Raw genomic sequence first — 48,790 nt, forward strand, 5'->3', positions numbered from 1 at the left:
GCCAGCGCTTTCAAACGCGATCAGAGGACTTCCTCCATGCCCGATCCGAGGCATTTCACGACCCGTCGCGGCTTCATCGCCGGACTGGGCTTCGGCGCCGTTTCCCTTTACGGCGCCTGGGCGGCCTATGGCGCCGCTCCCCTCCCCTTCGGCCACACGGCGTCCGCCACACCCGAGCCGGAAACGCGCGGCCATGGCGGGAACAACGGTGGCAGCCATGGCGGCCATGTCGCGGCAGCCACCTCCAAAGCGGACGACTTCCGCCTGGAGCATGAGACCTTCCTGCGGACCTATGCGCAGACGGACGGCAGCGTCGATCCGCACGCCGCGACCCACGGCGACGCGCATTCGCACGGCCACGCACATGGCACCTCCCAGGGCGCCTCCCAGGGCGGCCACGCCGATGCGGGTCATGACGACGGCGGATCGGCCATCGAACCGGTGACCGTTTTCCTGATGGCGCAGAAATTCGTCTACAGCCCCGATCTGCTGCGCCTCAAGGCAGGCCAAGCCTACCGGTTCCGCATGATGGCGGACGACATCACCCATGGCGCCTCGATCCAGCTCGGCAGGGCCAGCCGGATCATCCGGCTGCGGCCGAACATCGTCAGCGAGCAGACGATCACCTTCACCAAGCCGGGCGAGTATCTCGTCTACTGCACCGTCTATTGCGGCCAGGCACATGACGCCATGCAGGGCCGCATCATCGTCGTCTGACGGGGGATCGATCATGGACACCATCCCGCATGACGCCCCGAACATGGTCAAATCCGGCCTGACGGCGCGCCTCCGCACCCTGCCCCGACCCGACAAGGCGTTGCTGAACCTGTTGTTCGGCGCCGCCCTGCTCGCCCTCGTCCTTGGACTTGCCGGCGGTCTGCTCACCGCGCTTGCCCGTGCCGGCGCCTTGACCTTCTTTCCCGACGACGCCTACCGGCTGCTGACCCTGCACGGGGTGTCGGTGTTCTTCTATTGGCTCTACCTGATCCAGGCGGCGCTTCTGCTGGCGCTGGCCGCGGCGGAGAACGGCCGGGGGCTCGCCCTGCGTCCGGCAGCCTGGGCGGGGGCCGCCCTGATGCTGGCCGGCTTCGCGGTCAGCGAGTGGATCTCCTATACCGGCACGCCGCTGCTCTATGACGGCAGCCCGGAACTGGCGGCGGACGATCCACGCTCGGTCGGGTTCTTCGCGCTCGGCTATCTGCTGCTGTCCGCCGGCCTCACGGCGTCCGCCCTCAGCGGCATCGCCACCCTGCTGCAGCCGCGCCGCCGGGGCGAGGCGGAGGAGTTCGGCGCGGTCGGATTCGCCCTGTTCGCCTGGGCCGGCTTCCTGATCGTCAGCGCCATCGCCGCCACCAACGCCTTCCTGCCCGGTCTGCTCTGGTCGCTCGGCGCCGGCCCCTTCCCGACCGACCATGGCACCGAATGGCACATCCTGTTCCACAACCTGCACTATCTGCCGCTGATGGCGACGGTGCTGGTCTGGTACGTGCTGACCCGGCATCTGACCGGCGTCACCTCGATCCACGGCGCCCGCCTGTCGAAGATCGTCTTCGCCGCCTATCTGGTCTTCGTCCCGCCGACCAGCCTCTATCACATGTTCCTGGAGCCCAACCTGTCGGAGGGCGTGCGGGTGGTGGGGTCGCTGCTGTCCCTGTTCGTTTCGGTCCCGACACTGGCGGCCTTCGCCATCATCGTCTCGTCGCTGGAGGCCAGCGCGCGGGCACACGGCGCCACCGGCTTCCTCGGCTGGATGCGTGGCCTGCCCTGGAGCAACCCGGCGATGGCGAACATGGGCTGGGCGGTGGTCAACATGATGGTCGGCCTCACCTTCGCCTTCGTCCTGATCCAGGGCGAACTGGCGCCGATGCTGAGCGACACCTTCTTCGTGCCCGGCTATTTCCATCTCTTCGCCGTCGGCGTGCTGACCCAGACCTTCCTGGCGGCGCTGATGATCATGCTGCCGGCGCTGAACGGCGGCCACCTGTGGCGGCCGATGCTGCTGGCCCGTATGCCCGCCCTGGTGACCGCCGGCCTGCTTGTGTTCGCCGCAGCCGGGATCGCGGCCGGCACAATGGGCGTGCCGCGCCGGGTGTTCGACATCGGCTATGGCGGCATGGCGCCGGCTGCATGGCCGGTCCTGATGGGGCTGGTCGGCATCGGCGCCAGCCTGTTCGCCGCGGCCCTGTCTGTCAGCGTCTATGGCGTCGTCCGCACCCTGCTGTCCGGCCGCAAGCTGTCGGCGATGGAGTTGCCGGCGGTCGACTGGAAGGCCGGGCAAAGCCGCATCGGCGCCGCACCCGCCTGGACCGGCCCGGCGTCCATCGCGGCGCTGGTGGCGGCCATGTACGTCTTCACCATCGCCGCCTTCCAATTGATCCAGTCGCTGCCGATCGCCGCCATCGGCGGCGGCCACGGCCATTGACCGCAGGAGACCCGCCATGAAGAACGACGAAGTCCGGCTGATGCTCGCCATCGTCGCGGTCTGGGCGGCGCTGGCCGCCGTCTATGCCCTCGTCCCCAGCCTTGGCATGCCCGGCTATGTCCGAGTCTGGGGTGGAGGGGCCGTGCTGTTCCTGCTGCTTGCCATCGTGCTGACCCTGGCAGGAAGGGGCCGGAACGCCGGGGAAAGCACGCGAACCTGACCGGATGGCCAGGAAGTATTGCCTGTTTTTCAATCACATGCCGGCATTCTGACCGGCCGGAGGGCCGCCCCCGTCAGACGGGTGGCGGTCCCGGCCGCTGGCATCTCTGTTGCATTTGCATGTATGGCACGCACGCACCCATGGATTCGGGGTAACATTCCCGGGTAGTCATGGGCTTAGGCGTGTCAGCCGCCCTGCTGCCGAAGACGGGCGGTCGACGAAACGCGGCGAACCATACGCGGCCAACGATACTCTGCGACGAAGGGGATTCACGATGTCGGTTCGGGGGATGGGGGATCTGGGCATGAAGGACCTGGGCATGGGTGTAGCGGGAATGACGCGCCGTGCGGTGCTGTGCGGCATCGCCGCGGTCGCCTTCGCGGCGGCGGCCGGCGGCTCCCTGCCGGCGCTTGCGCAAAGCAAGCTGAAGGTCGCCGGCATCTACACCGTTCCGATCGAGCAGCAGTGGGTCAGCCGCATCCATGTCGCGCTGAAGGCCGCCGCCGACCGCGGCGACATCGAGTATGTCTGGGCCGAATCGGTCGCCAACACCGACTATGAGCGCGTGATGCGCCAGTATGCCGAGGCCGGCCAGCAGCTGGTGTTCGGCGAGGTGTTCGGGGTGGAGCGCGCCGCCCGCGCCGTCGCCAAGGACTATCCGAAGACCGCCTTCGTCATGGGCTCCAGCTTCAAGCCGCAGGAGCCGAACTTCTCGGTCTTCGACAACTACATCCAGGAACCCGCCTATCTGTCCGGCATGGTCGCCGGCGGCATGACCAAGTCGAACGTGATCGGCATGGTCGGCGGCTATCCGATTCCCGAGGTCAACCGCCTGATGAACGCCTTCATGGAAGGCGCCAAGGAGGTCAACCCGCAGGTCAAGTTCTCCGTCAGCTTCATCGGCTCCTGGTTCGACCCGCCGAAGGCCAAGGAAGCCGCCTTCGCCATGATCGACCGTGGCGCCGACGTGATGTACGCCGAGCGCTTCGGCGTGTCGGATGCGGCCAAGGAGCGCAAGGTGCTCGCCATCGGCAACGTCATCGACACCCAGCCGCAATATCCGGACACCGTCGTCGCCAGCGCCCTGTGGCACATGGAGCCGTCGGTGGAGCGCGCCATCGCCGCGGTGAAGGCCGGCAGCTACAAGGCCGAGGATTACGGCCCCTACAGCATGATGGCGCACAAGGGCTCCAGCTTGGCGCCGCTCGGCACCTTCGAAGCGAAGGTCCCCGACGCCATCAAGGCGAAGGTCAAGGAGCGCGAGCAGCAGATCCGCGACGGCAAGTTCACCGTGAAGGTCAACGACGCCGAGCCGAAGTCGACGATGTGACGCCCGGCGCATTCCCGATGTCATCACCCGAGTTGTCATCACCCGTGAAAGGCGGGCCGGAGGTCGTCCTCCGGCTCGCCGGCATTTCGAAACGGTTCGGCCCGCTGCTCGCCAACGACGACATCTCGCTGACGCTCCGCGCCGGCGAGGTGCTGGCCCTGCTTGGCGAGAACGGCGCCGGCAAGACCACCCTGATGAACATCCTCTTCGGCCATTACATCGCCGACGAGGGCAGCATCGAGGCGTTCGGCCGTCCCCTGCCGGCGGGCTCGCCCCGTGCGGCGCTGGAGGCCGGCATCGGCATGGTCCACCAGCATTTCACCCTGGCGGACAATCTGTCGGTGCTGGACAACATCGCGGTGGGGACCGAATCGCTGTGGCGCTGGCGTTCCGACCGGGGCGCCGCCCGCCGCCGGCTGCTCGACCTTTCCCAGCGCTTCGGGCTGGAGGTGCGGCCGGATGCGCTGGTCGGCGACCTGTCGGTCGGCGAGCGGCAGCGGGCGGAGATCCTGAAGGCGCTCTACCGCGACGCCCGCATCCTGATCCTGGACGAGCCGACCGCGGTGTTGACGCCGCAGGAATCGGCCGGGCTGTTCGAGACCCTGCGCAAGCTGACCGCCGACGGGCTCGCCGTCGTCTTCATCAGCCACAAGATGAACGAGGTCTTCGCCGCCAGCGACACCGTCGCCGTACTGCGCGCCGGAAAGCTGGTCGCCACCCACGCCACCGCCTCCACCGACCGCGCCAAGCTGGCCGAGCTGATGGTCGGCCGCAGCGTCAAGCCGCCGGCCCCCACCCCGCTCAGCCCCGGCGAGCCGGTGCTGGAACTGGCGGGCGTCACCGTCGCCTCGGACCACGGCCGTCCGCTGCTGGACGGGGTGGACCTGACGGTGCGGCGCCATCAGGTGGTCGGGATCGCCGGCGTGTCGGGCAATGGACAGACCGCGCTGGCGGAACTGGTCAGCGGCCTGATCCGCCCCGGCTCCGGCCGTCTGTCGCTGAAAGGCAGCGTGGTCGAGCATGCCAACCCGGCCGACATGGTCCGGCGCGGCGTCGCCCGCATTCCGGAGGACCGGCACAGCGCCGGTCTGGTCGGCGCCATGGCGGTGTGGGAGAATCTGATCGCCGAGCGCTACCACGATGCCGCCTTCTCCCGCTTCGGCGTGCTGCGGCGGGGTGCGGCGCGGAGCTACGCCCGCGAGGTGATCGAAGAGTTCGACGTCCGCTGCCCCGGCCCCGATGCCCGCACGCAGCTGCTGTCGGGCGGCAACATGCAGAAGCTGATCCTGGGCCGCACGCTGGCCCATGGGCCGGACCTGATCCTGGCGAGCCAGCCGACGCGCGGGCTCGACATCGGCGCGGTGTCCTATGTCCACAGCCGGCTGCTCGACGCCCGCGCCGCCGGAGCCGGCGTCCTGCTGATCTCCGAGGATCTGGACGAGATCCTGGCGCTGGCCGATTGCGTCACTGTCGCCTATCACGGGCGCCTCACCCCGCTTCTGCCGCATGACCGGGTGTCGGTCAGCCAGCTCGGCCTGCTGATGGCCGGGCATTGGGACGTTTTGCGCGATATTCTGCCGGAGACCCAATTGGAGCATGGCGATGCGGCTTGAACCGCGCACCGATACCCCGCTCGCCCTGCGGCTGCTGGCGCCGGTGGGCGCCGTGGTCGCGGCGCTGGCGCTCTGCGCCCTGCTGGTCGCCTGGACCGGCGCGCCGGTTCTCCGTGCCTACGGCCTGCTGTTCGAGGGCGCCGTAGGCTCCCGCTTCGCCCTGACGGAGACGCTGACCCGCGCCACCCCGCTGATCCTGACCGGCCTTGCCGCCGCCGTCGCCTTCCGCGCCAAGCTGTGGAACATCGGGGCGGAGGGGCAGCTCTACATGGGCGCGCTCGCCGCCGTGGTGGTGGGCGGCGGCATGCTCGACCTGCCGGCCTGGGCGCTGATCCCGGTGGTGATGATCGCCGGCATGGCGGCGGGCGGCGTCACCCTGCTCGGTCCCGCCGTGCTGAAGGTCCGCTTCGGCGTCGACGAGGTGGTGACGACCCTGCTGCTGAACTTCGTCGTCCTGCTGCTGGTGTCGATGCTGCTGGAAGGGGCCTTGAAGGACCCGATGGGCATGGGCTGGCCGCAGTCGGCCCCCGTCGCCGAGGCGGCGGAACTTCCCAAGCTGGTGGAACGCACCCGCCTGCATGCCGGGCTCGCCATCGCGCTCGGCCTGTCGGTGCTTCTGTGGCTGGTCGATACCCGGACCATCTGGGGCTACGAGAACCGCGCGGTCGGCGCCAACCCGCGCGCCGCCGCCTTCGCCGGCATGCCGGTGACGCGGGTGATGCTGCGCACCGCCCTGCTGTCCGGCGGTCTCGCCGGGCTGGCCGGAGCGGCGGAGGTCTGCGGCCTGAAAGGCTATCTGACGCTCGACCTGTCGCCGGGCTTCGGCTACAGCGGCATCGTCGTCGCCATGCTGGCGCAGCTGCACCCCATCGGCGTGGTGGGTGCGGCGCTGTTCATCGCCGGCATCTTCGTCGGCGCCGACGCCATGAGCCGCGCCATGCCGGTTCCCAACTACATCGCCGACGTCCTGGTCGCCGCCAGCCTCCTGTGCATGCTGGTCGCCGGACTGCTGGCGCGCTACCGGCTGCGGCGGGGGTAAGGGGTCATGGATTTCCTGTCGATCATCCTCGACATCCTGCTGTCGGCCGCCTTCTGGACCGCAGTGCTGCGCATCGCCACCCCCTATGTGCTGGGCACGCTGGGCGAGCTGCTGTGCGAACGGGCCGGCGTGCTGAATCTCGGCATCGAAGGCATCATGACGCTGGGCGCCATGGCCGGCTGGATGGCGGTCTACCAGGGGGCCGATCTGTGGACCGGCGTGCTGGTGGCCGCAGCCTGCGGCGCGATGCTCGGCCTGCTGCACGCGGCGCTGACCGTGCCGCTCGGCCTGTCGCAGCATGTGACGGGCATCGGCGTCACCCTGCTGGGCACCAGTCTGTCCTATTTCGTCTACCGGCTCGTCCTGCCGCAGGCCAGCACCCCACCGACCATCGAGCCGTTCCAGCCGCTGGCCCTGCCCGGCGCCCTGGCCCAGACGCCGCTGACCTACCTCGCCTTCCTGCTGGTCGCGGTGGTTGCCTATGTGCTGTACCGCACGCCGGTCGGGCTGGCGGTGCGGATGGTCGGCGAAAATCCGGCTGCGGCCGAGGCGCAGGGGCTGAACGTCACCGCCATCCGCATCGGCGCGGTGATGGCGGGCAGCGCGCTGATGGCGCTGGCCGGCGCCTTCCTGACGCTGTCCGCCTTCAACGCCTTCTTCTTCAACATGGTCAACGGGCGGGGCTGGATCTGCATCGCCCTGGTGGTCTTCGCCTCCTGGCGGCCGGGCAAGGCGATGCTGGGCGCCCTGCTGTTCGCGGTGTTCGACGCGCTGCAGCTGCGGCTCCAGCAGGCGAGCGGCGGCGTCCTTCCCTACCAGCTGTTCCTGATGATGCCCTATCTGTTGAGCATCCTGGCGCTGGTGCTGGTGGCCCGCCGGGCCTCCTACCCGCGCGCCCTGATGATCCCGTACCGCAAAGGAGAACGCTGATGTTCGACCTGATCCTGCGCCGCGCCACCCTGCCGGATGGCCGCAGCGGCATCGACATCGGCATCCGGGGTGGCCGCATCGCCGCCGTCGAAGCCGGCTTGGCCGGCGAGGCTGCCTCGGAGATCGACGCCACCGGCCGGCTGGTCACCCCGCCCTTCGTTGATTCCCATTTCCACATGGACAGCACGCTCAGCTACGGCCTGCCGCGCGTGAACCAGAGCGGCACCCTGCTGGAGGGCATCGCGCTGTGGGGCGAGCTGAAGCCGCAGCTGGTGCAGGACGCCATCGTCGAGCGGGCACTCGCTTACTGCGACTGGGCGGTCGGGCGCGGCCTGCTGGCGGTGCGCAGCCATGTCGACGTCTGCGATCCGCGGCTGCTGGCAGTGGAAGCCCTGCTGGACGTGAAGAAGCGGGTCGCGCCGTACCTCGACCTGCAGCTGGTCGCCTTCCCTCAGGACGGCGTCCTGCGCTCAGCCGGCACGGAGGAGCTGCTGCTGCGGGCGCTGGACATGGGCGTCGACGTGGTCGGCGGCATCCCGCATTTCGAGCGCACCATGGCCGACGGCGCCGCCTCGGTCCGGCTGCTCTGCGAAATCGCGGCGGAGCGCGGGCTGCTGGTCGACATGCATTGCGACGAGACCGACGACCCGCTGTCCCGCCATGTCGAGACCTTGGCCTACGAGACGCAGCGGCTGGGGCTGCATGGGCGGGTGACGGGGTCGCACCTGACCTCCATGCATTCCATGGACAACTACTATGTCTCCAAGCTGATCCCGCTGATGGCCGAGGCTCGGCTGGGGGTGATCGCCAACCCCCTGATCAACATCAGCCTCCAGGGCCGTCACGACACCTATCCCAAGCGCCGCGGCATGACCCGCGTGCCGGAGCTGATGGCCGCCGGCCTGACCGTCGCCTTCGGCCACGACTGCGTGATGGACCCCTGGTATCCGCTTGGCTCCGGCGACATGCTGGAGGTGGCGCATATGGGCCTGCATGTCGCCCAGATGACCGGCCAGGACGGCATCAAGGCCGCCTTCGACGCGGTGACGGTCAACCCTGCCCGCCTGCTGCATCTGGACGGCTACGGGCTGGAACCGGGCTGCAACGCCGACCTCGTGGTGCTCCAAGCCAGCGGCCCGGTGGAGGCGATCCGCACCCGCGCCGCCCGCCTGTTCGTCCTGCGCCGCGGCCGGATCGTCAGCCGCTGCGAACCGGTGCAGGCGAAGCTCGACCTGCCGGGACGGCCGGAAACGGTCGATTTCCTGCTGAACCGGGGGTAGGGCTAGCAGGGACTTGCAATGATGATCGGCTTCACTGCCCATGCCCGTTTGACGATCCAGGAGCGCGGATTGGCTCTGGAATGGGTCGAACGTGCCATCCTGGATGCTGACCGGATCGAGACCGATCCCAGCGGACCGGAGGTGTGCCGCTCCTTCAAACGCATTCCAGAGGCAGGTGATCGCATCATCCGGGTTGTCCATCGCCGGGACGGTGCGGATATACTGGTCATCACGGCCTTTCTCGACCGGGGAGCCAAGCTATGAACTCGCGATATGATCCCGAAGCCGACGCGCTGTTCGTGCGCTTTTCGGAGGGCACCATCATCGACTCTCAGGAAGTCGCCCCTGGAATCATCCTGGATTTTGATGACCAGAATCGGATCGTCGCTCTCGAAGTGCTCAACGCGAAAGAGAAGATGGCTGCTGGCGCAATTCCAATCGCCGCAGAGTGAGCACCCAGCAAAAAGCCCACCGGAACGGTCGTTTCGGTGGGCTTTTCTGTTGGGAAGCCCTCACGCCTTCAAAAAGTCCCGCAACGCTTCGGCCACCGTGTGCATTTCCTGCTCGGTGCCGATGGTGACGCGCAGGCAGCTCGGCAGGCCGTAGGAGGGCATCTGGCGGACCAGGATGCCACGGGCCTTCAGGAACTGGCGGGCGGCCTCGGCGTCGTCCTTGCCGGCGGGCTGGCCCTTGAAATCGACCAGAACGAAGTTGGTCACACTGGGGTGAACCGTCAAGCCAAGCTCCCGCACGGTGGCGGAGAACCACTCGCGCCACTGCTCATTGTGGCGGCGGGAGCGGTCGAGGAACTCGGCATCCTCCACCGCGGCGATGCCGGCGACATGGGCGGCATTCGACACGTTGAAGGGGCCGCGCACCCGGTTCAGCACGTCGACGATCCCGGCCGGGCCATAGCACCAGCCGATGCGCAGCGAGCCCAGCGCGAAGATCTTCGAGAAGGTGCGGGTCATCACCACGTTGGGGAACTTCTCCACCAGCTCCTCGCCGGCGGTGTAGTCGTCCTTGTTCATGTATTCGGCATAGGCCGCGTCGATGACCAGGATGACGTCCGGCGGCAGGCCGGCATGCAGCCGCGCCACCTCCGACGCCGGCAGGTAGGTGCCGGTCGGGTTGTTCGGGTTGGCGAGGAAGACCAGACGGGTGCGCGGGGTGACGCGGGCCAGCAGGCTGTCGACGCTGGCGGTCAGCCCGTCCTCCGGCGCCGTCACCGGGGTGGCGCCGACCGACTTTGCTCCGATCGGGTACATCAGGAAGCCGTGCTGCGAATACAGCACCTCGTCGCCCGGCCCGGCATAGGAGCGGATCAGCAGGCTGATGATCTCGTCCGACCCGGCGCCGCAGACGATGCGGTCGGCATCCAGGTTGAAGCGCTTGGCGATGGCGCCGCGCAGCGCCGCCGAGGCGCCGTCCGGGTAGCGGTGCAGGGTCCCAGCCGCCGCCGAATAGGCTTCCATCGCCTTCGGGCTCGGCCCCAGCGCGCCTTCGTTGGAGGCAAGGCGGATATGACCCTGATGCTCGCCGCCGACATAGGCGGCGATGTCGAGAATCCCCGGACGCGGCTGCGGGCCGTTCGGCTGGGTCATGGTCTGCTTACCTTCCGACAGATTGGATTGGCGATTTTGGAACGTTTGGAACGGTTTGGAACAGTCCTGGCGCCGATGTTCAGTTTCAGGACATGCCGATGCAGCATAAGGCAGGAGCCGGCCCACCGGCTCGCCCCAATCGCGCACATCAGCCCAGAGCGAGCGGCACGGCATAGCCGCCGACGACGTTGACCCGCACCGGGATGTCGCCCGACCGTTCCAGCAGCATGGCAAGCCGGGGGTCGGCCTGCCCGACGAAGTCGGCGACCTCGACCAGATGGACGGACGGCCCGCCGCCGCTCATCCCGATGGCGTGGCCGGCCGGATGCCAGGTGCAGAAGCTGACCGGCGGCAGGCCGCAGGCCTCCAGCATGTCCTTCAGCCTGCCGCGGCTGAGGTCGCCGCCGATCTCGATGCTCAGCAGCGTGCGGTCGTCGCCGGTCGGCTCGTGCGGGACGGCGGCGATGGCGAGCGCGTCGCGGTTCTCGCCGCGGGCGTTGCCGCGCCCGCCGAAGGGTAGCCGCGCCACCACCTGCGGCCGGCCGGCGTCGGCCGACACCAGGAAGCGCCACCAGGGATCCGAATCGTCGTCGGCCGGATAGGGCACCACGGCGACGGTGGCCGTCCCCTCAGACACCGCACGCAGGGCGGCGGCCGGGGTGTTGACGGCGGTCATCGGCACGAATCCGCCGAAATGGTCGCGCGCCACGTCCCAAAAGCCGCGGCGGTCCTCCGGCGCATAGACGGCGACGGCGAAGGGGCCCTGCATGCGGGTGAAGGCGGTGATCATCTCCCGCCAGATGCGCACCACGACCTGGGCGGGGAAGGTTCCGGCATGGCGGGCAATCAGGCGCCGCAGGATCGTCGCCTCCCGTGCCGGGCGCAGAATGATCGGCTGCGTGCCGTTTTCCGCCGCGCCATTGCCCTTCGCGGCCCCGATGCGTTCCACCACGGCGGCGCGGCGCATCAGCAGGTCATGGATCGCGTCGTCGATCTGGTCGATCTCGCGGCGCAAATCGTCGAGCGGGGTCCGGGCGGGGGCCATGGGTCAAGAAACCATCGAAAGCAAAGCCGGTTAGTAGTAGTCCGCATGCGCCGCGAAATCAAAGAAAACATTGACACTCTTGAGCCCGGCTTCGTAGCTATACCCTCCCGTTCCGCCAAAGCTCACCGACGGTTTCCGCCAAGGCGCCGCAAGGCTTGCAAGAGGCCGGATTTCCGAAGGCAAGACCCGCTCTTAAGGCACGAAACGATATGTCCGCGCCCCCCACCGCGCAGCAGCCGCCCCTGGTCACCCCCGAGGTCGCCGACAGCCCGGCCCCCAATGACCAAGTCTTGCCGGGCAAGCGCGTGCGTCTGGCGGTCGACCGGCCGATGCGGCTGGACAGCGGGGTGGAGATCGGCGGCTTCCAGATCGCCTACCAGACCTACGGCACGCTGAACGCCGACAAATCCAACGCGATCTTCATCTGCCACGCCCTGACCGGCGACCATTTCGTGGTGGAGAAGCATCCCGTCACCGGCAAGCCCGGCTGGTGGGAAATGCTGGTCGGCCCCGGCAAGCCGGTGGACACCGACCGCTATTTCGTCATCTGTTCCAACGTGCTGGGCGGCTGCCTGGGCAGCACCGGGCCGAAGGACATCGATCCCGCCACCGGCCAGCCCTATGGCCTGTCCTTCCCGGTGGTGACCATCGGCGACATGGTGCGGGCGCAGAAGTTGCTGGTCGAGCATCTGGGCATCGAGAAGCTGTTCTGCGTCATCGGCGGCTCGATGGGCGGCATGCAGGTGCTGCAATGGGCGGTGGCCTATCCCGAATCGGTGTTCGCCGCGGTGCCCATCGCCACCGCCGCCCGCCATTCGGCGCAGAACATCGCCTTCCACGAGGTCGGGCGCCAGGCGATCATGGCCGATCCGAACTGGCGCGGCGGCAACTACCTGCTGGAGGGCACCAAGCCGGAGGCCGGCCTGGCCGTCGCCCGCATGGCCGCCCACATCACCTACCTCTCGGAAGCGGCATTGCACCGCAAGTTCGGCCGCAACCTGCAGGACCGCAAGGCGGTCACCTACGGCTTCGACGCCGATTTCCAGGTGGAAAGCTACCTGCGCTACCAGGGCGCGGCCTTCGTCGAGCGGTTCGACGCCAACTCCTACCTCTATATCACGCGGGCGATGGATTACTTCGACCTCGCCGCCGATGCGGGGGGCACGCTGGCCAACGCCTTCCGGCCGGGGGGCAGGACGACGCCGGTGCGCTTCTGCCTTGCCAGCTTCTCCAGCGACTGGCTGTTCCCGACCTCGGAATCGCGGGCCATCGTGCATGCGCTGAACGCCGTCGCAGCGAATGTCAGCTTCGTGGAGATCGAGACGGACAAGGGCCACGACGCCTTCCTGCTGGACGAGCCGGAGTTCCATCAGGTCATCCACGGCTTCCTGGAGGGCTGCGCCGAGCATCGCGGCCTGTCCGCCCGCCGCCGCGCGCGCTGATTGGGACAGAACGACCGACCATGGTGGACATTCGCGACGACCTGAAGCTGATCGCCGAGATGGTGGAGCCGAACAGCCGCGTGCTGGACGTCGGCTGCGGCGACGGCGCCCTGCTGGATTATCTGTCCCACGCCAAGAACGTCGACGGGCGCGGCATCGAACTGAGCATGGACGGCGTGCGGCAATGCGTGGCGCATGGCCTGTCGGTGATCCAGGGCGATGCCGAGACCGACCTGAAGGACTATCCCGCCGACGCCTTCGACTACGTCATCCTGGGCCAGACGCTGCAGGCGATGCGGCAGCCGCGTGACGTGCTGCAGATGATGTGCCGCATCGGCCGCCGCGCCATCGTGTCGGTCCCCAATTTCGGCTATTGGCGGGTGCGGCTGCAGCTTCTGCTGACCGGGCGCATGCCGGTTACGGAAAAGCTGGGCTACCAGTGGTGGGAAACGCCCAACATCCATTTCTGCACGCTGCGCGACTTCGTCGTGCTGACGGAGGAGATGGGCATCACCATCGAACAGACCCGCATCCTCGACCATGCCGGCCGGGTCACCAGCCAAGCCCATTCCGGTTTCGCCAACCTGTTGGGCGAGCAGGGTGTCTTCCTGCTGAAGCGCAACGGCGGGTGAGTTTTTCGGCATGCGGGCGGGAACCTTCCGTCCGCCTGCATGTTCTTGATACGTTCCTTTTTGATGAGGTACGGATCATGACCGCCAAGCATTCGACCGATCAGCATTCGACCGATCCCCGCGACCAATCGCACGAGAATCCCAAAACCGGCGCCGACACCTCCAACCGGGACAAGAACCCCGACGACTGGACCACCGGCGACGAACCAATGACCGGCGCCCAGGCCTCCTACCTGAAGACGCTGAGCGAAGAGGCAGGCGAGTACTTCGACGACGCCCTCACCAAGGCGGAGGCGTCCAAGCGGATTGATGCGCTTCAGGACAAGACCGGGCGGGGGAAGTGATACCGGATTCACGCCTCTCGTGCCGCAGGAGAGTCCCCTCTCCCCCCCGCTCACACGCAAACGAAGTTTGCGCTGACGCGACAGGCGGACCAGAGGTCCGCCGAAAGCGGGGAGAGGGTTAGGGTGAGGGGGACGCGCGGCGAGGATCTTCAAGAATCGCTTATTCTCCCCGCTCCCCACCAGATCCACGCAATGCATCCCCCTCACCCCGCCCCTCTCCCCGGGGGAGAGGGGGATATGCGCCCCCCGGCAACCCATCGGCATGTTGGGCTGTTAACCAAGGCGATACCGAATCCGAATGGAAGGGTCGCCCTCATGCTCCGCCCTGTCTTGCTTCTGCCCGCTGCACTGCTGCTGATGTCCGGCACCGCTCTGGCCCAGACCACGCCGGCGCCGGATACAGCCATCGCCCCGCCGCTGATGACCGCGCCCCGGCCCGACGACCAGCCGACCACCGGGCCGGTCGCCTCCCCGCCGGGCGTCAGCGGCGAGGCCCCCTCACAGGAAATGCAGAATCCTGCGCCGCCGGTCGCCGCTTCGCCGGCGGGCTCGCCGCCGGTGGCCGCCCTGCCCTCCGCCGCCCTCAACCCCGATCAGGCACGGTCGATGGTGGGGACGGAGCTGCGCACGCGCGATGGCCAGCCCGGCGGCCGCATCCTCGACTTCACCCTGAGCCAGCCGGGCGACCGGATCGACCGCATCGTCGTGGCTCCGAACGATGTTCTGGGGCTGGGCGACAAGCTGGTCGCGGTGCCGGCCGGCGCCCTGACCAACGGCCCGGACGGGCCGGTTCTGGACATGGAACAGGCCGACATCGGCAAGGCACCGACCTTCGCCTATGGCAGCCAGCCGACGGTGACCCGCCCCGACGGACAGTAAGACACGTCGCCCGGTGGAGGCTCAGGCGGCCGGGCGGCGGCGGAAGAGGCCGGTCAGGCAGGCGACCGCGCACAGCCCGGCGCCCAGCCACAGCACCGTAACGCTGCCGTCCGCCTTGCCCACCGCACTGAAGACCAGCCCGACCGTCGCGGCACCCAACGTTTGGCCCAACAGCCGGCCGGTCGCCTGGATGCCGCTGGCGCCGCCGCTGCGCTCCTTCGGCGCGCTGCTGACCAGCACCTTGTTGTTCGGGGTCTGGAACAGGCCGAAACCGAAGCCGGCCAGCGCCATGCGCCACACAACGTCCAGCGTCGCCGGGTCGGGCGGCAGCAGCGCCATCAGCGCCAAGCCGGTGGCGAACAGCGCCAAGCCCGCTGCGGCAAGCCGCGTCGGCTCGTAACGGTCGGCCAACCGACCGGAGATCGGTGCCACCAGCGCCACCATCAGCGGCCAGGGCGTCATCAGCAGCCCGGATTCGGCCAAAGACCGGTGCAGCACGTCCTCGAAAAAGAAGGGCATCGCCACAAAAACGATGTTCTGCGAGGCGAAGGAGCAGACCGACGTCACCACGGTCAGGGCGAAGACCGGACGGCGCAGCAGGTCCACCGGCAGCAGCGGCGCCGACTGCGACAGCTCCCGCCGCACCAGCGTCACGCCCAGAACCACCGCACCGGCCAGCTCCGCCGCGACCAGCCAGCCGGGCTGACTGCCGTCCACCCCCTTGAAGCCGATGATCAGCAGGCCGAGCATGCCGGCGTTCAACAGGGCGCTCACCCAGTCGAAGCGGTGGCCGGCGGGGGTGGAGACCGGCATCGCCCGCGCCGCCACCGCCAGCGCCGCCAGCCCCAGCGGCACGTTGACGGCGAACAGCCAGGGCCAGGAGGCGACCGACAGGATCAGCGCCGCCAAACTCGGCCCCGCGGCGGAGGATACGGCGACGATCATCGCGTTGTAGCCGACCCCGCGCCCGAGATGGGTGGACGGGTAAATGTGACGGACCAGCGCCAGATTGACGCTCATGATCCCGGCGCCGCCGATGCCCTGCACGACGCGCGCGGCGGTCAGCAGCGGCAGGCTGGGCGACAGCGCACAAGCCAGCGAGGCCACGGTGAAGACCGCAAGTCCGCCCCAATAGACCTTGCGATAGCCGATGATGTCGCCCAGCGACGCCAGCGGGAACAGCGAGACGGTGACCGCCAGCTGATAGGCGTTGACCACCCAGATTGCGCCCGCGGCATCCACCCCGAACTCGCGCTGGATCGTCGGCAGGGCGATGTTGGCGACCACCCCGTCCAGCACCGCCATGATCAGCGCGACGGTCATCGCCGCCATCGCCCAGTAGCGTTGCGGGACCGGCAGACCGTCGGCAATGGCCGGCGGTTTCGGAATGGCGGACGGGGCGGCGGAGACGGTCGGCATGGGGGGACTGGACATGGCCGTCAGCATAGAGGCCGACTCCCATTGCGCGGTCGCAGCAATTTCGCATGAAAGCATTGCGGAAGCCGAGCGCGGGGGTGGGACTATGTCAGACCGGAACCCCTCTCCCGCCCTCCTGTTGGAATGGAACGCGAGCCAACCTTAAGGAGCGCCACCATGACAAAACACATCCCGCCCGTCCCGCCCGAGGGCCGCAGCGACAAGGGTCCCGGCGAGCCGGCGACCAGCGCCTCGCCCGACGACGGTGCCAGCAACCGCGGCGCCCCCAACACCAAGGAACAGGGCCAGCCCGGCAACACCCGGCAGAACACCACCCATCAAGGCTACCAGCAGGATCGGTGAGGCATGACCAAGCGCCATGACGCGACCGACCGCCACCAAGGCGGTCCCGGCAGCAGCCAGCAGAACGCCGACAAGCCGGCGGCGACGCAGGAAAAGCACCCGCATCCGGGTGAACCCACCAACGGCCGTCAGTCCGGCAGCTCCAGCGGCGGCGGCGAACGCGACCTCCACCACACGCATGATCCGAAGACGAAGCGGTAGGATACGGGTGTGAAGCCCTCTCCCGCCTAGAGATTCAACCCTGTCACCTCCGGAATTTCCCCCTCTCCCCCCCGGGGAGAGGGTCGGGGTGAGGGGGATGCATTGCGTGGATCTGGTGGGGAGCGGGGAGAATAAGCGATTCTTGAAGATCCTCGCAACGCATCCCCCTCACCCTAACCCTCTCCCCGGGGGGGGAGAGGGGATGGTCGGGGGGTTAGAGTTCTCACGACGACAAGTCCTTCAAAATCGGGCATTCCGGCCGTTCGTCGCCGTGGCAGGCGTCGGCAAGTTCATGCAGCGTGTCGCGCATCGCCTGCAGCTCGGCGATCTTCGCCTCCAACTCGTCGATGTGCTGGAGCGCGATCCGCTTGACCTCCGAACTGCAGCGAGTGCGGTCCTGCCAGAGCCCGACCAGCTTCTGGATGCGCTCGATTCCGAAACCCAGCGTCCGCGCCCGCTTGACGAAGCGCAGCACATTCACGTCCGTGCCGCTGTAGACACGGTAGCCCGACGCCGTCCGCCCGGCCTCCGGGATCAGTCCGATGGACTCGTAATAGCGGATCAGCTTGGCGTTCACGCCGGACGCCTTGGCGGCGTCGCCGATCGTCATGCCGTCCTTCATCGCACATCCTCCCGCTTCGGCGGTGCCCAGCCGCGCAGGGTCAGGGCGTTCACCACCACGCTGACCGAACTGAGCGCCATCGCCGCCCCCGCCAGCACCGGGCTGAGGTTGCCCGACGCCGCCAGCGGGATGCCGATCACGTTGTAGGCGAAGGCCCAGAACAGGCCCTGCCGGATCTTCGAATAGGTCCGCCGCGAGACGTCGATCGCTCCCGCCACCAGCCGCGGATCGCCACGCATCAGCGTGACGCCGGCGCTGTGCATCGCCACGTCGGTGCCGGTCGCCATGGCGATGCCGACATCGGCCGCCGCCAGGGCGGGCGCATCGTTGATGCCATCGCCGACCATGCCGACGCTCTTCCCCTCCCCCTTCAGCGTCGCGATCACGGCGGCCTTGTCGCCGGGCAGCACCTCGGCGAACACGCGCTCGATGCCCAAGGCCGCAGCGACGGAGCGGGCGGCACCCCAGCCGTCGCCCGTCACCATCACCGGCTCGACTCCCTGCGCCTTCAGCGCGGCGACGGCGGTGACCGCACTCTCCTTCACCGTATCGCCGAAGGCGACGAGGCCGAGCAGGCGCGGCGCATCGCCGACCTCCATCACCCCCTCGATCAGCCAGGACAGGGTGCGGCCGCTTGCCGCCAGCGCCTCCGCCCGGGCGGCGAGAGCGCCCGGCTGCAGGCCGGCCTCCTCCACCGCGCGGGCGTTGCCGAGCTGCAGCCGCCGTCCCGCCACCATGCCGGCGACGCCGCGGCCGGGCAGCGCGCGGAAGTCGGTCACCGGCTCCGCCGCCAGCCCCGCTGCCGCGGCCCGCTCCCGCAGCGCGTGGGCGAGCGGATGCTCGCTGCCGGCCTGGAGCCCGGCGGCGAGGCGCAGCAGGGTCGCGCCGTCTACACCATCGGCCGGGATCAGGTCGGTGACCTGCGGCTTGCCCTCCGTCAGGGTGCCGGTCTTGTCGAAGGCGATGGCGGTCAGGGCATGGGCGCGCTCCAGCGCCTCGGCGTCCTTGATCAAGATACCGTGTCGGGCGGCGACGCCGGTGCCGACCATGATCGCGGTCGGAGTCGCCAGACCCAGCGCGCAGGGGCAAGCGATGACCAGCACCGACACCGCGGTGACGATGGCGGCCTCCAGATCGCCGCCGACGATCCACCAGCCGGCGAGCGTCAACGCCGCCACCACCAGCACCGCCGGGACGAACACCGCGCTGACCCGGTCGACCAGCCGCTGGATCGGCGCCTTCGATGCCTGGGCGCCCTCGACCATGCGGACGATCTGCGCCAGCATGGTTTCGGTGCCGACCGCCGTGGTCTCCACCACCAGCAGCCCGTCACCGTTGATCGAACCGCCGGTGACGCGGGCACCCGGCTCCTTGTCGACCGGCAGGCTCTCGCCGGTCAGCATCGATTCGTCGACGCCGCCGCTGCCCTCGACCACCCGACCATCGACCGGCACCCGCTCGCCGGGGCGGACCACCACATGGTCGCCGACGCGCACGCGCTCCACCGGCACTTCGGTCTCCACGCCGTCGCGGCGCAGCCGGGCAGTGGCCGGGCGCAAATCCATCAGGGCGCGGATCGCCGCCGCGGTCTGCCCCTTCGCCCGCGCTTCCAGCCATTTGCCGAGCAACACGAAGGCGATGAGGACGGAGGAGGCTTCGAAATACAGGTGCGGCTCGTGCCCAGCCCCATGACCTGTGGGCGCCGTCAGCATCAGGTAGAGGCTGAGCCCCCAGGCCGCGGAGGTGCCGAGCGCCACCAGCAGATCCATGTTGCCGGCGCCCGCCCGCACCGCATTCCAGCCGGCACGGTAGAAGCGCGCGCCCAGCCAGAACTGCACGATGCTGGCGAGGATCAACTGCACCCAGCCCGGCAGCATCCAGTCCGCCCCGAACAGGTCGCCGACCATGCCGGCCAGCAGGGGCAGCGACAGGGCGGCGGCGATCAGCACATGGCGCAGGTCGCGCCGGCCACGGTCGGCCCGCGCCTCCTCCTCCGCGGTGCCGCCGTCCTCGACGACCGGAGCGGCGCCGAAGCCGACCTTTTCCACCGCGGCGACCAGATCGGCGCCGTCGAGGCTGCCGGCGAAGGCGACGACATGGGCGCGCTCGGTCGCGAGGTTGACCGCGGCGGACTCCACGCCCGGCAGCCGGTTCAATGCCTTCTCCACCCGGCCGGCGCAGGAGGCGCAAGTCATGCCGGTGACCGACAGGTCGAACTCCCGCCGCTCCGCCTGGAAGCCGGCGGCCTCGACCGCCTCGGCCGCGGCCTTGGCGTCGGGCGGGCCGGCGAAGGTCAGCCGCGCGCGCTCCGTCGCCAGATTGACCGAGACGGCGGTGACGCCCGGCACGCGGCCCAGCGCCTTCTCCACCCGGCGGACGCAGGACGCGCAGGTCATGCCCGACACGCCGAGGTCGAGGTCGGTCGGGGGTGCGGCAGCGGTCGTCGCGCTGCTGCTGTGCTGGGTCGTGGTCATGCCGGTTCTCCTTCGATTCCGCTCGGCATGGAGTGATATGGGGCTTCCAACGATTGGAAGGTCAAGGGGCTGATCGACGCAGTGTCGCCGTTTCATGAACAAAAGGCCGGACGGGGCGTTCGTGTCCTGACCGCAAGCCACCCGACACCAGCGAGAAGGGACCAGCCCCTTGACCCGCCTGACCATCGCCGAGGCGCAGAGCCGCGTTTCCCGCATGCTGACCCATGACGTGGTCGAGGATCTGCGCGCCGTGGAGTACGAGACGCCCCCGCTGGCCGACGCCCCGTCCGCCACGCCGCTGACCGAGCTGCGGCGGGCGGAGGTCACCTTCAGCCACGCCCCCGGCTCGCCCGACTGCCTGTACCGCATCGGCGCCTTCGGCGATTCGCTGCTGATGCGGCTTCAACTGAATGTCTGGCGCTTCGTGGCGATCTATCAGGTGCCGGTGAAGGACCCGATCGACAGCAACACCATCGCCCCGCATTTCGAACGCTGGGCCATCGGCGCCGGCCATGCCGGCTGGACCATCGGCTGGCGCGACGGCGTCGATCCGTGGAAGCAGGATGTCCGGGTGGTGGAGACCTACTGCTACGCCATGCTGCCCGAGGATTTCCTGGACGAACCGCTGACCCAGCTTTACTGGCGGACCGACCTGCTGCAGATGACCCGCGCCTTCATGCTGGAGGCGCGGCGGATGGGCATCCGGCTGTCGGCGCCCGACACGGTGTAGCACAGGTTTCGCTTGGCGCCGCGGGGGCGGCTGTGCTCAATCGGTGGGCATTTCACTTCCCCGTCCGAGCCCCGCCATGCCGCCGATCCCGATTCCGATGCCGACCGACCTCTCCACACTGCTGACGGTGATGGATTTCGTCGGCGTGTTCGTCTTCGGGCTCAGCGGCGGCACGCTGGCGGTGCGCAAGCGGTTGGACCTGTTCGGGGTGATGGTGCTGTCGCTGGCCGCCGCTCTCGCCGGCGGCGTCGTGCGCGACCTGTTGATCGGCGCGCTGCCGCCCGCCAGCCTGCAGGACGACCGCTATCTGATGGTCGCGCTTGCCGCAGGGCTGACCGCCTTCCTGTTCCACAAGCCAATCAACCGGCTGGGCAAGCCCGTGATGGTGCTGGATGCCGCCGGGCTCGGGCTGTTCACCGTCGCCGGCTGCGGCAAGGCGCTGGCCTTTGGGCTCAGCCCGCTGCCGGCCGCCCTGCTGGGCGTGATGACCGCCTGCGGCGGCGGGGCGGCGCGCGACCTGCTGGTGGCCGAGGTGCCGCGGGTCCTGCGCGAGGAGATCTACGCCATGGCCTCGCTGCTGGGAGCCGCGGTGATGATCGCCGGCCAACGGCTGGACCTGCCGCCGGTGCCGGTGGCGGTGGTGGGGGCGCTCGCCGTCTTCGTGCTGCGCGTGGTGAGCGTGCTGCGCAACTGGAGCGCACCGCGCGCACCGGGGAGCTGAAAGCGCTCTCCCTATAATCACCCTCTCTCCCCCGGGGAGAGGGAGGGGACCCGCCGCGAAGCAGTGGGGAGGGTGAGGGGGATGCGCGGCAGGATGTTTGTTGAAACCCGGCCGCGCTTCCCCCTCACCCTAACCCTCTCCCCGGGGGGGAGAGGGGATAGTCAGGCGATGTCGGCTCACGCCCGCTTGGCCCAGCCGGGCATCGGGAAGACCGGGTCGGCTTCGGCCGAGGCCTTCGGCAGGACCACGGTCGGGCGCAGCTTGTGGTTCTGGATGCAGGCGGAAACCAGGCTGGTGTTCTGGCCCTTCTCGTCGAAGGTGATCGCCGGGCCGACCATCAGCTTGTCCGACAGGTTGGTCTGGCGCAGCGCCGTCAGCAGGGCCGAGGATTCGGCGGTGCCGGCGCGCTTGAAGGCGTCGGCGGCGACCAGGATCGCCTCGAAGGTGAAGGCGACGTTGAAGGCGTAGCCCTCGAACCGGTCATTGGGGAACTGCTTCTTGAAGGCCGCCTCGACCCGCTTGGTCATCGCCGCCTTGGGGTCGTACCAGGGCAGGTTGGTGATGGCGTAATCGGCGTATTTGCCAAGCACCTTGTAGAACTGCTCGTCGTACAGGCCGGGCGAGCCGGGGGAGACGATGCCCTTCGGCTCCCACCGCTGCTTCACCATCTCGCGCACCATCATGATGGCGTCGTTGGCGCGGGTGGTGACGATGGCGAGTTCCGCCCCGGTGCCCTTGGCCTTCGCCACCTCCACCGCCAGATCCTGCGCCTTGGGGTCGTAGGCGATCGATTCCAGGATCTGGAAGGGCATGTCCAGCTTGGGGAACAGCGCGTCGATGGCGGCCTTGTTCGCCATGCCGAAAGTGTCGTTGGCGTGCAGGAACACCGCGGTCTTTGGCGTGGTGCCGGTCGCGGCGAACAAATCCTTCATCAGCGACATCCCGTTCGACACCAGCATGGTGGAGGTCGGGAAGTTGCGGAAGACGGTCTTGTAGCCCTGCTCCGTCAGCTTGTCTGCGGCGGCGATGTTCATCACCAGCGGCACGCCACGCTGCTCGCACACCTGGGCGGCGGCGGCGGTCTGGCCGCTGTCGAAGGCGCCGACGATCACATGGGCGCCGTCGTTGATCAGCTTTTCCGTGCGCGAGCGGGCGACGTCGGCATTCGATTCGGTATCCGCCGACATCACCTCCACCTTGTAGCCGAGGTCGGAGAGCACCGCCGGCGCGATGTCCGCGCCGCGCTGGCAGGCCTGGCCCGCCTGGGCCAGCAGGCCGGAGCGCGGCAGCAGGACACCGACCTTCAGCGTCTTGTCCTGGGCGAAGACCGGGGCGCGGCCGAAGCCGGCGAGCACGCCGCCGGCGATAGCCGCCTGGCCGAGCGTGCGGCGGGAAAGGGCGAATCCTCCGGTGGAACGGTTCTTATGATCGTTGGTCATGGTGCGGCGGGGGCCTTTTGGCTGGACGCGATGCGACTTTGGAAGACCGAAGATTCCACCGGCACGCCCCCCCGTGTCAAAGTAGAATCGTCGAAGGCCTTCCATGCGCAACGGAACGACCGCACCCCGCCGGCGACCCGACCTTCGCCATAGGAACGACGGAGGGAGAAGGACGTATTGCGGTGCAACAGGGTTATCCTTTTGAAGAGGTACTTGAAGGAGGCACGGCCCATCCAAAGGTTACGGAACGGGATGTGACGACTTCGAGAACGACCACGTGTTGAGCTTGGCACGGAAGCTGTGGGCGGAGGCCCTATCGGGCGGCCCCTCGGCCGGTCCCTTCGGCGGCCGGGCAGGACCCGCGTCGGTGCCGCGCGGCATGCGCGTCTATGCGGTCGGCGACATCCATGGCCGGCTCGACCTGCTCGACCAGATGCTGGGGCAGATTGCCCGCGACGCCGATCAGGCGCCGAACCTGCTGAAATACCTCGTCTTCCTTGGCGACTATGTCGATCGCGGGCCGGATTCGCGGCTGGTGATCGAACGGCTTGCCTGCGGTCTGCCGCCGGTCTTCGGCGCCGTGTTCCTGCGCGGCAACCACGAGGACACGATGCTGGGTTTCCTGTCCGACCTGCGCGTCGCACCCGGATGGCTGACCTATGGCGGCGACGCGACGCTGGAAAGCTATGGCATCCCGGCACCCGACCCCGAAGCGCCGCCGGAACATCTGCTGCAGGCGCAGATGATGCTGAACGGCCTGCTGCCGCCCCACCACCGCGCCTTCCTGACCGGGTTGCGCAACCACCTGACCATCGGCGATTACCATTTCGTCCATGCCGGCGTCCGCCCCGGCATTCCGCTCGACCAGCAGGAGGACAAGGACCGCCTGTGGATCCGCGAGACCTTCCTGACCTCGCGCGCCGACCATGGCAAGATCGTCGTCCACGGCCACACCATCGCGCCCGAACCGGAGATGCTGCACAACCGCATCGGCATCGACACCGGGGCCTATGCCACGAACCGGCTGACCGCCCTGGTTCTGGAGGGGACGGAGCGGCGGTTCCTCTGCACGATCTGATCCGGCCCGGAGATCTCGGCCCGGAAACGACAAAGGCCTCCGGATTTCTCCGGAAGCCCTTGTCTTGTTGGTCGGAGAGAGAGGATTCGAACCTCCGGCCCCTGCCTCCCGAAAGCAGTGCTCTACCAGGCTGAGCTACTCTCCGATCATGTCACCGGCGGGCCTTGTCGTCCGCCGGTGGAGGGGGTGTATAAACGGTTCCGTGCCGCCGCGCAATGCAAAGTCACAGGCTGGATGCTGCATCTTTGCCATTCCCGAAACACATGAAGTCAGGCGCACTTGCGACCGGGATCGAAGGCCGCGAAAAGGAAAAGGGCTCCCGGATTTCTCCGGAAGCCCTTTTCTGTTGGTCGGAGAGAGAGGATTCGAACCTCCGGCCCCTGCCTCCCGAAAGCAGTGCTCTACCAGGCTGAGCTACTCTCCGATCATGTCACCGGCGGGCGTGTCGTCCGCCGGTGGAGGGGGTGTATAAACGGTCCGGCCCCGGCGCGCAACGCAAAAAATGCGTCATCGGCAAAAAGATCCGGCCTGCCGACCCACCCCATTAACCCATCTCAGAAATCGCGATCGATCACGAAATCAATGACTTCCAGCAGGGCCTGCTTGATCGGCCCCTCGGCGAACAGCCCCAGGCTGTCACGGGCGATGGAGCCGTAATGGCGCGCCCGCTCCACCGTGTCCTTCAGCGCGTTGTGACGGGCCATCAGCGCCTGCGCATGCTCCAGGTCGCCGTCCTTCTGGTCGAGATCCTCCATCACCCGGCGCCAGAAGGTGCGTTCCTCGTCGTTGCCGCGGCGGAAGGCCAGCACGACCGGCAGGGTGATCTTGCCTTCGCGGAAATCGTCGCCGACGGTCTTGCCCAGCTTCGCCTGCAAGGCCGAGTAATCCAGCACGTCGTCCACCAGCTGGAAGGCGATGCCCAGATTCATGCCGTAGTCGTAGAGCGCCATCTCCTCCGCCTGCGGGCGGTTGGCGACGACGGCGCCGACGCGGCAGGCGGCGGCGAACAGCTCGGCCGTCTTGCCCTTGATGACCTCCAGATAGGCCTGCTCGCTGGTTTCCGTGTCGTTGGTGGTGCGCAGCTGCAGCACCTCGCCCTCGGCGATGATGGCCGAGGCGCCCGACAGGATGCGCAGCACGTCGAGCGACTGCACCTCCACCATCATCTCGAAGGCGCGGGAGAACAGGAAGTCGCCGACCAGCACGCTGGCCTTGTTGCCGAACACCGCGTTGGCCGAGGCCATGCCGCGGCGCAGGTCGCTTTCATCGACGACGTCGTCGTGCAGCAGGGTCGCGCTGTGGATGAACTCCACCACCGCGGCCAGCAGCCGGTGATGCTCGCCCTGATACCCGCACATGTTGGCGGCGGCCAGCGTCAGCACCGGGCGCAAGCGCTTGCCGCCGGCCGCGATCAGGTAGCCGGCCAACTGGGGGATCATCTCGACCTGCGACTGCATCCGGTCGAGGATGATCTGGTTGACGGCGCTGAGGTCCTCGGCCACCAAAGCGGTCAGGTCGTCGAGCGGGGTAGACTTGCGCCGTTTCGGCTCGAAGTTGGTAACGACCGCCAAGGTCGACTCCACGGGTGATTGACGCCAGAATTTGCGCTAGGGAGCATAACGGCCTAGCCTCTTCGGTCAAGTCCGCAGGGGACCGTTCTTTCGAGACGCCCATTCTTCCGAGACACGATGATCGAGCTGTTGCGCATCACCGACCCCGTCCGCCTGTCCTGGCTGGTCGCCCTGCTGGCCGACGCCGGGATCGAGGCGATCGTGCTGGACACCCACACCAGCATCCTGGAAGGCTCCATCGGCGCCATCCCACGACGGCTGATGGTCGATGCCGACGATGCCGACCAGGCTATCCGCGTCCTGCGCGAGGCCGGCGAAGCGTGAGTGACGATATCGTTCCGCATTCGAAAGCATCCCTGTCAGCACAGCCGGATTTCCTGCTGAATGGGCGGGTGCGGCTGCTCCAGCCCGACGGCGGCTACCGTGCCGCCATCGACCCGGTCTTCCTCGCCGCCATCACCGCCGCGACCAATGGCGAGCGGGTGCTCGACGTCGGCACCGGCACCGGGGCTGCGGCACTGTGCCTCGCCGTCCGGGTGCCGGGCGTCGCCGTCGCCGGGCTGGAGCAGCGGGCCGACGCATGCGCCTTCGCCCGCCGCAACGCGGTCCTGAGCGGGGTCGCCGACCGGGTGGAGGTGGTGCAAGGCGACCTTCTGGCTCCGCCCGGCACCTTGCCTGCCGGCGGATTCGACCGGGTGATGATGAACCCGCCCTATCTGAAGGCCGGCGCAGCCAGCCGCCCGCCCGACGACTGGAAGGCCGCGGCGAATATGGAAGGTGCGGCAGGGCTGGCCGACTGGGTGCGCTTCGCCGACCGCATGCTGAAGCCGCGCGGCACGCTGACGATGGTTCATCGCGCCGACCGCATCGACGACATCCTGCAAGCGTTGCGCGGCCGGTTCGGCAGCCTCGTCCTGGTGCCGCTGTGGCCGAAGCCGGGGGTGGAAGCCAAGCGGCTCCTGCTGATCGCCCGCAAGGGCGGCAGGGCGCCGGCTCGGCTGACCGCCGGGCTGGCCGTGCACAATGCCGAAGGCGGCTACAGCCCGGCGGCGGAGCGGGTGTTGCGCGATGCGGAAGCGCTGCCGATCCCGTGATTTTAGCGCGGACGGAGCCTTTCAAACGGGAGACTTCAATCCCATCTCTGCGGGCATGAGCCTGCAATCCCTCCTCGCCAAACTCCCCTTCGGCCCCTGGCGCAAGGCCGGGCCGCTGGTGTCCGTCGTCCGCCTGTCCGGCGTCATCGGCCAGGGCGGTCCGTTCCGCTCCGGCCTGTCGCTGGCCGGCGTCGCCCCGCTGCTGGAACGCGCCTTCGCGCCCAAGGACCAGAAGGCGGTGGCGCTGATCATCAACTCGCCGGGCGGGTCGCCGGTTCAGTCCGCGCTGATCGCCAAGCGGATCCGCGATCTGGCGGAGGAGAAGAAGGTGCCGGTCTTCGCCTTCTGCGAGGATGCGGCGGCATCGGGCGGCTATTGGCTCGCCTGCGCGGCGGACGAGATCTGGGCCGATGAAAGCTCTATCGTCGGGTCGATCGGCGTGGTGTCGTCGGGCTTCGGCCTGCATGAACTGATCGAACGCCACGGCATCGAACGGCGCCTCTATACCGCCGGCGACAAGAAGGTGCTGCTCGACCCCTTCTCGCCGGAACGCGAGGACGGCGTCGCCCATCTGAAGGCCCTGCAGGCCGACATCCACGAGGCGTTCAAGGCGATGGTGCGCGCCCGGCGCGGCGCCCGCCTGACCGGCCCGGAGGAGGACCTGTTCTCCGGCGCCTTCTGGGCGGGGCGCAAGGCGCTGGCGCTGGGGCTGATCGACGGGCTGGGCGACCTGCGCTCGGTCATGCGCGGCCGCTTCGGCGAGAAGGTGCGGCTGCGCGTGGTGCAGCAGGAGCGCGGAATGCTGCGGCGGCTCGGCCTGCGGACGGGAGGAAGCGCGCCCCTGCCGGAAGCGGGAGCGCCGGAAGCCTTCGCCGATGCCCTGGTGGCCGCCGCCCGCACGTCGTTGGACGACTGGGCGGCCTGGGCGAGGCTGGGGCTTTAGGCGGTCTTAGATCAAGCCGCGGAGTTCTGGGTCAGCAGGGTGGTCAGCCAGCGGAAGTTGGTGCCGTCGCCGGCCTGGATGGCGCTTTCCACCACCTGCATGGCGGTCGCCGGGTCCTGGGGATCGGGCACCGCCGCAGCGGCGTCCATGGCGGAATCGGCCTGCCCCACATCCTGGGCGAACAGGGTGACCGCACCGACACCAAGCCGCACCGCAGGCTGGGCGTTCGGCACCACCCCGGCGCCGTCGGCGGCGGAGATTCCGCCCTCCCCAACCCCGTTCAGGGTCTCCAGCATCGCCGCGAACTGGCCGGCCAGCGCACCCGCCTGCCTGGACGCACCCGTCCCTTTGCGCTCCAGGACGTCTTCCGCCCGGATGCGCATGGCTTGCGTGGCCTCGCTGTTGGCCATCATCGACATGGGACGATCCCCTGCGGTTAGTGGCGAACCGCAGGGGTACACGCAAAAATCACGCCATCAACACAACCGGCGGATCGCAAGGGTCAGGGCCGCCCCTGCGACGATTTGACCGGCAAAAATTTCCCAGCGGCCCGGCAGAAGTTACCCAGCGCCCGGCAAGGCTTGCCGGGCCGGCGGGATGTCTCGGTCGCGGCCCATCAATCGCGAAAATTCTGGTACTGCAGCGGCTGCTCGATGCCCATCCGCTTGACCACGGCGATGGCGTCCTGCAGGTCGTCGCGCTTCTTGCCCGTCACCCGCAGTTCGTCGCCCTGGATCGAGACCTGGACCTTCATCTTGCTGTCCTTGATCCCTTTGACGATGGTCTTCGCCAAATCCTGCGCGATTCCCTGCTTGATCGTCACGGTGTGGCGCAACGCGTCGCCCGCCGCCCGTTCCGGCTTGGCGGAGAAATCCAGCGCCGCGGCATCGAGCTTGCGGCGGGTCACATAGACGCGCAGCAGTTCCTGCATCTGTTCCAGCTTGGTGGCGTCGTCGGCCAGCAGAACGATGTCGTTCTCGGTCCGCTCGACCGTGTATTTCGAGCCCTTGAAGTCGAACCGGGTCTCGATCTCGCGGCGGACGCCGGCGAGGGCGTTGTCGATCTCGTGGACGTCCGTCTTGGACACGATGTCGAAGGACGGCATGGCGGCGCTCTCCCTGATAGGACTATCGATGAACGAATCGGGCGCACCGTAAAGAAGACGGCCGCCGCACTCAACAGCCGCCTTCCCCGACAGGCACCCTGCCCTTCTCAGTTCATCTCTTCGGCGTAATGGCAGGCGACCAGCCGCTCATCCACCGGGCGCAGCGGCGGAACCTCCGCGGCGCAGCGGTCGGTGGCGAAGGGGCAGCGCTTGTGGAACGCGCAGCCCGGCGGCGGGTTCAGCGGCGACGGCAGTTCGCCCTTCGGCACCACCCGCTCGACCCTCAGGTCCGGGTTCACCCGCGGCGTCGCCGCCAGCAGGATGCGGGTGTAGGGATGGCGCGGCCGGGTGAAGACCACGTCCTTGGCGCCATGCTCCACCGGCTTGCCCAGATACATCACCATCAGCGAATCGGCGATGTGCCGCACCACGCTGAGATCGTGGGAGATGAACAGGTAGGCGAGGTTCAGCTCTTCCTGCAGATCCATCATCAGGTTCAGCACCTGCGCCTGGATCGACACGTCGAGCGCCGACACCGGTTCGTCCGCCACGACGACGCGCGGGTTCAGCATCAGCGCGCGGGCGATGGCGATGCGCTGGCGCTGACCGCCGGAGAACATGTGCGGATAGCGGTCGACCTGATCGGGCCGCAGGCCGACCTTCCCCATCATGGCCACCGCGCGGTCGCGCCGCTCGTGCTTGTCCATGGCGGTGTTGATCACCAGCGGCTCGGTCAGGATGGATCCCACCGTCTTGCGCGGGTTCAGCGAGCCGTAGGGATTCTGGAAGACCATCTGCACCGTGCGGCGCAGTTCCTTCATCTCCGCCGCGCTGCGCCCGACCACGTCGCGGCCGTCATAGTGCAGTTCGCCCGAGGTCGGCGGCTCGATCATGGTGACGGACCGGGCGAGCGTCGACTTGCCGCAGCCCGATTCGCCGACCACGGCCAGCGTCTTGCCGGCCTGCAGGCGGAAGGACACGCCGTCCAGCGCCTTCACCGTCGCCATCGGCTTGAAGGCGCCGCGCTTGACGGCATAGTGCTTGCGCAGGTCGCGGGCCTCCAGCACGACCGACCGGTCGGCCGCAGCCTCGATGATGGGGGCCCCGGTGAACGGGGTCTCGGTTTCGGTGCTCATCACAGCGCCTCCCCGGCGGCGAGATGGCCGTCCGGCAGCGGGTAGAAACAGCGCGCGCGCCCGTCGTCCACGTCGAACAGGGCCGGGCGCTCGGCACGGCAGCGGGCATCGGCAAAGCGGCAGCGCGGGCTGAACAGGCAGCCGGCCGGCCGGTCGGCGATGCCCGGCACCATGCCGGGAATGGTCGGCAGCCGGCGCTTGCCCAGCGCCCGTTCCGGCAGGGCGTCCAGCAGGGCGCCGGTGTAGGGATGGCGCGGCCGCTCGAACAGCGAATGGACGGGGCGCGTCTCCGCCACCTGGCCGGCATACATCACGACGACGCGCTGGGCCGTCTCCGCCACCACGCCCATGTCGTGGGTGATCAGGATCAGCGCCATGCCGCGCTCGCGCTGCAGCTGGACCAGCAAATCGAGGATCTGCTTCTGGATGGTGACGTCCAGCGCAGTCGTCGGCTCGTCCGCCACCAGCAGGCGCGGGTTGCAGGCGATGGCGATGGCGATCATCACGCGCTGGTTCATGCCGCCCGACAGCTGGTGCGGGAAGGCGGACAGGCGGGTTTCCGGCGCGGGGATGCCGACCTGCTCCAGCAGGGTGATGGCGCGGTTGCGCAGCGCCTTGCCGGAAAGCCCTTCATGCACCCGCAGCGTCTCCATGATCTGGAAGCCGACGGTGAAGCAGGGGTTCAGGCTGGTCATCGGCTCCTGGAAGACCATGGCCACGTCCTTGCCGGTCATCTTCCGGCGCTGGGCGGCGGACATGGTCAGCAGGTCCTTGCCGGCGAACATCATCCGGTCGGCGACGACGCGGCCGTTGGAGCCGAGAAGCCCCATCACGGCAAGCGAGGTCACGGACTTGCCGGAGCCGGATTCGCCGACGATGCCGACGACCTCGCCCTCGTCCACGGTCAGGTCGATGCCATCCACCGCGCGGAAGGTGCCGGCGCGGGTGGTGAACTCGACCGACAGGTTCTTGATGTCGAGAAGAGGCATGAGGTCAACGCTTCAGCTTGGGGTCGAGCGCGTCGCGAAGACCGTCGCCCAACAGATTGAAGGCCAGCACGGTCACCAGGATGGCGATGCCGGGCCAGGTCACGACCCAGGGGGCGCGCTGGAGGAACTGCAGCGAGGACGCCAGCATGGTGCCCCATTCCGGCGTCGGCGGCTGCGCGCCGAGGCCGAGGAAGCCAAGGGCGGCGGCGTCCAGGATGGCGGTGGAGAAGCCCAGCGTCGCCTGCACGATCAGCGGCGCCAAACAGTTCGGCAGCACCACGATCAGCATCAGGCGCATCGGCCCGGCCCCGGCGACGCGCGAGGCGACGACATAGTCCTTGTTCACCTCCGCCAGCACGGCGGCGCGGGTCAGGCGGGCATAGTGCGGGATCACCACCACCGACACCGCCAGCATGGCGTTCACCAGCCCCGGCCCGAGGATGGCGGCCACCACCACGGCCAGCAGCAGCGAGGGCAGCGCCAGCAGGATGTCCATGGCGCGCATGATCAGCACGTCGGCCATCCCGCCGAAGAAGCCGGCGATCAGGCCCAGACCCAGACCGACGGCCAGCGACAGGGTGACGACGATCAGGCCGATCATCATCGACAGCCGGGCGCCGTACATCAGGCGCGACAGCATGTCGCGGCCGATGTCGTCGGTGCCCAGGATGTAGCTCCAGCTTCCGCCCTCCTGCCAGACCGGCGGCGTCAGGATGGCGTCGCGGTACTGGATGTCGGGGTCGTGGGGGGCGATCACGCCGGCCAGCACGGCGATGGTGGCGATCATCAGGATCACCACAAGGCCGGCCAGCGCGCCCTTGTTCTGCCGGAAGTGATACCAGAACTCGGTCAGCGGATGCGGCGGACGCGAGACGGCGACCGTTTCCGGGGTGGCGGGATCTGCGTTGGTCGAGAATTCAGCGGACATGGATTGGCCTCACCGCGCGTGACGGATGCGGGGGTTGAGGACGCCGTAGAGCACGTCCACCAGCAGGTTGACCAGGATCACCGAGGTGGCGATCAGCAGGACACCGCCCTGCAGGGCCGGATAGTCGCGGCGGTTGATCGATTCGATCAGCCATTTGCCGACGCCCGGCCAGGAGAAGATGGTCTCGGTCAGGATGGCGCCGCCCAGCAGCGTGCCGACCTGCAGGCCGATGACGGTCACCACCGGGATCAGCGCATTGCGCAGCGCATGCATGCCGATGACCCGGCCGTCGGCCAGGCCCTTGGCGCGGGCGGTGCGGATGTAATCCTCGCCCAGCACCTCCAGCATGGCCGAGCGCGTCATGCGCGCCACCACGGCCAGCGGCACGGTGCCCAGCACGATGGTCGGCAGCACCAGATGGCCGAGGGCGGAACGAAACGCCTCGTACTCTCCGGCCATCAGCGTGTCGATCAGCATGAAGCCGGTGACCGGCTCCACGTAATGGATCAGGTCCAGGCGCCCCGACACCGGAGTCCAGCCCAGCCCGACCGAGAAGAACAGGATCAGCAGTAGGCCCCACCAGAAGATCGGCATCGAATAGCCGGTCAGGCTGATGCCCATCACGCCGTGGTCGAACAGCGAGCCGCGTTTCACCGCCGCCAGGATCCCGGCGGGCAGCCCGACCAGCGTCGCGAACAGCATCGCGCACATCGCCAGTTCCAGGGTGGCCGGGAACAGGGCGATGAACTCGCTCAGCACCGAATTGTGGGTGACCAGCGACAGGCCGAAATCACCGGACAGCACGTTGCCGACATAATCGAGGAACTGCTGCCAGAGCGGCCGGTCCAGACCCAGTTCATGGCGCAGGGCGGCCAGCCGTTCGGGCGCGATGCCCCGCTCGCCGACGCGCACCTCGATGGGGTCGCCGGGAACCAGCCGGATCAGGATGAAGGTCAGAAAGGTGATGCCGAGAAAGGTCGGAATCACCAAGCTCACCCGCGTCAGGATGAAGCGAAGCATCGACGGGTACTCTTTTTTTAAAACTATGGTGAAAACTGGAACGGAGCGCTGCCTCGACAACGCCCCGTTCCGTCAGGGGCACTTGCCCCACCCTGGCCCGACCCCGCTTACGCGGAGCCGGGAATGCAACTCGTCTCAAAAAGTCGGGAGGCGCGGCAACCACGCCCCCCTCACTCCTTTCCGCACGCCCGTTTTGCCGGACGTGCGGTCCGCATCACTTCAGGTCGACGCCTTCGAAGCGATGGATGCCGAACGGATCCATCTTGTAGCCGACGACGTTCTTGGCGAGGCCCATGTAAACCACCGAGTGGGCGATGGTGTACCAGGGGGCCTCTTCCTTGAAGATGACCTGAGACTGTTCGTACAGCTTGGTGCGCGCAGCGATGTCGGTGGTGCGCTTGGCCTGGACGACGAGGTCGTCGAACTCCTTGTTGCACCACTTCGACAGGTTGTTGCCGCCCGGACGCGCCGCCTCGCAACCCAGCAGGGTGTAGAGGAAGTTGTCGGGGTCGCCGTTGTCGCCGGTCCAGCCGAGCATGCCCAACTGGTGCTCGCCCTGCTGCATGCGCTTGCGGTACTCACCCCATTCGTACTGCACGATCTTCGCCTTGATGCCGACCTTGGCGAGGTCGGCCTGCATCATCTCGGCGATGCGCTTGGCGTTGGGGTTGTACGGGCGCTGCACCGGCATCGCCCACAGGTCGGTCTCGAAGCCGTTCGGATAGCCGGCATCGGCCAGCAGCTTCTTCGCCCGCTCGACGTCGTACGGATAGTCCTCGATCGAGTCGTTGTACGACCACATGGTCGGCGGAATCGGGTTCTTGGCCGGGACGCCGGCGGCCTGGTAGACCGCGGCGACCATCGCCTTCTTGTCCATCGCCATGCTGACGGCGCGGCGGACGCGGACGTCGTCGAACGGCTTCTTCGTCACGTTGAAGGAGACGTAACCGACGTTCAGGCCTTCCTGCTCCTGAACGACGATAGAGCCGTCCTTCTTCATCGCGTCGATGTCGGCCGGGTTCGGGTACGGCATGACCTGGCATTCGTTGGCCTTCAGCTTGGCCAGACGAACCGCCGCATCGGGCGTGATCGCGAAGACGAGGTTGTCCAGCGGCTGCTTGCCGCCCCAGAACTGCTCGAACGCCTTGTAGCGGATCACGGCGTCCTTCTGGTAGGCGACGAACTGGAACGGCCCGGTGCCGACCGGAACCTGGTCCAGCTTCTCCGGCGTGCCCTTCTTCTGAAGCATCGCCGCATATTCGGCCGACATGATCGGCGCGAACGGCATGGCGAGGTTGGCCAGGAACGGCGCCTCGACCGCGTTCAGCGTGAACTTGACCGTCAGGTCGTCAACCTTCTCGATCGACTTCAACAGCTTGGGCATCGCCATGTCGTTGAAGTAGTCGTAGGCGCCACCCGACACCTTGTGGAAGGGATGGTCCGGCTTCCACTGGCGCTCGAACGAGAAGATCACGTCGTCGGCGTTGGCGTCGCGCGTCGGCTTGAAATCGCCGACGCTGTGCCACTTGGCACCGGCGCGCAGCTTGAAGGTATAGACCAGGCCATCGTCGGAGATGGTCCAGGATTCGGCCAGGCCGGGAATGACCTTGGTGCCGCCGTGCTCGAACTGGACCAGGTTGTTGTAGACCGGGAGGGCCACGTCGAAGCTGGTGCCGGTCGTGTTCAACATGGGGTTGAAGTTTTCGGGGCTACCCTCGGAGCAGTAAACAAGGGTCTTCGCCGCCTGGGCCGGCGCCGACAGCGCCAGCGCCGCGGCCATACCAAGCCCGGCACCCAGCAGGATGCGCTTCATTCGTCTTGCCTCCCGATTCCGGTTAAAGCGTACGGAAAATTTGCCAGAACGCCGTTGGAAATAGCGTCGCCATTTGGCGCGTGCCCAAGGCGCCTGTCAACGTCAACATGCATACGTGGCTATACCGTGGCGCAGAGCATATTTTGAGGCGCCGATACGTCCGTATGGACACATTTCCGACCACCGAAACGAAACAGTTGCAAAGCCAACCATCCGGTTGACCGAATCGACAGGTCCCTCACCCTGCGAATCAGGCTATCCGGGTGAGTGGCCGCGGTTCTTCCCGCTGCCGACGGGATCCGGACGGCTGCCATGCACACCCGCCGTGAAGGGTGGCGCCGGCCGCCATGCTAGGCTGGGTTGCACCATCCATGAAACCCCCTTTTCGGACACCGACCGGTCGATGCCGCTTCCGAGCCTGCCGTCTTCCCTGCGCTCCGGCCCGCTGGCCGCCTACGGCCTTTATATCGTCGGATCGGCGCTGCTGGCGTCCAACCCGGTGGTCGGCCGGGCGGCGGCCCATGTGGTGCCGCCGATCGGACTGGCCTTCTGGCGCTGGCTGATCGCCTTCCTGATCGTGCTGCCCTTCGCCCTGTCCGGCCTGCTCGCCCACCGGCAGCAGTTGAAGGAGCAGTGGCGCCGCTATCTGCTGCTGGGCGTGCTGGGACAGGGAATTTCCGGCGCCATCGTCTATTACGGGCTGGAGCGGACCAGCGCCACCAACGCCAGCCTGATCTACGCCACCAGCCCGGCGATGATCCTGGCGCTGGCCGCCCTCTGGCTGGGCGATGCGATCCGGCCGCGGCAGATCCTGGGCATCCTGCTGGCGATGGCCGGAGTTCTGGTGATCCTGACCCGCGGCGATCCGGAGGCGCTGCGCCACCTGTCCTTCAATGTCGGCGACCTTCTGGTGCTGACGGGGGCTGTGTCCTGGTCGGTCTACACCATCCTGCTGCGGCAATCGGGCACACCGCTGCCGGTGGTCACCGCCTTCGCCGCCAACGCGCTGGCCGGCGTGCTGGTGCTGGCGCCCTTCTATGCGTGGGAAACGGTGGCGGTGCGGCCGGTTCCCTTCTCGGCCTCCACCATCCTGTCGATCGTGGCGGTGGCGTTGTTCGCCTCGGTCCTGGCGCTGCTGGCCTATCAGAAGACCATCGCGATGATGGGCGCAGCCCGTGCCTCCACCGCGCTGTATGTCTCGCCGCTGTGGGCGGCGCTGGCCTCCTGGTTCCTGCTGGCGGAGCCGCTGCAGGGCTTTCACCTGATGGGCGTGCTGCTGGTCCTGCCCGGGGTGATGCTGGCCACCCTGCCCGCCCGCAAACCGCGAGCGCAGGCCGCGTCCGAAGCCGCTTGATCGGCAAGTCGCTTGATCGGCATCGCCGGCCCGCCCATCTTGGCCGGACCCGACCGTTCCCGTCCCGATCCGGCCATGCCCCAGAACGCCCCGACCCCGCTCCTGCTCTGTGCCGACGATTATGGGCTTGCCCCCGGCGTGAATACCGCCATCCGCGACCTGATCGCCCGCGGCCGGCTCACCGCCACGTCGGTCATGAGCCTCTGTCCGCATTGGCGGACCGATGCCGCGGCTCTGCGCGAGCTGAAGGACAAGGCCGATGTCGGGCTGCATTTCACCCTGACCGACCAGCCGCCGCTTGGGCCGATGCCGACGCTGGCGCCGGATGGACGGCTGCCGCCGCTTGGGCGGCTGATGGGCTGGGCCTATCGCGGAAAGCTGAACACGCCGGCCGCGCGGGCCGAGATCCGTGACGAACTGTCACGCCAGATCGCCGCCTTCACCGACGCCTGGGGCGCCGCCCCCGACTACATCGACGGCCACCAGCATGTCCACCAGCTGCCCGGCGTGCGCGACGCGGTGACGGAGGCGCTGGCAGCATTGCCCGGCGCGTATGTCCGCCTGTGCGGGGAACCGGTCGCGGCGGTCCTGCGTCGCCGTGTCGCGGTGCCGAAGACGCTGCTGATCGGCGGGCTCGGCGGCGGGCTGAAGCGCATGGCGCAGGCACGCGGCATTCCGGCCAACGACCGCTTCGCCGGTGTCTACGACTTCGCCGGCAGCCGACCCTTCGCCGAACTGATGCCGCGCTTTCTCGAGGGCATGGGTGACCGCACCCTGGTGATGGTCCACCCCGGCCTGCCCGACGAGGCGTTGCGCCGTGTCGACAGCCTGGTCGAGCCGCGGCGCACCGAATACGACTATCTCCGCGGGCCGGAGTTCGCCGCCCTGCTGGAACGGCGCAACATCCGCCTGAGCCGCTTCGCCGGCCTGACCGCCGGATAGGCCCTGGCTACTCCTCTTCGTCCGGCTGCCAGGCGCGGCGGCGCAGCTTGAAGCGCTGGACTTTCCCGGTCTCCGTCCGCGGCAGCGCGTCGAGGAACTCCACCGCGCGCGGGTACTTGTAGGGCGCGATATGGTCCTTGACGAAACTCTGCAGTTCCTCGGCCAGACGCTCATCGGGATACACCCCGTCGCGCAGCACGACGAAGGCCTTGGGGATGGTGCCGCGCACGGGATCGGGGGCGGCGATCACCGCGCATTCCTGCACCGCCTCGTGGCTCAGCAGGATGTTCTCGACCTCCAGGCCGGAGATCTTGTAGCCGGCCGAAACGATCAGGTCGTCGGTGCGGGCGTGATACCAGAAGAAGCCGTCCTCATCGACGTGGAAGGCGTCGCCGGTCAGGTTCCAGCCCTGCTGGACATAGCTTTCCTGCCGAGGATCATCGAGATAGAGGCAGCCCGTCGCACCGCGCACGGCCAGCCGGCCGACCTGTCCCGGCGGCAGCCGGCGGAACTGTTCGTCGACCACCATCGCCTCATAGCCCGGCACCGGCTTGCCGGTGGAGCCCGGCCGGACATCGCCCGGGACGGCATGCAGCACGGCGTTCAGCAGTTCGGTGGTGCCCAGGCTGTCGAGGATCTCCAGCCCCGTCGCATCGCGCCAGCCCTCGAAGGTCTGCTGCGGCAGCGGCTCTCCGGCCGAAACGCAGAGCCGCAGGGACGCCAGCCCCTTCGCCAGCCCAGGATCGGCAGCCATCCGGCCGATCATGCCGCGGTAGACGGTGGGCACCGTGAACATCATAGTCGCCTTGTGGCGGGTCGCCGCCTCCAGCAGCCGGTCCGCGGTTCCGCGCTCCAGCAGGATGACGGAGGCGCCGATGCGCAGCGGGAACAGCAGCAGCCCGCCCAGCCCATAGGCGAAGGCCAGAGTCGGCGAGCCGCAGAACACGTCGTCCGGTCCCGTCCCCAGCACCGAGCGCGGCGACAGGTCGGTGATCGCCAGCAGATGGCGGTGCAGATGGGCCGCCGCCTTGGGCGTGCCGGTGGTGCCCGAGGTGAAGGCGATCAGTGCCACATCGTCGTTGGCGGTGTCGGCGGCAACGAACCCTGCCGGCTTGGTGGCGATGCGGTGCTCCAGCTCGCCGTCGCGGAAGCCGACGATGCGCAGCGACGGCAGCGCCGCCTCTTCCAGATCGTCGAGGAAATGGGTGTCGCACAGCGCCATGTCGATCGCCGCGCGCTTCAGCACGTCGGCCAGTTCGGGCGCGCGCAGCAGCGGCATCGTCGGCACCAGCACTCCGCCGGCCTTGATCACCGCCAGCCAGCAGGCGGCGAGCATCGGCGTGTTGGGTCCGCGCAGCAGCACACGGTTGCCGGTGACCAGCCCGTAATCCTCCGTCAGGACGCGGGCGATGCGGTCGACGGTGTCGCGCATCCGGCCGTAGCTCCACACCTCCCCGTCGCCGCCGATCAGGCAGGGGCGGTCGTCCCAGCCGCGCTCGCGCCAACCGTCGATCAGGGCGGAGGCGGCGTTAAGGCGTTCGGGATACTGGAGTTCGGGCCGTCCGAGAATCAGGTCGGGGCGCTGGGACGGGGCCGGCAGCCGGTCGCGGGTGAAGCTGTCGAGATGGCCCGAGGGTGCCATGCACCCGGAACGTCCTGGGCGCTCGGGTGCCGCACGCTCTGGGGCCGCACGCTCCGGTGCCATGCGCTGGGATGCCTCCACCCGTTGGACGACGGGAAGAGCGGGGCCGGCGTAATCGGTGGGCGGGTTGCCCCGCCACACGCGCGGTTCAGACACGGCCATGCCGTCGGCCGGCGCGAAAGCGCATCCCTTCATGGGCAATGCTCCATTTCCCCCCGCAGAGGACGCATCAACACGCCTCCGTCTTGTCATTTATGATCCGACTATAGTGCCAGGGAGCGGATGCGAGCCATGCAACGAACGAATGGTGGGTGCACCATCAATCGCCATTCATGCCGGGACAAGTGATCGAAAACACCCGTTTTCCGTTGGTAAGACGCACGTTTCGTAACGAAAGTATGGGTTTTGGCAGAAAAACTCATCCGTTCTGCAGATAAAGATCGATCTCGCCCTGTTCCATGACATGGGCGGTGCCGTGGATGATTCCGTTCGCCACCTGAATGATGCGGTGGATCATCGCAACGGAGGTCTGGCAGTCCATCCGGAGCTTGTCGGGATCGCCGCTGTCGATATCGGTTCCGATCCGCTCCAGCGTGTGGGCGATCACCTGATGGGCCTGGGCGATGGTGTCCTCGAAGGGACGGCGGAACTTGGACGGCACATGGCCGTAGGCCTCGATCGCCAGTTCCTTGTCGGAAAAGCCGCTGTCGCGGAAATGCTCGGCATAGCTCTTCGGCTGCCAGATGCGGCATTCCTCCAGCATGTCCGGCATGTCCGGGATCATCTCGATCAGCATCACGATTTCGTTGAAGTGATTGAGATAATCGGTCGCGAGCAGGGTCTTCTCGGAGATGTTGGTCCCGCGCACGCGATCCCGCCACCGGCCGAAGTCGGCCAGTTCATCCGGCGGAATGCCATCCATCAGGGACCGATCCAACTCTTGGTCTTCCATGCACAAACCCGGACCCGATGCACGCTTCAACGGTGAAGCGATGTCCTTAACGTTGGATTAAACGCGTTGCAAGCATCGGGTTGCGAAAGCCCCCTATTGACGCGCGGAAACGGTGGATTCACCGGCCGGGCACAAAAACTCGCCGCCGGCACCAGTCCGCATGCTGCGGCGGCGCCCGGCGGCGAAAAGGACTGGCGGTTCAGGGAGGAATCACACCATTGCCCGTTCAAACACGACCACCGCCGGTTGGTTCCCTCACATCCCGGTCGGATTTGCGCCCGCGCACCGGTTGCAAAGAAAAAAGCGCCGGCCTGGGGGAGGGCCGGCGCTTTCGAGGATCGGGAACACTCGCCTCGCCCTCAAAAGGCACATCGCATGAGGGCAATGTCAGAGTAGCCCGGTAAGTCTTTCAGAACGGTTAAGGCCCCTACTCCGCCACCCCCTATACGGGAGTGGTCATAGGCCGCCTTTCCACTCCGTCGGAACATGCCCCGCCGGTTTTCATACTATGCATAGAGAGTAATCCCTTAACGGTATCTCGAATAAATCTTTCGGGTTCACTCCCGTTAGGCCGTGGACTGCGCCATATGAATTTGACCGTTGCAGGCCGTGATGCGTCAGTCTGTGCTTCGAAGCAGCGGCGATGGCATTGGAGCCTTCAGCGGCATCGCCCGCCGCAATCGCCGTCGGACACGCAAACCGGGTAAGGAGCGGCCGCAACCGGGAAACCGGGGGGCGGACAACGGGTAGGACGTCAGGAACACGCGCCGCAGAAAGGCACGGGGAGAGAGATGGAGCAGTACACCGGTCACTTCATGCAGCATTTGCCCTACCTGCGCCGCTATGCCCGCGCGCTGACCGGGACGAACGGGCGGGGGGACGCCTTGGTGACCCGCACCCTGGAATGGTACCTGGAGGCGGACGAGGATGAGACCGGCCGTGGCGAAGGTCTGTCGCGCGGCGCGCTCTACCGCCATCTGAACAAGCTTCAGGATGAAGAAGGCGCGCCGCCCGCGGTCGCTCCCTACCATCCGGTCGAATCCGCGCTGATGACGCTGGACGAGACCGATCGGCGGCTTTACCTGCTGGTCAATCTGGAGGATCTGCCGGTCGGTGACGCCGCCGCCGTCCTGGAGCTTCCTCCGGAAGACGCGCTGGAACGGCTGACCCACGCCCGCGAGCGCGTTCGCACCCGCCTGACCGCCACCATCCTGATCGTGGAGGATGACGCCATCATCGCCTACGACCTGGCGGAGACGGTGCGCGGCATGGGCCACATCGTCTGCGGCAACGCGGCGACGATGGACGAGGCGCTGTCGCTGGCGGCGGAGCACCGGCCGACGCTGGCGCTGATGGACATCCGGCTGGCCGACGGCGACAACGGGCTGGAGGTGGCGCGCGAACTGCGGGCCCGCCGCTTCCTGCCGGTGATCTTCGTCACGGCCTTCCCCGACGATCTGGCCAAGCACGGGCTGGAGCATCTGGGGCCGGTGATTCCGAAGCCCTTCACCCGCGACCAGATCGAACAGGCGATCACCCGTGCGGTGTTCATGCCGCAGCCGGAGGACGCTCACGCGACGGCGCAGCCCCACTGAGGGGCGGCGCCGCATGACGCGGGTGGCCTGGCGGAAGCAGGCTGGCGGAAGTGGCTTAGCGGAAAACGACGGTCTTGTTGCCGTTCAGCAGCACCCGGTGCTCCACGTGGTAGCGGACGGCGCGGGCCAGCACGATGTTCTCGATGTCGCGCCCGATGGCCACCAGGTCGTCGGGCGTCATCGTATGGTCGACACGCTCGGCCTCCTGCTCGATGATCGGGCCTTCGTCGAGGTTCGACGTGACGTAGTGCGCGGTGGCGCCGATCAGCTTCACGCCGCGGGCATGCGCCTGATGGTAGGGCTTGGCGCCCTTGAAGCTGGGCAGGAAGCTGTGGTGGATGTTGATGACCCGGCCGGCCATCCGCTCGCACAGCGCACCCGACAGCACCTGCATGTAACGGGCGAGCACGACGAGGTCGACCTTCTCCTCCTCCACGATCTCCAGCAGGCGGGATTCCTGCTGCACCTTGTTGTCGGGGCCGACCGGCAGGTGGTGGAACGGGATGTTGTGCCAGGCCGCCAGCTGGTAGAAGTCCCGGTGGTTGGAGACGATGGCCGGGATTTCGATCGGCAGGTAGCCGGTGCGGTAGCGGTACAGCAGGTCGTTCAGGCAGTGGCCGAACTTCGACACCATGATCAGCACGCGCGGGCGGCGCCGCGCGTCGTGGATCTTCCAGGTCATACCGAAGCGTTCCGCCACCTGGGCGGCGAACTCGGCCTCCAACTGCTCCTTCGTCGGGCCGGCCGGGTTGCCGTTGAAGCTGACGCGCATGAAGAACAGGCCGGAGATGCGGTCGCCGAACTGCGCGCTGTCGATGATGTTGCAGCTCCGCTCCGCCAGGAAGCCGGACACCGCGAAGACGATGCCGACGGTGTCGGGGCAGGAAACGGTGAGGATATAGTCGGAGCCGGTCTCAGACATCGCGCGTCCACCATGACGTACAGCATGAAAAGGGGGAGGCTTCCCTAGCACGAACGCCGCGATGTTGCACCCGCTTCATGAGCGATCCCGCACATGGCTGCACCGTCAAGCGGGATTGCCCCGGATATCCGGCCGGCCCACGCCGCTCTGGCGCCCGCCGCCCGGCGGTGCGACAATCGGCACAGTGCGCAACGGTCGGCAGAAACAGGGCGGAGTCACCCCATGGCATCCGGCGGCAAGATCATCGGCGAATACAGCAAGGGCAAGGTCGACAAGCTGCTGACGGCCGATGCCGCCGACAGCAGCCGAAGCCAGCGCATCCGCCGCTTCCTGGAAAACATGGATGCCGCCATCCTGGAGGCCAACTGCGAGGTCATCGGGCGCGAGTTGCCGAACCTGAACCGGGACTCCTTCCTGCGGATGGCGGTGCGGGTCGCCGAACTGCGCGCCGACTATATCCGCGCCGGCCTGCACATGTCGGAAGCCCGCCATCCGGAACAGTCCGCCGTCGCCGAACTCGCCCGCCTGCGCACGGCTTACGAGGAAATGCTGGCGGTCTACGAAGCGGCCGAGCGGGTGATCGAACGCGGCTACGCGAAGCTGGGGTGAATACCCCGGAAACAAAAACCCCTCCTCCGCGGACCTGCGGAGAAGGGGAGCGACCGATCGATTTCGAAATCGGCCACGTCGAATTCAGTGGCAACCTCCATAGCGACGCCCGGTGGCCGGGATAGCGGCCGGGTACCGGGGGTCAGACGTCGCGGAAGTGTTCCAACTCACGTCGCAGGCTGGTTGCTTCCTGCCGAAGGCCGACGATCCGGCCGGCATCAGGCCTCGGCTGCTGTTTCTCGCGTTCGAGCTCACCCTCGACTTCGCGCTGCTCTTGCCGGATGATGTTGAACAAGGCTTTCCTCAACATCGACACCTCCCGAGCTGATCGCTAAAATTTTAGCGCTTTTTCAGACTGTCATCAAGCAATCAATCACGTCTGTCGAATCCTCGTTCCGTCAAGTCTGCCCGGATGACGGGACGCTCACAAATATTCAGGAATGGTAACCTGCCCGGCCTTGACAATACTTATTCGTCACCGCATTGGTTAACGAATCGGGGTAGAGCAACGGATAGGGCGATCGCACGTCGCAGCCCTTCCTTCACTTGCAGCACGGTATTTTTCGCCATGGATCGTCGACAGCTGCTTGGGCTCGGGCTGAGCAAGCTTTGGTTAACCGCGTTCGGTGCGGCGGGGCTCGCGCTGGCGCAGCCTCTCTCGTCCGGCTCCGCCCTCGCCGGCCAGCAGCGGCCGGAGCGCAAGCCGGCCAGCGGCACTTCGCCACAGTCCACCCCACGGTCCCGGCTGGTGATGCTCGATCCCGGCCACGGCGGCGCCGACCCCGGCGCCATCGGCACCCGCGGCACCCACGAGAAGGCGGTGACGCTGGACATCGCCCGCGAGGTCGCACGCCTGCTGGCCGAGCGGCACGGCATCACGGCGAAGCTGACGCGGCGCGACGACCGCTTCCTGGCGCTGGACGAACGGGTGGCATTGACGCGCACGGCCGGAGCCGACCTGTTCGTGTCGATCCACGCCGACAGCGCCCCCAATGCCGATGCCCGCGGCATGTCGGCCTACATCCTGTCCGAAAAGGCGTCCGACGCCTTCGCCTCCCGCCTTGCCCAGCAGGAGAACGAGGCGGACCGATTCGGCAAGCGGGGGACCGGCGGCGGCAACCGCATCGTCAAGGACATCCTGATGGACCTGACGGCGCGCCACACCCGCCATGCCTCGCTGGCCGCCCGCCAGCTTCTGGTTGAAGGGGCGGGGAAGGAGCTTCGCCTGCTCGACAACCCGATGCGCGCGGCGAATTTCGCGGTGCTGAAGGCGCCGGACGTGCCATCGGTGCTGGTGGAGACCGGTTTCCTGTCCAACCCGAAGGACGAGGAAATCCTGAGCGATCCCACGGCGCGCCGGGTGGTTTCCCGCGTCCTGGCGCGAGAAATCGCGAGCGTGCTCTCCAGCCCAGCTTTCGCCTGATTTTGCCCTGAGACTGCCCGAAGCGTTGCGGCGATCATCCCTTCGCAGCCGCAGCGACTGCAACATCCGTGCATCACCTGGGGACAAAGTGACGATGACTGGTGAAGGCTCCGAATTTCCCCATTGCAAACGCCGTTCCGCCGTGACTTTTTCCGGCCGCGCGCCGCATCCGCCCGGCGCTCGGCACGCTGGCGAAGGGAGGCACGCTGTGACGGGTTTGAGCCGCCTTGGGACGTTGTTCGCGCTCGCCTGCACGGCCGGGGTTTCGCTGGCCGGCTGCGGGCCTCTGCTGCTCGGCACCGCCGGCGGCGCCGCGGTGGTGGCGTCGCAGGAACGCGGCTTCGGCGGCTTCGTCAGCGACACCGAAATCCGTGCCCGCATCAACTCGCTGTGGCTGCAGCATTCGGTCGACATGACCAACCGGATCGGGCTGACGGTCGACCAGGGCCGCGTGCTGCTGACCGGCCGCGCCGCCGACCCGCAGATGCGGCTCGACGCGGTGCGCCTCGCCTGGCAGGCGCAGGGCGTCAAGGAAGTCATCAACGAGATCCAGATCGACAACGGCTCCAGCATCGTCGACACCGCGCGCGACACCTGGATTTCGACCCAGCTTCGCAGCCGGATCACGTTCGATGCGGATATTCATAGCCAGAACTACAGCATCGATACCGTCGATGGCGTTGTCTATCTGATGGGTGTCGCCGCTTCTCAGGAAGAGCTGGACCGCGCGATCCAGCACGCCCGTTCGGTTCCCAACGTTCAACGCGTCGTCAGCTACGTCCGTCTGCTCTCAAACCTCCAGGGTTGAAACCCGACCGCCATGGCCTCCGCCCTTTCCCGCGTCCTCGCCGCACTCCGCACCGCCACCGTCGCCGCCGCCCTGATCCTGCCGGCGGCGGCCGTGGCCGGTCCCGTTATGGCGCAGGACGCGGTGACGGGCGAGGCCGTGACGGGAGGCGCCGTGACGGGCGGCGCCGTGATGGCGGGCGTCGTGACGGAGGATGGCGGCGGGGCGGACAACCCTACCGCCGGCACGCCCGGCCCGGCCAACCGCCTGTTCGTCCAGGCTCTGCAGCTGATCCGGCAGGCCGACAACACCTTCGACGTCGCCGAGGAGTCCCGCCTGCTGAAGGAGGCGGACAAGCTGTTCAACGAGATCGTGACGAAATATCCCGACAGCCCGCTGGCGGTACAGCTCGTCACCAACCAGTTCGTCGGCGACTTCGATTTCTACGAATTCCGTTCGCGCATCCGGGCGCTGGTCTGCAACGACGCGCTGGGCAGCCTGTGCTTCCTCCACCGCATCGGCGAGATGCTGCCGCCGGTGGAGACGCCGATCAATGCCGCCCGCTGGGACTGGCTGTCGCTGGCCGTCGCCTACCAGCAGCTGGGCGATCCCGGCCGCGCCAAGGAGATCATGGCCCCCTTCGTCAGCGCGGTGCGCCGCGGCGGCGTCGCCGACAGCTCCGGCCAGGATCTGTTCGTCGCCCGCGCGCTGTCGCTGATGGGTCAGACGCCGCTGGCGCTCGACATCACCCGGCAGATCAACGACTGCTCCACCCGCATCTACAACCTCGCCGACATCGCCAAGGCGGCGTCCTGGCGCGGTGACGCCGCGTTGACCAACGCGCTGGCGGACGAGGCCAAGAACTATGCGTCCAGCCACAACTGCGCCTGGGAGCTTGGACTGGTCGCCCAGTCGCTGCTGCGCGCCGGCAAGGAGGCGCAGGCCCGCACCCTGTTCCTGAACACGGTCGAGACGCAGTTCTCCAAGTTCAAGGAAACCCGCGGCGACTGCTGCCCGCCGGAATTGGCGGTGGCCGCCGCCGACATCGGCGAGCCGAAGCTGGCGCTGGGCCTGCTCAGCACCGTGCAGGACGAGAATCCCTGGACGATCCCGGCCGTGCTCGGACGACTGGCCAAACGCGGCGAGACCGGCATGGCTGTCGCCTATGCCGAGCAGGTGGCCGATATCGACACCCGTGGCGAGGCCTTCGCCGAACTGGTCGAGGCCGCGATGAAACGCGGCGAGCCGGCTGCGGCCAACGATTTGATGAACCGCCTAAACAAGCTGGTCGACGATGCAGCCGGCCGCCGGCCGGGGTTGCTGGCGCAGCGGGCGAAGGCGGAGAAGGCCTTCTACAACGATGACCGCTGGCGCCGCAGCTTCCAGCTGGCGATCAACGCCGCGGAAAAGGCCAGCAACTTCGTCCGCCGCGACATCGGCGCCCCGCTGCTGGCCGCGCTGGTCCGGATCGAGTCCGGCCTGCCGATGCTGGACTGAGGGGGGAGTTCCCTCACCCCACCGCCAGCACCAGCTTGCCGACATGCTGGTTGCTCTCCATCAGCCGATGGGCGTCGGCTGCATATTCGAGCGGGAATACCTCGTGGACGACCGGCTTGATCCGCCCCTCGGCGATCAGCGGCCAGACGCGGGCCTTGAGCTGCTCGGCCACCGCCTGCTTGTAGGCGACCGGGCGCGCCCGCAGGGTGGAGCCGGTCAGCACCAGCCGCTTGGTCATGACGGGGAAGAAATTCACGGTCGCCGTCGCTCCTCGGACGAAGCCGATGCAGACATAGCGTCCCTCGACCGCCAACGCGTCGATGCTGCGGGCGACGTAATCGCCGCCGACGATGTCGAGCACGACATTCACGCCCGCCCCGCCGGTCGCTTCCTTGACCACCGCGACGAAATCCTCGGTGCCATAGTCGATGCCCCGCTCGGCCCCCAGCCGGACGCAGGCGCCGCATTTCTCCGCCCCGCGGGCGGTGGCGAAGACCCGCGCACCGAAAGCGGCGCCAAGCTGGATCGCCGTGGTGCCGATGCCGGACGTGCCGCCATGGACCAGCAGAGCCTCGCCGGGCTGGAGCGCACCGCGCTCGAACACATTCGACCAGACGGTGAAGAAGGTCTCCGGCAAGGCCGCCGCCTCTGCCATAGACAGGCCGGCGGGGATCGGCAGGCATTGGGCGGCGGGCACGACGCAGAACTCGGCATAGCCGCCGCCGGCCAGCAGGGCGCAAACGGGGTCGCCGACGGACCAGCCCTCCACCCCCTCGCCCAGTGCATCGACGGTGCCGGCGACCTCCAGGCCGGGGATGTCGCTGATACCCGGCGGCGGGTTGTATTTGCCGAGCCGCTGGAGCACGTCCGGCCGGTTGACGCCGGCGGCCTGGACCGCGATGCGGATCTCGCCGGGCGCCGGATCGGGGACCGGGCGGCGCGCCGGGACCAGCACCTCCGGCTTGCCGGGCTGGCTCACTTCGATCGCGGTCATGCTTCTGGAGTCTGTCATTCGGATCGTCCCCTGCCCTGTCGTCGTGATGGATTTGGGGCACTGTGTCGCTGCGGAGGAAGGTGCGTCCACGCGGCGATGGATCCGATTTCGTCCTGCGGAAAAGTCAAAAAAATGGCCGTGCTGTCATCAGCACGGCCAGTCTCCGAGAGAAGCGCGAACATGCAAAACAACACATCCGCCCGATGAGAAAGGAACGCCTTTCCCGAGACAGACAATCGCACCAACCTGCCGGTAACTCCCGAGAAATCGACCTCTTTTCCATTCCGTGGAAACGGCTTTATTTCCAAGAAAGAAGGCCGCGCTCCGTCAGGAACGCGGCCTTTAGTGCGCCAGGGAGGATATGCCGACGTGCACCACCTGCCGTCAGCTCTTGGCGTCTCGCATGCTGCTTGACCGTGTGTGGACTGGATCAGTTCGGAACCGGAACGCGCCCGCCCAGTTCCTGCGTCACCGCCGCGGCGGCGCGCTTGACCATCTCGCCCAGGGCGCGCAGCCGCGCATCCTCGATGCGCCGGCTGGAGCCGGAGAGCGACAGGGCTCCCATCACACGGGAATTCTCGTCGAAGATCGGGGCGGCGACGCAGCGCAGGCCCGACACCCGCTCCTCCTGGTCCAGGGCATAGCCGCGCGAACGGACCAAAGTCAGGTCGCGGTACAGCGCCGGCAACGACGACAAGGTGCTGCGGGTGAACTGGCGCATGCCGCGCTGGGTCACGATGGTCTGCACCTTGGTCTCGGTCATGCCGGCCAACAGGGCCTTGCCGACGGCGGAGCAATGCAGCAACGTGCGGTCGGTCTGCGGCACCGCGACCTGGGCGGCGCGGGGACCGCCGACGCGGGCCAGATAGAGCGCCTCGCCGTTCTCCTCGACCGCCAGATTGACGATCTCGCTGCTCTCCTCCATCAGGCGGCGCATGCGGGGACGGGCGACATCGACCAGATTGCGGGTCTTCAGGAAGTTGGCGCCGGTCATATAGGCCTGGACGCCGACCACCCAGCCGCGCGCGCTCTGGTCGAAGCGGACGTAGCGCTCGTACTGCAGGGTCGTCAGCAGGCGGTGGGTGGTGGAAGGCGACAGGTTCGCCGCTTCCGCCAGCTCGGTCAGGGTCATCGGACCATCATTGGCGCCGAGAATGGTTAGAATGTTCAGCGCGCGGCAGAGCGACTGCACCACCTGTCCGCGCTCGGCCTTGGCGTCGGCCTTGCCGTTGTCGTTCTTCTCGCGCGGCGCCTCGATGATCGCCGACTTGATGATCGCCGCGGCGCCCTCGCTGGGGTCGTCGTGGATGATCCGGCGTGCGATGGCGGCGGCGGTCATGCTGTTGGTGCGGGCTTGCGCTTTCATGTCCCATCTCCCTCGGGGTCCGGCGCGTTTGTTGCGCCTGTCTGTTGCGGCTGATGGCGTGAGTGACAGAAGCTTCGCTTGAACCGCGGGACCGTCGCGAACGGCGGCCCCGCGGGGTACCGGTCAACCTTTGAAAATCGACTGCATGGTGGAGCCCAGGCTGGCGGGGCTGTCGGCGACGGCGATGCCGACCGACTTCATGAAGTCGATCTTGAAGTCGGCGGTGTCGTTGCCGCCGGAGATCACCGCGCCGGCATGGCCCATGCGGCGGCCCGGAGGAGCCG

The 48,790-nt window shown here is 67.8% G+C and carries 49 protein-coding genes, 2 tRNA genes and 1 pseudogene; 29 read left to right on the forward strand and 23 right to left on the reverse strand.

Going from position 1 to position 48,790, the window contains the following annotated elements:
• Nucleotides 1-36: 36 nt before the first annotated feature.
• The 10 genes from VD964_RS05550 (at nt 37) to VD964_RS05595 (ending at nt 9,286) form a co-directional block, all read left to right on the forward strand.
• On the forward strand, nt 37-717 hold the full coding sequence (locus VD964_RS05550; RefSeq protein ID WP_324866399.1) for a hypothetical protein: 681 nt from the start codon (nt 37-39) through the stop codon (nt 715-717).
• A gap of 13 nt (nt 718-730) precedes the next feature.
• Nucleotides 731-2,422, forward strand: coding sequence for a cbb3-type cytochrome c oxidase subunit I (locus VD964_RS05555; RefSeq protein WP_324866401.1), 1,692 nt, complete (start codon nt 731-733; stop codon nt 2,420-2,422).
• 16 nt (nt 2,423-2,438) lie between these two features.
• Nucleotides 2,439-2,642, forward strand: coding sequence for a hypothetical protein (locus VD964_RS05560; protein WP_324866403.1), 204 nt, complete (start codon nt 2,439-2,441; stop codon nt 2,640-2,642).
• Nucleotides 2,643-2,961: 319 nt separating this feature from the next.
• Entirely contained in the window at nt 2,962-3,972 is a 1,011-nt protein-coding gene (locus VD964_RS05565; RefSeq protein ID WP_414637097.1) for a BMP family protein, read from the forward strand.
• A gap of 44 nt (nt 3,973-4,016) precedes the next feature.
• Nucleotides 4,017-5,585: an ABC transporter ATP-binding protein gene (locus tag VD964_RS05570; protein WP_324866407.1), complete on the forward strand. Its 1,569-nt coding sequence runs from the start codon at nt 4,017-4,019 to the stop codon at nt 5,583-5,585.
• Nucleotides 5,569-6,624 (forward strand): ABC transporter permease, encoded by a 1,056-nt coding sequence (locus VD964_RS05575; protein WP_414637096.1) that lies wholly within the window; start codon nt 5,569-5,571, stop codon nt 6,622-6,624. The genes VD964_RS05570 and VD964_RS05575 overlap by 17 nt, the downstream gene beginning before the upstream one ends.
• Before the next feature lie 6 nt (nt 6,625-6,630).
• Nucleotides 6,631-7,554: an ABC transporter permease gene (locus VD964_RS05580; RefSeq protein ID WP_324866409.1), complete on the forward strand. Its 924-nt coding sequence runs from the start codon at nt 6,631-6,633 to the stop codon at nt 7,552-7,554.
• The gene (locus VD964_RS05585; RefSeq protein ID WP_324866412.1) at nt 7,554-8,834 is read left to right on the forward strand and encodes an amidohydrolase family protein; all 1,281 of its coding nucleotides are present in this window, start codon (nt 7,554-7,556) and stop codon (nt 8,832-8,834) included. Before VD964_RS05580 ends, VD964_RS05585 begins: the two co-directional genes overlap by 1 nt.
• Nucleotides 8,835-8,852: 18 nt before the next feature.
• Nucleotides 8,853-9,098 (forward strand): DUF4258 domain-containing protein, encoded by a 246-nt coding sequence (locus VD964_RS05590; RefSeq protein ID WP_324866414.1) that lies wholly within the window; start codon nt 8,853-8,855, stop codon nt 9,096-9,098.
• A complete protein-coding gene (locus VD964_RS05595; protein WP_014188100.1) occupies nt 9,095-9,286 on the forward strand; it encodes a DUF2283 domain-containing protein in 192 nt (63 codons plus the stop codon). Before VD964_RS05590 ends, VD964_RS05595 begins: the two co-directional genes overlap by 4 nt.
• 60 nt (nt 9,287-9,346) lie before the next feature.
• Here the strand turns inward: VD964_RS05595 and hisC are convergent, their stop codons facing one another.
• Both hisC and VD964_RS05605 read right to left on the reverse strand, forming a co-directional pair.
• Complete coding sequence (hisC, locus tag VD964_RS05600) at nt 9,347-10,438, reverse strand: histidinol-phosphate transaminase (protein WP_324866419.1); 1,092 nt, start codon at nt 10,436-10,438, stop codon at nt 9,347-9,349.
• A 148-nt stretch (nt 10,439-10,586) separates the two neighbouring features.
• Nucleotides 10,587-11,483, reverse strand: a complete 897-nt coding sequence (locus VD964_RS05605) for a chorismate mutase (protein ID WP_324866421.1) — start codon at nt 11,481-11,483, stop codon at nt 10,587-10,589.
• Nucleotides 11,484-11,692: 209 nt separating this feature from the next.
• Between VD964_RS05605 and metX the strand changes: the two genes are divergently transcribed.
• From metX to VD964_RS05625, 4 genes are all read left to right on the forward strand, one after another.
• Nucleotides 11,693-12,925 carry a homoserine O-acetyltransferase MetX gene (gene metX, locus VD964_RS05610; RefSeq protein WP_324866423.1) on the forward strand — a complete coding sequence of 411 codons (1,233 nt, stop codon included), beginning with the start codon at nt 11,693-11,695 and terminating at the stop codon, nt 12,923-12,925.
• A gap of 20 nt (nt 12,926-12,945) precedes the next feature.
• A complete protein-coding gene (gene metW / locus VD964_RS05615) occupies nt 12,946-13,557 on the forward strand; it encodes a methionine biosynthesis protein MetW (RefSeq protein ID WP_324866426.1) in 612 nt (203 codons plus the stop codon).
• 77 nt (nt 13,558-13,634) lie between these two features.
• On the forward strand, nt 13,635-13,901 hold the full coding sequence (locus tag VD964_RS05620) for a DUF3072 domain-containing protein (RefSeq protein WP_324866428.1): 267 nt from the start codon (nt 13,635-13,637) through the stop codon (nt 13,899-13,901).
• 315 nt (nt 13,902-14,216) lie between these two features.
• The gene (locus VD964_RS05625; protein WP_324866430.1) at nt 14,217-14,780 is read left to right on the forward strand and encodes a PRC-barrel domain-containing protein; all 564 of its coding nucleotides are present in this window, start codon (nt 14,217-14,219) and stop codon (nt 14,778-14,780) included.
• 21 nt (nt 14,781-14,801) lie between these two features.
• Here the strand turns inward: VD964_RS05625 and VD964_RS05630 are convergent, their stop codons facing one another.
• Nucleotides 14,802-16,214, reverse strand: a complete 1,413-nt coding sequence (locus tag VD964_RS05630; RefSeq protein ID WP_324866432.1) for an MFS transporter — start codon at nt 16,212-16,214, stop codon at nt 14,802-14,804.
• A gap of 159 nt (nt 16,215-16,373) precedes the next feature.
• On the opposite strand from VD964_RS05630, the gene VD964_RS05635 reads away from it, so the two are divergent.
• Nucleotides 16,374-16,559 carry a hypothetical protein gene (locus VD964_RS05635; protein ID WP_149224594.1) on the forward strand — a complete coding sequence of 62 codons (186 nt, stop codon included), beginning with the start codon at nt 16,374-16,376 and terminating at the stop codon, nt 16,557-16,559.
• Between the two features lie 3 nt (nt 16,560-16,562).
• Nucleotides 16,563-16,760 (forward strand): hypothetical protein, encoded by a 198-nt coding sequence (locus VD964_RS05640; protein WP_324866437.1) that lies wholly within the window; start codon nt 16,563-16,565, stop codon nt 16,758-16,760.
• A 223-nt stretch (nt 16,761-16,983) separates the two neighbouring features.
• On the opposite strand, the gene cueR is transcribed toward VD964_RS05640, so the two are convergent.
• Both cueR and VD964_RS05650 read right to left on the reverse strand, forming a co-directional pair.
• A complete protein-coding gene (gene cueR / locus VD964_RS05645; protein WP_044551783.1) occupies nt 16,984-17,370 on the reverse strand; it encodes a Cu(I)-responsive transcriptional regulator in 387 nt (128 codons plus the stop codon).
• 8 nt (nt 17,371-17,378) lie between these two features.
• Nucleotides 17,379-19,856, reverse strand: a complete 2,478-nt coding sequence (locus VD964_RS05650; protein ID WP_324866440.1) for a heavy metal translocating P-type ATPase — start codon at nt 19,854-19,856, stop codon at nt 17,379-17,381.
• Nucleotides 19,857-20,025: 169 nt separating this feature from the next.
• Here VD964_RS05650 and VD964_RS05655 point away from each other — a divergent pair, with 169 nt between their 5' ends.
• Together VD964_RS05655 and VD964_RS05660 are read left to right on the forward strand one after the other, a co-directional pair.
• The gene (locus VD964_RS05655) at nt 20,026-20,586 is read left to right on the forward strand and encodes a hypothetical protein (RefSeq protein ID WP_324866442.1); all 561 of its coding nucleotides are present in this window, start codon (nt 20,026-20,028) and stop codon (nt 20,584-20,586) included.
• 76 nt (nt 20,587-20,662) lie between these two features.
• Nucleotides 20,663-21,307: a trimeric intracellular cation channel family protein gene (locus tag VD964_RS05660; RefSeq protein ID WP_324866445.1), complete on the forward strand. Its 645-nt coding sequence runs from the start codon at nt 20,663-20,665 to the stop codon at nt 21,305-21,307.
• Nucleotides 21,308-21,483: 176 nt separating this feature from the next.
• Here VD964_RS05660 and VD964_RS05665 read toward each other — a convergent pair whose 3' ends face one another.
• Complete coding sequence (locus VD964_RS05665; RefSeq protein WP_324866447.1) at nt 21,484-22,746, reverse strand: ABC transporter substrate-binding protein; 1,263 nt, start codon at nt 22,744-22,746, stop codon at nt 21,484-21,486.
• A 277-nt stretch (nt 22,747-23,023) separates the two neighbouring features.
• Here VD964_RS05665 and VD964_RS05670 point away from each other — a divergent pair, with 277 nt between their 5' ends.
• Nucleotides 23,024-23,824, forward strand: a complete 801-nt coding sequence (locus VD964_RS05670) for a metallophosphoesterase family protein (RefSeq protein WP_324866449.1) — start codon at nt 23,024-23,026, stop codon at nt 23,822-23,824.
• A 68-nt stretch (nt 23,825-23,892) separates the two neighbouring features.
• Here the strand turns inward: VD964_RS05670 and VD964_RS05675 are convergent.
• The 3 genes from VD964_RS05675 to VD964_RS05685 all read right to left on the reverse strand — a co-directional run bounded on the left by VD964_RS05675 (nt 23,893) and on the right by VD964_RS05685 (nt 25,395).
• Nucleotides 23,893-23,969: transfer RNA gene (locus tag VD964_RS05675), tRNA-Pro, on the reverse strand.
• Nucleotides 23,970-24,171: 202 nt separating this feature from the next.
• Nucleotides 24,172-24,248: transfer RNA gene (locus VD964_RS05680), tRNA-Pro, on the reverse strand.
• Between the two features lie 130 nt (nt 24,249-24,378).
• The gene (locus VD964_RS05685) at nt 24,379-25,395 is read right to left on the reverse strand and encodes a polyprenyl synthetase family protein (protein ID WP_149224601.1); all 1,017 of its coding nucleotides are present in this window, start codon (nt 25,393-25,395) and stop codon (nt 24,379-24,381) included.
• Nucleotides 25,396-25,512: 117 nt separating this feature from the next.
• On the opposite strand from VD964_RS05685, the gene VD964_RS05690 reads away from it, so the two are divergent.
• The 3 genes from VD964_RS05690 to VD964_RS05700 are packed head-to-tail and all read left to right on the forward strand — an operon-like array spanning nt 25,513 to nt 27,432.
• Nucleotides 25,513-25,719, forward strand: a complete 207-nt coding sequence (locus tag VD964_RS05690; protein WP_324866452.1) for a DUF2007 domain-containing protein — start codon at nt 25,513-25,515, stop codon at nt 25,717-25,719.
• On the forward strand, nt 25,716-26,489 hold the full coding sequence (locus VD964_RS05695) for a tRNA1(Val) (adenine(37)-N6)-methyltransferase (protein ID WP_324866454.1): 774 nt from the start codon (nt 25,716-25,718) through the stop codon (nt 26,487-26,489). The genes VD964_RS05690 and VD964_RS05695 overlap by 4 nt, the downstream gene beginning before the upstream one ends.
• 55 nt (nt 26,490-26,544) lie before the next feature.
• Complete coding sequence (locus VD964_RS05700; protein ID WP_324866456.1) at nt 26,545-27,432, forward strand: S49 family peptidase; 888 nt, start codon at nt 26,545-26,547, stop codon at nt 27,430-27,432.
• 11 nt (nt 27,433-27,443) lie between these two features.
• On the opposite strand, the gene VD964_RS05705 is transcribed toward VD964_RS05700, so the two are convergent.
• The 7 genes from VD964_RS05705 to VD964_RS05735 form a co-directional block, all read right to left on the reverse strand.
• A complete protein-coding gene (locus VD964_RS05705; RefSeq protein WP_324866458.1) occupies nt 27,444-27,851 on the reverse strand; it encodes a hypothetical protein in 408 nt (135 codons plus the stop codon).
• Between the two features lie 197 nt (nt 27,852-28,048).
• Nucleotides 28,049-28,537, reverse strand: a complete 489-nt coding sequence (locus VD964_RS05710) for a YajQ family cyclic di-GMP-binding protein (RefSeq protein WP_324866460.1) — start codon at nt 28,535-28,537, stop codon at nt 28,049-28,051.
• A 107-nt stretch (nt 28,538-28,644) separates the two neighbouring features.
• Nucleotides 28,645-29,673, reverse strand: coding sequence for a peptide ABC transporter ATP-binding protein (locus VD964_RS05715; RefSeq protein WP_324866462.1), 1,029 nt, complete (start codon nt 29,671-29,673; stop codon nt 28,645-28,647).
• On the reverse strand, nt 29,673-30,662 hold the full coding sequence (locus VD964_RS05720; RefSeq protein WP_324866465.1) for an ABC transporter ATP-binding protein: 990 nt from the start codon (nt 30,660-30,662) through the stop codon (nt 29,673-29,675). The genes VD964_RS05715 and VD964_RS05720 overlap by 1 nt, the downstream gene beginning before the upstream one ends.
• Before the next feature lie 4 nt (nt 30,663-30,666).
• Nucleotides 30,667-31,590 (reverse strand): ABC transporter permease subunit, encoded by a 924-nt coding sequence (locus tag VD964_RS05725; RefSeq protein ID WP_324866467.1) that lies wholly within the window; start codon nt 31,588-31,590, stop codon nt 30,667-30,669.
• A gap of 9 nt (nt 31,591-31,599) precedes the next feature.
• On the reverse strand, nt 31,600-32,610 hold the full coding sequence (locus VD964_RS05730) for an ABC transporter permease subunit (RefSeq protein WP_324866469.1): 1,011 nt from the start codon (nt 32,608-32,610) through the stop codon (nt 31,600-31,602).
• Between the two features lie 214 nt (nt 32,611-32,824).
• Nucleotides 32,825-34,423 carry an ABC transporter substrate-binding protein gene (locus VD964_RS05735; RefSeq protein WP_324866471.1) on the reverse strand — a complete coding sequence of 533 codons (1,599 nt, stop codon included), beginning with the start codon at nt 34,421-34,423 and terminating at the stop codon, nt 32,825-32,827.
• Between the two features lie 403 nt (nt 34,424-34,826).
• Here VD964_RS05735 and VD964_RS05740 point away from each other — a divergent pair, with 403 nt between their 5' ends.
• Together VD964_RS05740 and VD964_RS05745 are read left to right on the forward strand one after the other, a co-directional pair.
• Nucleotides 34,827-35,777: a DMT family transporter gene (locus VD964_RS05740; RefSeq protein ID WP_324866473.1), complete on the forward strand. Its 951-nt coding sequence runs from the start codon at nt 34,827-34,829 to the stop codon at nt 35,775-35,777.
• Nucleotides 35,778-35,852: 75 nt separating this feature from the next.
• Nucleotides 35,853-36,719 (forward strand): ChbG/HpnK family deacetylase, encoded by an 867-nt coding sequence (locus VD964_RS05745; RefSeq protein WP_324866475.1) that lies wholly within the window; start codon nt 35,853-35,855, stop codon nt 36,717-36,719.
• Between the two features lie 7 nt (nt 36,720-36,726).
• Here the strand turns inward: VD964_RS05745 and VD964_RS05750 are convergent, their stop codons facing one another.
• Nucleotides 36,727-38,361, reverse strand: a complete 1,635-nt coding sequence (locus tag VD964_RS05750) for an AMP-binding protein (protein ID WP_324866476.1) — start codon at nt 38,359-38,361, stop codon at nt 36,727-36,729.
• A gap of 418 nt (nt 38,362-38,779) precedes the next feature.
• The gene (locus tag VD964_RS05755; RefSeq protein WP_108548066.1) at nt 38,780-39,283 is read right to left on the reverse strand and encodes a hypothetical protein; all 504 of its coding nucleotides are present in this window, start codon (nt 39,281-39,283) and stop codon (nt 38,780-38,782) included.
• A gap of 821 nt (nt 39,284-40,104) precedes the next feature.
• Between VD964_RS05755 and VD964_RS05760 the strand changes: the two genes are divergently transcribed.
• On the forward strand, nt 40,105-40,908 hold the full coding sequence (locus tag VD964_RS05760) for a response regulator (protein WP_324866480.1): 804 nt from the start codon (nt 40,105-40,107) through the stop codon (nt 40,906-40,908).
• Between the two features lie 55 nt (nt 40,909-40,963).
• Here VD964_RS05760 and purU read toward each other — a convergent pair whose 3' ends face one another.
• On the reverse strand, nt 40,964-41,830 hold the full coding sequence (purU, locus tag VD964_RS05765; protein ID WP_324866482.1) for a formyltetrahydrofolate deformylase: 867 nt from the start codon (nt 41,828-41,830) through the stop codon (nt 40,964-40,966).
• A 222-nt stretch (nt 41,831-42,052) separates the two neighbouring features.
• Here purU and VD964_RS05770 point away from each other — a divergent pair, with 222 nt between their 5' ends.
• Nucleotides 42,053-42,439 carry a hypothetical protein gene (locus VD964_RS05770; protein WP_324866484.1) on the forward strand — a complete coding sequence of 129 codons (387 nt, stop codon included), beginning with the start codon at nt 42,053-42,055 and terminating at the stop codon, nt 42,437-42,439.
• A 142-nt stretch (nt 42,440-42,581) separates the two neighbouring features.
• Here VD964_RS05770 and VD964_RS05775 read toward each other — a convergent pair whose 3' ends face one another.
• Nucleotides 42,582-42,734, reverse strand: a complete 153-nt coding sequence (locus VD964_RS05775; protein ID WP_324866486.1) for a hypothetical protein — start codon at nt 42,732-42,734, stop codon at nt 42,582-42,584.
• A gap of 273 nt (nt 42,735-43,007) precedes the next feature.
• Between VD964_RS05775 and VD964_RS05780 the strand changes: the two genes are divergently transcribed.
• The 3 genes from VD964_RS05780 (at nt 43,008) to VD964_RS05790 (ending at nt 46,146) form a co-directional block, all read left to right on the forward strand.
• A complete protein-coding gene (locus tag VD964_RS05780) occupies nt 43,008-43,862 on the forward strand; it encodes an N-acetylmuramoyl-L-alanine amidase (protein WP_324866488.1) in 855 nt (284 codons plus the stop codon).
• A 208-nt stretch (nt 43,863-44,070) separates the two neighbouring features.
• On the forward strand, nt 44,071-44,670 hold the full coding sequence (locus VD964_RS05785; protein ID WP_324866490.1) for a BON domain-containing protein: 600 nt from the start codon (nt 44,071-44,073) through the stop codon (nt 44,668-44,670).
• 12 nt (nt 44,671-44,682) lie between these two features.
• Nucleotides 44,683-46,146, forward strand: coding sequence for a hypothetical protein (locus VD964_RS05790; RefSeq protein ID WP_324866492.1), 1,464 nt, complete (start codon nt 44,683-44,685; stop codon nt 46,144-46,146).
• A gap of 13 nt (nt 46,147-46,159) precedes the next feature.
• Here the strand turns inward: VD964_RS05790 and VD964_RS05795 are convergent, their stop codons facing one another.
• The 3 genes and pseudogenes from VD964_RS05795 to VD964_RS05805 all read right to left on the reverse strand — a co-directional run.
• Nucleotides 46,160-47,158: an NAD(P)H-quinone oxidoreductase gene (locus tag VD964_RS05795; protein ID WP_324866494.1), complete on the reverse strand. Its 999-nt coding sequence runs from the start codon at nt 47,156-47,158 to the stop codon at nt 46,160-46,162.
• A 412-nt stretch (nt 47,159-47,570) separates the two neighbouring features.
• Nucleotides 47,571-48,506, reverse strand: a complete 936-nt coding sequence (locus VD964_RS05800) for an IclR family transcriptional regulator (protein WP_324866496.1) — start codon at nt 48,504-48,506, stop codon at nt 47,571-47,573.
• A 123-nt stretch (nt 48,507-48,629) separates the two neighbouring features.
• Nucleotides 48,630-48,790: pseudogene (locus VD964_RS05805) on the reverse strand (succinate--CoA ligase subunit alpha); the annotation flags it as partial.

The organism is Azospirillum sp., from assembly GCF_035628975.1.
GTDB lineage: Bacteria > Pseudomonadota > Alphaproteobacteria > Azospirillales > Azospirillaceae > Azospirillum.

What these genes read in the sequence shown, in the direction of transcription:
- VD964_RS05800 (WP_324866496.1), bottom strand. Translation starts at nt 48,506, where the DNA reads ATGAAAGCGCAAGCCCGCACCAACAGCATGACCGCCGCCGCCATCGCA.
- VD964_RS05740 (WP_324866473.1), top strand. Translation starts at nt 34,827, where the DNA reads ATGCCGCTTCCGAGCCTGCCGTCTTCCCTGCGCTCCGGCCCGCTGGCC.
- VD964_RS05750 (WP_324866476.1), bottom strand. Translation starts at nt 38,361, where the DNA reads ATGGCACCCTCGGGCCATCTCGACAGCTTCACCCGCGACCGGCTGCCG.
- VD964_RS05730 (WP_324866469.1), bottom strand. Translation starts at nt 32,610, where the DNA reads ATGCTTCGCTTCATCCTGACGCGGGTGAGCTTGGTGATTCCGACCTTT.
- VD964_RS05635 (WP_149224594.1), top strand. Translation starts at nt 16,374, where the DNA reads ATGACAAAACACATCCCGCCCGTCCCGCCCGAGGGCCGCAGCGACAAG.
- VD964_RS05745 (WP_324866475.1), top strand. Translation starts at nt 35,853, where the DNA reads ATGCCCCAGAACGCCCCGACCCCGCTCCTGCTCTGTGCCGACGATTAT.
- VD964_RS05735 (WP_324866471.1), bottom strand. Translation starts at nt 34,423, where the DNA reads ATGAAGCGCATCCTGCTGGGTGCCGGGCTTGGTATGGCCGCGGCGCTG.
- VD964_RS05725 (WP_324866467.1), bottom strand. Translation starts at nt 31,590, where the DNA reads ATGTCCGCTGAATTCTCGACCAACGCAGATCCCGCCACCCCGGAAACG.
- metW (WP_324866426.1), top strand. Translation starts at nt 12,946, where the DNA reads ATGGTGGACATTCGCGACGACCTGAAGCTGATCGCCGAGATGGTGGAG.
- VD964_RS05795 (WP_324866494.1), bottom strand. Translation starts at nt 47,158, where the DNA reads ATGACAGACTCCAGAAGCATGACCGCGATCGAAGTGAGCCAGCCCGGC.
- VD964_RS05565 (WP_414637097.1), top strand. Translation starts at nt 2,962, where the DNA reads ATGGGTGTAGCGGGAATGACGCGCCGTGCGGTGCTGTGCGGCATCGCC.
- VD964_RS05705 (WP_324866458.1), bottom strand. Translation starts at nt 27,851, where the DNA reads ATGTCGATGATGGCCAACAGCGAGGCCACGCAAGCCATGCGCATCCGG.
- VD964_RS05590 (WP_324866414.1), top strand. Translation starts at nt 8,853, where the DNA reads ATGATGATCGGCTTCACTGCCCATGCCCGTTTGACGATCCAGGAGCGC.
- VD964_RS05710 (WP_324866460.1), bottom strand. Translation starts at nt 28,537, where the DNA reads ATGCCGTCCTTCGACATCGTGTCCAAGACGGACGTCCACGAGATCGAC.
- cueR (WP_044551783.1), bottom strand. Translation starts at nt 17,370, where the DNA reads ATGACGATCGGCGACGCCGCCAAGGCGTCCGGCGTGAACGCCAAGCTG.
- VD964_RS05760 (WP_324866480.1), top strand. Translation starts at nt 40,105, where the DNA reads ATGGAGCAGTACACCGGTCACTTCATGCAGCATTTGCCCTACCTGCGC.
- VD964_RS05605 (WP_324866421.1), bottom strand. Translation starts at nt 11,483, where the DNA reads ATGGCCCCCGCCCGGACCCCGCTCGACGATTTGCGCCGCGAGATCGAC.
- VD964_RS05620 (WP_324866428.1), top strand. Translation starts at nt 13,635, where the DNA reads ATGACCGCCAAGCATTCGACCGATCAGCATTCGACCGATCCCCGCGAC.
- metX (WP_324866423.1), top strand. Translation starts at nt 11,693, where the DNA reads ATGTCCGCGCCCCCCACCGCGCAGCAGCCGCCCCTGGTCACCCCCGAG.
- VD964_RS05560 (WP_324866403.1), top strand. Translation starts at nt 2,439, where the DNA reads ATGAAGAACGACGAAGTCCGGCTGATGCTCGCCATCGTCGCGGTCTGG.
- purU (WP_324866482.1), bottom strand. Translation starts at nt 41,830, where the DNA reads ATGTCTGAGACCGGCTCCGACTATATCCTCACCGTTTCCTGCCCCGAC.
- VD964_RS05625 (WP_324866430.1), top strand. Translation starts at nt 14,217, where the DNA reads ATGCTCCGCCCTGTCTTGCTTCTGCCCGCTGCACTGCTGCTGATGTCC.
- VD964_RS05585 (WP_324866412.1), top strand. Translation starts at nt 7,554, where the DNA reads ATGTTCGACCTGATCCTGCGCCGCGCCACCCTGCCGGATGGCCGCAGC.
- VD964_RS05595 (WP_014188100.1), top strand. Translation starts at nt 9,095, where the DNA reads ATGAACTCGCGATATGATCCCGAAGCCGACGCGCTGTTCGTGCGCTTT.
- VD964_RS05575 (WP_414637096.1), top strand. Translation starts at nt 5,569, where the DNA reads ATGGCGATGCGGCTTGAACCGCGCACCGATACCCCGCTCGCCCTGCGG.
- VD964_RS05665 (WP_324866447.1), bottom strand. Translation starts at nt 22,746, where the DNA reads ATGACCAACGATCATAAGAACCGTTCCACCGGAGGATTCGCCCTTTCC.
- VD964_RS05650 (WP_324866440.1), bottom strand. Translation starts at nt 19,856, where the DNA reads ATGACCACGACCCAGCACAGCAGCAGCGCGACGACCGCTGCCGCACCC.
- VD964_RS05780 (WP_324866488.1), top strand. Translation starts at nt 43,008, where the DNA reads ATGGATCGTCGACAGCTGCTTGGGCTCGGGCTGAGCAAGCTTTGGTTA.
- VD964_RS05640 (WP_324866437.1), top strand. Translation starts at nt 16,563, where the DNA reads ATGACCAAGCGCCATGACGCGACCGACCGCCACCAAGGCGGTCCCGGC.
- hisC (WP_324866419.1), bottom strand. Translation starts at nt 10,438, where the DNA reads ATGACCCAGCCGAACGGCCCGCAGCCGCGTCCGGGGATTCTCGACATC.
- VD964_RS05550 (WP_324866399.1), top strand. Translation starts at nt 37, where the DNA reads ATGCCCGATCCGAGGCATTTCACGACCCGTCGCGGCTTCATCGCCGGA.
- VD964_RS05715 (WP_324866462.1), bottom strand. Translation starts at nt 29,673, where the DNA reads ATGAGCACCGAAACCGAGACCCCGTTCACCGGGGCCCCCATCATCGAG.
- VD964_RS05770 (WP_324866484.1), top strand. Translation starts at nt 42,053, where the DNA reads ATGGCATCCGGCGGCAAGATCATCGGCGAATACAGCAAGGGCAAGGTC.
- VD964_RS05755 (WP_108548066.1), bottom strand. Translation starts at nt 39,283, where the DNA reads ATGGATGGCATTCCGCCGGATGAACTGGCCGACTTCGGCCGGTGGCGG.
- VD964_RS05700 (WP_324866456.1), top strand. Translation starts at nt 26,545, where the DNA reads ATGAGCCTGCAATCCCTCCTCGCCAAACTCCCCTTCGGCCCCTGGCGC.
- VD964_RS05580 (WP_324866409.1), top strand. Translation starts at nt 6,631, where the DNA reads ATGGATTTCCTGTCGATCATCCTCGACATCCTGCTGTCGGCCGCCTTC.
- VD964_RS05630 (WP_324866432.1), bottom strand. Translation starts at nt 16,214, where the DNA reads ATGTCCAGTCCCCCCATGCCGACCGTCTCCGCCGCCCCGTCCGCCATT.
- VD964_RS05720 (WP_324866465.1), bottom strand. Translation starts at nt 30,662, where the DNA reads ATGCCTCTTCTCGACATCAAGAACCTGTCGGTCGAGTTCACCACCCGC.
- VD964_RS05555 (WP_324866401.1), top strand. Translation starts at nt 731, where the DNA reads ATGGACACCATCCCGCATGACGCCCCGAACATGGTCAAATCCGGCCTG.
- VD964_RS05660 (WP_324866445.1), top strand. Translation starts at nt 20,663, where the DNA reads ATGCCGCCGATCCCGATTCCGATGCCGACCGACCTCTCCACACTGCTG.
- VD964_RS05690 (WP_324866452.1), top strand. Translation starts at nt 25,513, where the DNA reads ATGATCGAGCTGTTGCGCATCACCGACCCCGTCCGCCTGTCCTGGCTG.
- VD964_RS05790 (WP_324866492.1), top strand. Translation starts at nt 44,683, where the DNA reads ATGGCCTCCGCCCTTTCCCGCGTCCTCGCCGCACTCCGCACCGCCACC.